The organism is Psychromonas aquimarina ATCC BAA-1526, assembly GCF_000428725.1.
Taxonomy (GTDB): Bacteria; Pseudomonadota; Gammaproteobacteria; order Enterobacterales; family Psychromonadaceae; genus Psychromonas; species Psychromonas aquimarina.
In genome coordinates, this window is sequence record NZ_AUAM01000017.1 from 1 (window position 1) to 57,671 (window position 57,671).

At 43.5% G+C, this 57,671-nt stretch carries 56 protein-coding genes and 1 other RNA gene (1 of these 57 running past the window's edge); 14 read left to right on the forward strand and 43 right to left on the reverse strand.

Translation table 11 applies throughout. The features are described 5' to 3' along the window. Positions 1 to 98: 98 nt before the first annotated feature. From G337_RS0107345 to rsmI, 3 genes are all read right to left on the reverse strand, one after another. Complete coding sequence (locus G337_RS0107345; RefSeq protein WP_028863316.1) at positions 99 to 515, reverse strand: hypothetical protein; 417 nt, start codon at positions 513 to 515, stop codon at positions 99 to 101. Between the two features lie 470 nt (positions 516 to 985). Further along, positions 986 to 1,344: RNase P RNA component class A (gene rnpB / locus G337_RS27635), an RNA gene on the reverse strand. A 47-nt stretch (positions 1,345 to 1,391) separates the two neighbouring features. Next, positions 1,392 to 2,252 carry a 16S rRNA (cytidine(1402)-2'-O)-methyltransferase gene (gene rsmI / locus G337_RS0107350; RefSeq protein WP_028863317.1) on the reverse strand — a complete coding sequence of 287 codons (861 nt, stop codon included), beginning with the start codon at positions 2,250 to 2,252 and terminating at the stop codon, positions 1,392 to 1,394. 127 nt (positions 2,253 to 2,379) lie between these two features. Between rsmI and G337_RS0107355 the strand changes: the two genes are divergently transcribed. From G337_RS0107355 to G337_RS0107370, 4 genes are read left to right on the forward strand one after another with little or no spacing between them, the layout of a single operon-like run. Then, positions 2,380 to 4,389 carry a penicillin-binding protein activator gene (locus G337_RS0107355; protein ID WP_245597641.1) on the forward strand — a complete coding sequence of 670 codons (2,010 nt, stop codon included), beginning with the start codon at positions 2,380 to 2,382 and terminating at the stop codon, positions 4,387 to 4,389. Continuing rightward, positions 4,358 to 4,726 carry a YraN family protein gene (locus tag G337_RS0107360; RefSeq protein WP_028863319.1) on the forward strand — a complete coding sequence of 123 codons (369 nt, stop codon included), beginning with the start codon at positions 4,358 to 4,360 and terminating at the stop codon, positions 4,724 to 4,726. Before G337_RS0107355 ends, G337_RS0107360 begins: the two co-directional genes overlap by 32 nt. 17 nt (positions 4,727 to 4,743) lie before the next feature. Next, complete coding sequence (locus tag G337_RS0107365; protein WP_026339335.1) at positions 4,744 to 5,328, forward strand: D-sedoheptulose-7-phosphate isomerase; 585 nt, start codon at positions 4,744 to 4,746, stop codon at positions 5,326 to 5,328. A gap of 8 nt (positions 5,329 to 5,336) precedes the next feature. Continuing rightward, positions 5,337 to 5,933, forward strand: coding sequence for a BON domain-containing protein (locus G337_RS0107370; RefSeq protein WP_028863320.1), 597 nt, complete (start codon positions 5,337 to 5,339; stop codon positions 5,931 to 5,933). 66 nt (positions 5,934 to 5,999) lie between these two features. Here the strand turns inward: G337_RS0107370 and G337_RS0107375 are convergent, their stop codons facing one another. From G337_RS0107375 to G337_RS0107430, 12 genes are all read right to left on the reverse strand, one after another. After that, on the reverse strand, positions 6,000 to 6,224 hold the full coding sequence (locus G337_RS0107375; RefSeq protein WP_028863321.1) for a zinc ribbon domain-containing protein: 225 nt from the start codon (positions 6,222 to 6,224) through the stop codon (positions 6,000 to 6,002). Then, positions 6,224 to 7,696 carry a ribosome biogenesis GTPase Der gene (der, locus tag G337_RS0107380; RefSeq protein WP_028863322.1) on the reverse strand — a complete coding sequence of 491 codons (1,473 nt, stop codon included), beginning with the start codon at positions 7,694 to 7,696 and terminating at the stop codon, positions 6,224 to 6,226. Before der ends, G337_RS0107375 begins: the two co-directional genes overlap by 1 nt. A 148-nt stretch (positions 7,697 to 7,844) precedes the next feature. Beyond that, on the reverse strand, positions 7,845 to 9,041 hold the full coding sequence (gene bamB, locus G337_RS0107385) for an outer membrane protein assembly factor BamB (RefSeq protein ID WP_028863323.1): 1,197 nt from the start codon (positions 9,039 to 9,041) through the stop codon (positions 7,845 to 7,847). A 16-nt stretch (positions 9,042 to 9,057) separates the two neighbouring features. Next, entirely contained in the window at positions 9,058 to 9,735 is a 678-nt protein-coding gene (locus G337_RS0107390; protein WP_084605311.1) for a YfgM family protein, read from the reverse strand. Between the two features lie 89 nt (positions 9,736 to 9,824). After that, the gene (hisS, locus tag G337_RS0107395; protein WP_028863325.1) at positions 9,825 to 11,096 is read right to left on the reverse strand and encodes a histidine--tRNA ligase; all 1,272 of its coding nucleotides are present in this window, start codon (positions 11,094 to 11,096) and stop codon (positions 9,825 to 9,827) included. Positions 11,097 to 11,291: 195 nt separating this feature from the next. After that, complete coding sequence (gene ispG, locus G337_RS0107400; protein ID WP_028863326.1) at positions 11,292 to 12,401, reverse strand: flavodoxin-dependent (E)-4-hydroxy-3-methylbut-2-enyl-diphosphate synthase; 1,110 nt, start codon at positions 12,399 to 12,401, stop codon at positions 11,292 to 11,294. A gap of 53 nt (positions 12,402 to 12,454) precedes the next feature. Beyond that, positions 12,455 to 13,456, reverse strand: a complete 1,002-nt coding sequence (locus tag G337_RS0107405) for a RodZ domain-containing protein (RefSeq protein WP_028863327.1) — start codon at positions 13,454 to 13,456, stop codon at positions 12,455 to 12,457. After that, entirely contained in the window at positions 13,440 to 14,225 is a 786-nt protein-coding gene (gene pilW / locus G337_RS0107410) for a type IV pilus biogenesis/stability protein PilW (protein WP_028863328.1), read from the reverse strand. The genes G337_RS0107405 and pilW overlap by 17 nt, the downstream gene beginning before the upstream one ends. A gap of 211 nt (positions 14,226 to 14,436) precedes the next feature. Next, a complete protein-coding gene (gene rlmN, locus G337_RS0107415) occupies positions 14,437 to 15,555 on the reverse strand; it encodes a dual-specificity RNA methyltransferase RlmN (protein ID WP_028863329.1) in 1,119 nt (372 codons plus the stop codon). 200 nt (positions 15,556 to 15,755) lie between these two features. Beyond that, the gene (locus tag G337_RS0107420; protein WP_028863330.1) at positions 15,756 to 15,986 is read right to left on the reverse strand and encodes a FeoC-like transcriptional regulator; all 231 of its coding nucleotides are present in this window, start codon (positions 15,984 to 15,986) and stop codon (positions 15,756 to 15,758) included. Between the two features lie 2 nt (positions 15,987 to 15,988). Beyond that, positions 15,989 to 18,271 (reverse strand): Fe(2+) transporter permease subunit FeoB, encoded by a 2,283-nt coding sequence (feoB, locus tag G337_RS0107425; RefSeq protein WP_028863331.1) that lies wholly within the window; start codon positions 18,269 to 18,271, stop codon positions 15,989 to 15,991. Next, on the reverse strand, positions 18,268 to 18,498 hold the full coding sequence (locus G337_RS0107430) for a FeoA family protein (protein WP_028863332.1): 231 nt from the start codon (positions 18,496 to 18,498) through the stop codon (positions 18,268 to 18,270). The genes feoB and G337_RS0107430 overlap by 4 nt, the downstream gene beginning before the upstream one ends. Positions 18,499 to 18,667: 169 nt before the next feature. On the opposite strand from G337_RS0107430, the gene yciH reads away from it, so the two are divergent. Next, complete coding sequence (gene yciH, locus G337_RS0107435; RefSeq protein WP_028863333.1) at positions 18,668 to 18,994, forward strand: stress response translation initiation inhibitor YciH; 327 nt, start codon at positions 18,668 to 18,670, stop codon at positions 18,992 to 18,994. 50 nt (positions 18,995 to 19,044) lie between these two features. Here the strand turns inward: yciH and G337_RS0107440 are convergent, their stop codons facing one another. The 4 genes from G337_RS0107440 to coaE all read right to left on the reverse strand — a co-directional run bounded on the left by G337_RS0107440 (position 19,045) and on the right by coaE (position 21,026). After that, entirely contained in the window at positions 19,045 to 19,389 is a 345-nt protein-coding gene (locus tag G337_RS0107440; RefSeq protein ID WP_028863334.1) for a HopJ type III effector protein, read from the reverse strand. A gap of 13 nt (positions 19,390 to 19,402) precedes the next feature. Continuing rightward, entirely contained in the window at positions 19,403 to 19,591 is a 189-nt protein-coding gene (yacG, locus tag G337_RS0107445) for a DNA gyrase inhibitor YacG (protein WP_028863335.1), read from the reverse strand. A gap of 28 nt (positions 19,592 to 19,619) precedes the next feature. Beyond that, entirely contained in the window at positions 19,620 to 20,351 is a 732-nt protein-coding gene (zapD, locus tag G337_RS25790; RefSeq protein WP_051303056.1) for a cell division protein ZapD, read from the reverse strand. Between the two features lie 69 nt (positions 20,352 to 20,420). Beyond that, positions 20,421 to 21,026, reverse strand: a complete 606-nt coding sequence (gene coaE, locus G337_RS0107455; RefSeq protein ID WP_028863336.1) for a dephospho-CoA kinase — start codon at positions 21,024 to 21,026, stop codon at positions 20,421 to 20,423. Positions 21,027 to 21,153: 127 nt separating this feature from the next. On the opposite strand from coaE, the gene nadC reads away from it, so the two are divergent. Continuing rightward, positions 21,154 to 22,008 carry a carboxylating nicotinate-nucleotide diphosphorylase gene (nadC, locus tag G337_RS0107460; protein WP_028863337.1) on the forward strand — a complete coding sequence of 285 codons (855 nt, stop codon included), beginning with the start codon at positions 21,154 to 21,156 and terminating at the stop codon, positions 22,006 to 22,008. A 124-nt stretch (positions 22,009 to 22,132) separates the two neighbouring features. Further along, a complete protein-coding gene (locus tag G337_RS0107465; RefSeq protein WP_028863338.1) occupies positions 22,133 to 22,963 on the forward strand; it encodes a DNA ligase in 831 nt (276 codons plus the stop codon). On the opposite strand, the gene mutT is transcribed toward G337_RS0107465, so the two are convergent. From mutT to G337_RS0107480, 3 genes are all read right to left on the reverse strand, one after another. Continuing rightward, on the reverse strand, positions 22,964 to 23,341 hold the full coding sequence (mutT, locus tag G337_RS0107470) for an 8-oxo-dGTP diphosphatase MutT (RefSeq protein ID WP_028863339.1): 378 nt from the start codon (positions 23,339 to 23,341) through the stop codon (positions 22,964 to 22,966). It abuts the gene before it with no gap. 62 nt (positions 23,342 to 23,403) lie between these two features. Further along, complete coding sequence (gene secA, locus G337_RS0107475) at positions 23,404 to 26,124, reverse strand: preprotein translocase subunit SecA (RefSeq protein WP_028863340.1); 2,721 nt, start codon at positions 26,122 to 26,124, stop codon at positions 23,404 to 23,406. Between the two features lie 39 nt (positions 26,125 to 26,163). Then, complete coding sequence (locus G337_RS0107480) at positions 26,164 to 27,087, reverse strand: M23 family metallopeptidase (RefSeq protein WP_028863341.1); 924 nt, start codon at positions 27,085 to 27,087, stop codon at positions 26,164 to 26,166. A 28-nt stretch (positions 27,088 to 27,115) separates the two neighbouring features. On the opposite strand from G337_RS0107480, the gene G337_RS0107485 reads away from it, so the two are divergent. After that, entirely contained in the window at positions 27,116 to 27,568 is a 453-nt protein-coding gene (locus G337_RS0107485; protein WP_037027204.1) for a DciA family protein, read from the forward strand. 59 nt (positions 27,569 to 27,627) lie between these two features. Here G337_RS0107485 and lpxC read toward each other — a convergent pair whose 3' ends face one another. The 16 genes from lpxC to mraZ all read right to left on the reverse strand — a co-directional run bounded on the left by lpxC (position 27,628) and on the right by mraZ (position 45,369). Beyond that, on the reverse strand, positions 27,628 to 28,554 hold the full coding sequence (lpxC, locus tag G337_RS0107490; protein ID WP_028863343.1) for a UDP-3-O-acyl-N-acetylglucosamine deacetylase: 927 nt from the start codon (positions 28,552 to 28,554) through the stop codon (positions 27,628 to 27,630). An 84-nt stretch (positions 28,555 to 28,638) separates the two neighbouring features. Further along, the gene (gene ftsZ / locus G337_RS0107495) at positions 28,639 to 29,826 is read right to left on the reverse strand and encodes a cell division protein FtsZ (RefSeq protein WP_157619240.1); all 1,188 of its coding nucleotides are present in this window, start codon (positions 29,824 to 29,826) and stop codon (positions 28,639 to 28,641) included. 195 nt (positions 29,827 to 30,021) lie between these two features. Next, positions 30,022 to 31,266 (reverse strand): cell division protein FtsA, encoded by a 1,245-nt coding sequence (ftsA, locus tag G337_RS0107500; RefSeq protein ID WP_028863345.1) that lies wholly within the window; start codon positions 31,264 to 31,266, stop codon positions 30,022 to 30,024. A 48-nt stretch (positions 31,267 to 31,314) separates the two neighbouring features. Next, positions 31,315 to 32,061 carry a cell division protein FtsQ/DivIB gene (locus tag G337_RS0107505; protein WP_028863346.1) on the reverse strand — a complete coding sequence of 249 codons (747 nt, stop codon included), beginning with the start codon at positions 32,059 to 32,061 and terminating at the stop codon, positions 31,315 to 31,317. A gap of 4 nt (positions 32,062 to 32,065) precedes the next feature. Next, positions 32,066 to 32,434 (reverse strand): D-alanine--D-alanine ligase, encoded by a 369-nt coding sequence (locus G337_RS25795; RefSeq protein ID WP_028863347.1) that lies wholly within the window; start codon positions 32,432 to 32,434, stop codon positions 32,066 to 32,068. Between the two features lie 77 nt (positions 32,435 to 32,511). Further along, entirely contained in the window at positions 32,512 to 33,972 is a 1,461-nt protein-coding gene (murC, locus tag G337_RS0107515; protein WP_028863348.1) for a UDP-N-acetylmuramate--L-alanine ligase, read from the reverse strand. Between the two features lie 53 nt (positions 33,973 to 34,025). Continuing rightward, positions 34,026 to 35,096: an undecaprenyldiphospho-muramoylpentapeptide beta-N-acetylglucosaminyltransferase gene (gene murG / locus G337_RS0107520; protein WP_425414428.1), complete on the reverse strand. Its 1,071-nt coding sequence runs from the start codon at positions 35,094 to 35,096 to the stop codon at positions 34,026 to 34,028. Further along, positions 35,080 to 36,396, reverse strand: a complete 1,317-nt coding sequence (ftsW, locus tag G337_RS0107525) for a putative lipid II flippase FtsW (RefSeq protein ID WP_028863350.1) — start codon at positions 36,394 to 36,396, stop codon at positions 35,080 to 35,082. Before ftsW ends, murG begins: the two co-directional genes overlap by 17 nt. Next, entirely contained in the window at positions 36,396 to 37,733 is a 1,338-nt protein-coding gene (murD, locus tag G337_RS0107530; RefSeq protein ID WP_028863351.1) for a UDP-N-acetylmuramoyl-L-alanine--D-glutamate ligase, read from the reverse strand. Before murD ends, ftsW begins: the two co-directional genes overlap by 1 nt. 1 nt (position 37,734) lies before the next feature. Next, positions 37,735 to 38,817 (reverse strand): phospho-N-acetylmuramoyl-pentapeptide-transferase, encoded by a 1,083-nt coding sequence (gene mraY / locus G337_RS0107535; RefSeq protein ID WP_028863352.1) that lies wholly within the window; start codon positions 38,815 to 38,817, stop codon positions 37,735 to 37,737. 39 nt (positions 38,818 to 38,856) lie between these two features. Further along, positions 38,857 to 40,290 carry a UDP-N-acetylmuramoyl-tripeptide--D-alanyl-D-alanine ligase gene (locus G337_RS0107540; protein WP_028863353.1) on the reverse strand — a complete coding sequence of 478 codons (1,434 nt, stop codon included), beginning with the start codon at positions 40,288 to 40,290 and terminating at the stop codon, positions 38,857 to 38,859. Continuing rightward, positions 40,287 to 41,813, reverse strand: a complete 1,527-nt coding sequence (murE, locus tag G337_RS0107545) for a UDP-N-acetylmuramoyl-L-alanyl-D-glutamate--2,6-diaminopimelate ligase (RefSeq protein ID WP_028863354.1) — start codon at positions 41,811 to 41,813, stop codon at positions 40,287 to 40,289. The genes G337_RS0107540 and murE overlap by 4 nt, the downstream gene beginning before the upstream one ends. A 2-nt stretch (positions 41,814 to 41,815) precedes the next feature. Then, positions 41,816 to 43,651: a peptidoglycan D,D-transpeptidase FtsI family protein gene (locus tag G337_RS0107550; protein ID WP_028863355.1), complete on the reverse strand. Its 1,836-nt coding sequence runs from the start codon at positions 43,649 to 43,651 to the stop codon at positions 41,816 to 41,818. Next, a complete protein-coding gene (gene ftsL / locus G337_RS0107555) occupies positions 43,648 to 43,971 on the reverse strand; it encodes a cell division protein FtsL (RefSeq protein ID WP_037027205.1) in 324 nt (107 codons plus the stop codon). Before ftsL ends, G337_RS0107550 begins: the two co-directional genes overlap by 4 nt. Then, entirely contained in the window at positions 43,964 to 44,911 is a 948-nt protein-coding gene (gene rsmH / locus G337_RS0107560; RefSeq protein ID WP_028863357.1) for a 16S rRNA (cytosine(1402)-N(4))-methyltransferase RsmH, read from the reverse strand. Before rsmH ends, ftsL begins: the two co-directional genes overlap by 8 nt. Further along, positions 44,911 to 45,369, reverse strand: a complete 459-nt coding sequence (mraZ, locus tag G337_RS0107565) for a division/cell wall cluster transcriptional repressor MraZ (RefSeq protein ID WP_019615039.1) — start codon at positions 45,367 to 45,369, stop codon at positions 44,911 to 44,913. Before mraZ ends, rsmH begins: the two co-directional genes overlap by 1 nt. Positions 45,370 to 45,674: 305 nt before the next feature. On the opposite strand from mraZ, the gene rsfS reads away from it, so the two are divergent. Genes rsfS through G337_RS0107590 form a run of 5 tightly spaced genes read left to right on the forward strand, consistent with a single transcriptional unit; the run spans position 45,675 to position 50,239 of the window. Further along, positions 45,675 to 46,001 (forward strand): ribosome silencing factor, encoded by a 327-nt coding sequence (gene rsfS / locus G337_RS0107570; RefSeq protein ID WP_028863358.1) that lies wholly within the window; start codon positions 45,675 to 45,677, stop codon positions 45,999 to 46,001. Then, positions 46,001 to 46,471, forward strand: coding sequence for a 23S rRNA (pseudouridine(1915)-N(3))-methyltransferase RlmH (gene rlmH / locus G337_RS0107575; protein ID WP_028863359.1), 471 nt, complete (start codon positions 46,001 to 46,003; stop codon positions 46,469 to 46,471). The genes rsfS and rlmH overlap by 1 nt, the downstream gene beginning before the upstream one ends. Before the next feature lie 3 nt (positions 46,472 to 46,474). Further along, positions 46,475 to 48,355 (forward strand): penicillin-binding protein 2, encoded by a 1,881-nt coding sequence (gene mrdA, locus G337_RS0107580; RefSeq protein WP_028863360.1) that lies wholly within the window; start codon positions 46,475 to 46,477, stop codon positions 48,353 to 48,355. 2 nt (positions 48,356 to 48,357) lie between these two features. After that, the gene (gene rodA / locus G337_RS0107585; protein WP_028863361.1) at positions 48,358 to 49,458 is read left to right on the forward strand and encodes a rod shape-determining protein RodA; all 1,101 of its coding nucleotides are present in this window, start codon (positions 48,358 to 48,360) and stop codon (positions 49,456 to 49,458) included. 7 nt (positions 49,459 to 49,465) lie between these two features. Beyond that, positions 49,466 to 50,239 (forward strand): septal ring lytic transglycosylase RlpA family protein, encoded by a 774-nt coding sequence (locus G337_RS0107590; protein WP_028863362.1) that lies wholly within the window; start codon positions 49,466 to 49,468, stop codon positions 50,237 to 50,239. A 45-nt stretch (positions 50,240 to 50,284) separates the two neighbouring features. On the opposite strand, the gene pmbA is transcribed toward G337_RS0107590, so the two are convergent. Beyond that, the gene (gene pmbA, locus G337_RS0107595; RefSeq protein WP_028863363.1) at positions 50,285 to 51,610 is read right to left on the reverse strand and encodes a metalloprotease PmbA; all 1,326 of its coding nucleotides are present in this window, start codon (positions 51,608 to 51,610) and stop codon (positions 50,285 to 50,287) included. 128 nt (positions 51,611 to 51,738) lie between these two features. On the opposite strand from pmbA, the gene yjgA reads away from it, so the two are divergent. Continuing rightward, the gene (yjgA, locus tag G337_RS0107600; protein WP_028863364.1) at positions 51,739 to 52,248 is read left to right on the forward strand and encodes a ribosome biogenesis factor YjgA; all 510 of its coding nucleotides are present in this window, start codon (positions 51,739 to 51,741) and stop codon (positions 52,246 to 52,248) included. 68 nt (positions 52,249 to 52,316) lie between these two features. On the opposite strand, the gene G337_RS0107605 is transcribed toward yjgA, so the two are convergent. From G337_RS0107605 to G337_RS0107620, 4 genes are all read right to left on the reverse strand, one after another. After that, entirely contained in the window at positions 52,317 to 54,386 is a 2,070-nt protein-coding gene (locus tag G337_RS0107605; RefSeq protein WP_028863365.1) for a methyl-accepting chemotaxis protein, read from the reverse strand. A gap of 343 nt (positions 54,387 to 54,729) precedes the next feature. Beyond that, positions 54,730 to 55,482 carry a substrate-binding periplasmic protein gene (locus G337_RS0107610; protein ID WP_028863366.1) on the reverse strand — a complete coding sequence of 251 codons (753 nt, stop codon included), beginning with the start codon at positions 55,480 to 55,482 and terminating at the stop codon, positions 54,730 to 54,732. A gap of 230 nt (positions 55,483 to 55,712) precedes the next feature. Next, a complete protein-coding gene (gene tldD / locus G337_RS0107615; protein WP_028863367.1) occupies positions 55,713 to 57,158 on the reverse strand; it encodes a metalloprotease TldD in 1,446 nt (481 codons plus the stop codon). A 33-nt stretch (positions 57,159 to 57,191) separates the two neighbouring features. Beyond that, positions 57,192 to 57,671: the 3' portion of a carbon-nitrogen hydrolase family protein gene (locus G337_RS0107620; protein ID WP_028863368.1), read on the reverse strand. The gene runs 363 nt beyond the window's last position; only the last 480 of its 843 coding nucleotides appear in the window; its start codon lies beyond the right edge, outside the window — the gene reads right to left on this strand; the stop codon is at positions 57,192 to 57,194.

Below are 57,671 nucleotides of genomic sequence, written 5' to 3' on the forward strand. Positions count from 1 at the left end.
TACTATAAACAGCAGAAATAAACGCCCGGGCTTGTCCAACAATAGGATTAAGTCGTGGTTCGCGCTGCTCACACGACCTATCCTTATTAGTTATATTTTTACTTTTTGACTTTGCTACCAAAATAGAATCCCAATATTGTAGTAAGAGCAGCAGACAATACTTGAGGAATTGGAATATATGGATCTTTAACTACTAACCACACAATAGTTAACGTAATAATTAAACCGATTATACCTGCCACACCACCAATATTTGAGATAAAAGACTCTAAACCTGCTTTTTTTGACTTCCTTGAAACCAGCTCATTTAGTAAAGCGGGGTTTTTACATACAGTTGTTTTACCACTCTCAATATAAACATAATTATGGTACGTCTCTCCATCAACGTGTTCGAAAGCAATAACGTATAGTTGACCATTTAAGTACTCTGGATGGTGATTAACTACACGATGTCCATTTCCATCATTTGATGTGAGATTTTTTGATGCTGAAATTGCTATCTCAAAGTTATCCATTATGCCTCCATTGAAATATAACATCTTATTAGACGGAAAACTTCCGTGTTTCCACAAGAAAGACGCCCATCAAAAATTTATAATATAAATAAAGCTTACATTTCTTTGCTCTTCTTATCAAACACTTATATTCTCCGCCCCTTAAACAGAAAAGCCCCGTTACTAAAATAGCAACGGGACTTAAAATTGGTGGAGTTGGCCTATAAGCCGAGTCCTGTCGCTGCGTCGTCATTCGCGTACTTTGAAATAACCCTGCAATCACTCGTAGATGTATACCCTAGAAATGAAAAAACCGTTACTAATTGCTTAGTAACGGTTTTAGATGTTAGGTGGAGTTGGCCTATAAACCGGGTTCTGTCGTTGAATCATCATTCGCGTACCTTGGCTATAAAAGCCCTGCAATCACTCATATTATCTGAAGTCTAAAACAGAAAAACCCCGTTACTGTTGCCAGTAACGGGGTTTAAAATGGTTGGAGTTGGCCTATAAGCCGGGTTCTGTCGTTGAATCGTCATTCGTCTAGGCCTGCAATCACTCACAGGCTCAAGCGACCTACCCGCTTCCAGTATGGGCCATACCTCAGGAAGCCTATTTGGTCTTGCTTCGGGTGGAGTTTACCCTGCACCAAGTTATTACTAACTGGCCGGTGCGCTCTTACCGCACCCTTTCACCCTTACCCGACAATAAATTGCCGGGCGGTCTCCTCTCTGCTGCACTTGTCGTTAGCTCGCGCTACCCAGGCGTTACCTGGCACCCTGCCCTGTTGAAGCCCGGACTTTCCTCCCCTGTCAGCGTAAACGATAACAGCGGCGACGATCTGGCCAACTCCGGAGCGGATTATACGGGAAGGTCCATTAAAAAGACAAGCACAAAAGCTTATAGATTCTCTAATCCCCACTTATATAGGTCGTTTTTTTTCTGATCATGAATTTGTGCGGTCAGAGCAGCTGCTTTTTTAAGCGGTAATTGTTCTTTTAATAAGGCCAGCGTATTTAATGCGTCCTGCGGAATGGTATCACTGTCTTTCTGTGCACCGGCCACCATCAGTACAAACTCGCCGCGGCAGTGATTTGTGTCTTGATTTAACCACTGCAGCATTTCATCAGCAGTAAAAGAGTAGAAAGATTCGAAAGTTTTAGTCAGCTCACGGGCAATAACCAGTTTTCTGTCACCGCCTAATATAGTAATAATCTGCTGCACAGTATCCGCAATACGGCGTGGTGATTCGTAAAAAATCATAGTACGTGTTTCTTCCAGCAGACCTTTTAACTTGTCCTGCTTGCCTTTTTCTTTTGCAGGTAAAAAACCTTCAAAAGAAAAACGATCCGAAGGCAGGCCGGCTGCACTTAACGCAGTAACAGCGGCACATGCACCTGGAATCGGTACAACATCAACACCTGCTTCACGGCATTCGTTAACCAGATGATAACCGGGATCACTGATTAGTGGTGTACCGGCATCAGAGATCAGCGCCACCGACTGCCCGGCTTTTATTTTTTCTATCAGTACACTGCCGCGCTGTCGTTCATTATGGTCGTGTAACGGAAACATTGGTTTTTTTATCTGATAATGGCTAAGCAGTTTGCCGCTATGGCGAGTATCTTCAGCTGCGATTAAATCAACTTGTTGTAATGTTTCGATAGCACGATAAGTTATATCGCTGATATTACCGATTGGTGTAGCTACAATATAAAGTTTTGCCGCCAGCTGAGAAGGAATTTGACTGTCTTCAGACATGTTTTCGCCCTATTAAAGGAATAGATAAGTGAATATGATTGTTTAACTGCACCCGCAATATTACACTATAGCCATCTTGATACCTACATCGAAAATTTGCTTACGCATAAAGGATAATATTTTGAACGTGTTTACCTCTACAAAACGTTTTTCTCAGTTATTAATAATGCTGTTAACGCTGTCGATTTTATCTGCCTGTTCGACGATGACTTCTCCTGAAGATACCCCGCCGGAGCCCTTTACGGAACTGACTTATGACTCGGCATTCTATCTGAAAAAAGATCAGGAGCATGCTGATGAAGATAATTCAGCGTGGCAGCTGGCCGCTGTTCAGGCATTAATCCAGGAGAGCAAATTTGTTTTAGCTGATTCAATTATTGAACACCTGCAGAGCAAAAAACTATCAGAAAATGAACAGGCCTCTTTAAGTCTGTTAATTGCCGACAGTTTAGCTGCACAGGATAAGCAGGAGCAGGCACTGCAGACTGTTAACAGCATTGATGCCCAGCACCTGTCAAACATCGGTCTTATTCACTATTTAAAACTCAAAGCCGATTTAGAAGTACAACGACAGGATCATCAGGCGGCTTCTGATACACTGCTGCTGTTATCTCCATTATTAAATGCAGATGAAAAACAAGCACATAACGATCTGCTGTTAACACAATTATCCTTATTACCTGCTGATATTTTAAATCAGTATCAGCCGCTGTTAAGCACTGAAGAAACAGAAGCTATTGATACTCCGGCAGAAACACCTGCCGTTGAGAAACCAGCAGTAGAAAAAAATGAATTCAAAGAGGGCTGGTACGCACTTGCAGGCATCTATCAGTCTTTTCAACTGCGCCCTAATCAGTTAATCCGCTCTATTGAAAACTGGAAAAACCTCTATCCGGCACACCCGCTACTGGAGCATATGCCTAGCCAGTTAACCGACATTCCTGAAGCCAGCCCTTATCAGCCGCAGAATATTGCCGTGCTGATCCCGCTGTCAGGGCGTTTTCAAAAACAGGGTAAAGCGATTCAATACGGCTTACTAGATGCTTATTACCGTCAGCAGCAGGCTGCAGAAAACAGCTCCGAACAACCGTTGAACAGCCAGGCGGCAAAACTTACTTTTTATGATACTAATAACCAGAACATGCAGGAGATTGCGCTCAAGCTGAAAACTGACAATATCGACTTTGTTATCGGCCCGCTGCTTAAAAACGACATAAAAGAGTTTTTACCTTTCGCGCAGGAGCTGCCGGTATTAGCACTGAACAGCTTTGTTAAACAAGCCGCGGCTAAATCTGCAGATAAATCATCTGAGCAGACTGAAAAGGAGATGCCGGCTGAAAGCAAAGCGGCGGCATGGCATTATGCATTCCCTATCTCACCTGAAGATGAAGCTAAGCAGGCGGCCTGGTTACTGAATCTGCAGCATCACAAAAATCCTTTAGTCATCGCCCCGGACAGCGCTTACGGTAAACGTATTGCTTCAGCATTTACCAACAAGTGGGCTGAACTTAATCCTGAGGAAAACAGCCCGGTTGAATCATATTATTTTACTGACAAAGCGCAGTTGCCTAAATTTATTGACCAGGCGCTGCAGACCGGAAGAAGTAAAAGCCGTATTAGTCAAATGAAGGCGATTACTAGACTGCCTTTAAAAACAGAAGTGCGCAGCCGCCGTGATATTGATGCGATTTACATTATCAGCAAGCGTGACGAACTGACTCTGTTAAAGCCGTTTATTGAGGTTTCAATCAGTCCTTTTGCCGCAAAAGTACCGCTTTATGCCAGCTCACGCAGCCATAAATTTGATCCGCGGGGAAAACAGGATAGAGAGCTGTCCAGCGTCTCTTTTTCAGATATGCCGTTTTTAATCAAGGATCAGAATGAAATAATGAAAGAGGTGCAGCAGGCCTGGCAGAAACAGTCCTTTGCCACGCTGCGTTTATTTGCTCTAGGTTTTGACAGCTATCAGCTGATTGAACAGCTGATGCAGCTGCAGGTTACTGAAGGCGCTTTTTATCCTGGTTTAACCGGTAATTTATCATTAGATAAAAGTAATACGGTTCAGGCAAAGCTGAGCTGGGCTGTCTATAAAAACGGAAAACTCAGTGAAATTGCCCCGCTTACTGCAGCCGAGTAACTCCAAAGGGGTTATTGCCGAGAAAGCGGCACTCGCTTATCTGCAGTCACAGGGATTAACGTTAATCTGCCGAAATTACTACTGTTGTTTTGGTGAAATAGATCTGATTATGACAGATCAGGATACTCTGGTGTTTATTGAAGTACGCTGTCGAAAGACCAGCGACTTCGGCGGTGCTTTTGCTTCCATCAATAAAAGTAAACAAAGTAAAATTATTAAAACAGCGAAGCATTATCTGGCGCAGTTAGAAAATGAGCCTTACTGCCGCTTTGATGCCGTTGCAGTTGATGCTCAATGCGAACAGGTGCAGTGGATGCAGGACGCTTTTCAAGAATAAGATGAAGATTAATAATGATAAATGAAAAAATTCAGGCACATTTTGCCGAAAGTATTCAAACCAAAATAGTGGCGGCAGAATCCCTGCCGGAATCAATTGAAAAAGCGGCTAAAGCCTTAAGTGAAACATTAATCAGAGGTAATAAAATCCTTGCCTGCGGTAACGGCGGCGCGGCTGCTTTAGCACAGATTTTTGCTTCGCATCTGCTTAATAAATATGAGACAGACCGCCCGGCACTTCCTGCGATTGCCATTACCGCAGACTCAGCACTAGTTTCTGCTATTGCAACTGACAGTCATTTTGATGAAATTTATGCGAAACAAATTTCAGCTCTGGCGCAAAGCGGTGACGTACTGTTAGCCATCAGTCACGGCGGCAACAGCCGCAATATGATTAGAGCCGTTGAAACAGCCCTGAGCAAGTCAATCCAGATTATTGCACTTAACGGTGTTGACGGCGGCGAGCTGGCCGGTTTATTAGGCTCCGATGATATCGAGATTCGAGCACCGAGCGATAAAGGCTCGCGCATTGAAGAAATTCACCTGCTGGTGATTAACTGCTTAAGCGACTTAATTGACCAGCAACTATTCCTGCAGCAGTAAGAGGATTTATGAAAAAAATACTACCTACACTATTTTTAGCCGCTGTTTTTCCGCTTATTCAAGGCTGCGCCGGCGGCTTGATTGTCGCGGCCGGCGCCGCCGTGGCACTGAACAGTGATGAACGTTCTGTTTCTCAGCAGCTCAGCGATGAAGAATTATCAGTCAGTGCGTTAGATAAGCTTAACCAGTTAAAACTTGATGATAAAAAAATGCGTATCAATTTTATCAGCAACAGCGGTTACCTGTTAGTTGTCGGTCAGGTAGAAAATCAGGACACCAGGAGCAGGATAGAAGAGCAGTTAAACACCATAGAAGAGGCTAAAGGTGTCTATAACCAGCTGCGTATTATGCCTCCGATCAGTTTTACTCAACAGACTAAAGATACCTGGATCACAACTAAAGTGAAAAGCCAACTGACCGCACACGATAAGGTTGATCCGTTAAAGATTAAAGTGCTGACGGAGAATGCCGAGGTATTTTTAGTCGGTAAAGTTACCCGTGAAATGGCCGATGACGCCACTAATGTCAGCCGTAAAGTTGACGGAGTAAAACAGGTGAATCGTGTTTTCCAGTTTATTGAAGAAAAGCCGAAAACAGATAAATAGCGGATAAAAATAAAAACAAAAAAAGGGGCTGAATCTGCAGATTCAGCCCCTTTTTTAATGAAGAAATTAAATTTCCTGCAGTGTATAAACCGCAGTAGATTTACTTTTTAATTCATTACAGTTATGACACCAGAAATTAACAGCGCCGCATGCCTGCAGACGCTCAAGTTCATCACCGCACTTATCACATGCGGCATGCAGTTTATAATCACACTCACAGGCTTCACAACGACGTTTTAATACACCGCTGCGGACAAGCTCGCTGTTACATTTAGGGCACTGTAATTCCATTATTTTTTGCTCTTTTTGTGGAACTTCATCATACGCTGGCGTTTATACATCTGATTCGGCGTCAGTTTATTACGACGTCCTTCAAACGGATTGCTGCCTTCTCTGAATTCAATTCGAATCGGTGTTCCCATAATACCTAATGAACGGCGGAAATAGTTCATCAGATAACGTTTATATGAGTCTGCCAGTTTTTTAACCTGATTACCATGAATAACAATCAACGGCGGATTATAACCACCGGCATGCGCATAACGCAGTTTAACACGGCGTCCGCCGACCATAGGCGGCTGGTGATCATCAACGGCCATAGTCATAATACGGGTCAGCATTGATGTTGAGATACGCTTAGTAGAAGAGTCATAAGCTTCTTCAACTGATTCATATAAATGACCGACACCTGTTCCATGCAGCGCTGAAATAAAGTGTATTTTAGCAAAATCGATAAAACCGAGACGACGGTCTAATTCACTCTTAACCCGCTCTTTATCGTACTCAGTCATGCCGTCCCATTTATTTACCGCAATCACTAACGAACGGCCGGCATTAAGGGTGAAGCCTAACAGGCTTAAATCCTGATCAGAAATACCGTCACGTGCATCAATAATCAGCATAACAACGTTACTGTCTTCGATCGCTTTCAACGTTTTGATAACTGAAAACTTCTCAACAGTTTCATTTACTTTTTTGCGTTTACGTACACCGGCAGTATCAATCAGAACATATTCACGATCATCACGGGTCATCGGAATATAAATACTGTCACGTGTTGTTCCCGGCATATCGTACACAAGTACGCGCTCTTCACCAAGAATACGGTTGGTAAGTGTCGACTTACCAACATTAGGACGACCAATTAAAGCAAGTTTAATCGGTAAAGCAGCCAGTCTTTCCTGCTCTTTCTGCAGTGCTTCTTCGTCTTCATCGACAAATTCAAGGCCCTGCTGTAAATCTGAAAAGTCATCTTCTTCCGGTTCAACATCATCGAAGAAACCATCCAGAGCGACATCAATCATCTGACGTACACCTTTACCATGTGCAGCCGCAATATGATAAACCTCACCCAGTGCTAATGCGTAAAACTCGCCGCACACGGAATCGGCATCAATACCGTCGGTTTTATTAGCAACAAGAAATACTTTTTTCTCCTGCTTACGCAGATGCTCAGCAATTGCTTCATCCGCAATTGTCATGCCCGCACGTGCATCAACAAGGAATAAAACCGCATCCGCTTCTTCAATGGCCTGCAGCGACTGACCGGCCATTAACGCATCAATGCCCTCTTCATCACCAGTAATACCACCGGTATCAATAACGATAAATTCCTGCTCATCGATTTTTGCCTGACCGTATTTACGATCGCGCGTTAAACCGGGAAAATCCGCTACCAACGCATCACGAGTACGAGTTAAGCGGTTAAATAAAGTTGATTTGCCTACATTCGGGCGCCCAACTAAAGCGATGACTGGTAACATATTTCAATCCTATAAAACAAAAAAGCTCCTCGACAATAATCGAGAAGCCAGAGTATACAGTAAATACTAGATACTGCTCACACTAAATATCTGTTCATTTTACCTGCATATAAGGTAAAGCATATTCAGGAGCAGTAACTACTGTTAATTATTTATTAAACGCTGGTTTTTCAATAGCGATTATTTTTCCACTGCGGGTCTGCAGGAACAGATGATTTTTGGCGGCAAAGGGTTCCATATACAAGCCGTCAGAATCAAGCTCCTGCTGAGCTGCAAACTGACCGTCTTCACGGTTTATCCAGTGCAGATAACCTTCACTGTCACCAACAACGATATATTCATTTGCCACAACAACACCGGTAACATTACGATATGCCAGCTGCTTATTGCTCCACAGCTCTTCGCCTGACTTACTGTCTACGGCATAAACATAACCACGGTAATCGCTTAAGTAAAGCACCCCGCCTGATAATGCAATATTAGTAAAACCTGAATATTTGCGGTCCCAAAGCTGCTGACCTTTAAGCAGATCGATAGCCACCAGATTACCGTTATAAGCCAGTGTATAAACAACATTATTGCTGATAATCGGCTGCATATCCGCATCAACCAGACGGTCTAACTCTGTTGCGCCGTAAGGGCGTGCAACGGGCAGCTGCCATAAAGCCTGGCCGGTTTCTAATAACGCAACAGAAACAAAACCGTCGGCACGGCCGTAAACAATACCGCCCTGTGAAATTGACGGCGTAGCGCTGCCGCGCAGGGTCAATTTAGGCTGTTTATTAGTCAGTGTCCATTCTGTTTCACCTGTTGCGCTGTCTAAAGCAATCAAGTCGCCGCGCGTAGTATAAACAACCACTTTACCCGCTGAATAAACCGGCTGTGCAACTACCTCACCGGTGACTTTTACCAGCCATTTCAGTTTACCGTTGTCTTTATCTATTGCTAAAACCTGCGCATTTTCAGTACCGATAAACAGAGTATCCAAGGCGATGCTGATACCACCGGAAAAACGGGCTGAACGCTTTAGCTTGTTACTTTCATGCTCGCTGAAATCGCTGGACCAAAGTAACTTACCGCTGTTTATGCTGAAGGCTTTTACTTCACCGTTACGCGAAGCTGCATAGACATTTTTATTATCGGCCACCGGCTGCAGCTGCGAATAATATTTATCAACACCGTCACTAATATTTTCCTGCCATGCTATCTGCGGCTGGTAAGTCGCCTCAAAAACAGGCAGTTCAGCCATTTCCACAACATCTTCTTCACTTGAAAAAAGAGAACAGCCTGTTAACAGCAGAGCAGAGCCGGACATAACCGCGAAGCGTTTTAACCATATTTTCATCAGTTATCTCTATCTATTATTCAGCGTCAAGAACAGGAGCCTGCGGCGCGGCATCCGCAGCTACTGCAAGATCGTCAAGCTGCAGCTGCAGTACAGGATCTACACGTCCTTTGCTGGCGTTAACTGCATCCTGAAATGCACTGCGCGCTTTTTCAAGGTCACCCTGCTGCAGATAAATACTACCTTTAACCTGACCGGCTTTTGCTAAAAATGCTTCTTCTGTGATCAGTTCCAGCGTCTTCAGTGCCTGGTCATACTCACCAAGCTCGGCTTCTACACGTGCCAGACGTAAATTAATAACCGCATTTAACGGCGCATATGTATTCTGTGACTGCAGCGTCACTAACTGAGTTTTTGCAACATCAAACTGTTTCTGTACAACCGCTTCTTTAGCAAGCAGCAGTGAAGCCAGCACACCGTAATTATTATCAGAGTTGTCGGCAATAAAGGCTTTCATCTCATCTAAACCGCTTTCTGAACCCTGCGCTTCAAATTTAACTAACACATCGGAATAAGCCTGTGATGCTGTTTCCTGAGCGGTAACAATCGACTCATTATAAAAACGCCATCCCCATAGTCCGGCTAAACCGACAACCGCACCAATGATTAATGTATTACCGTTTTCTTTCCACCAGTTTTTTATCGCGTCAACTTGTTGTTCTTCTGTTTCATAACCTTCGATAATATCAACCACTTGCTTTCCCTTACTTTTTATTCTTTGACAATGAGATGTAAAAACAGCCGGATAACACTAGAGTCCGACTGCCGATTTTAGTTATTCTGTTAAAAGTAGGTAGGTAATACCTTAACTAAGCTGTCAATTGCAATGCTTTGCTGCTCAATTTTACCTTGTAAGTCTTTAATTGTGACACAGCCACTCTCTAACTCACTTTCACCAATAATTAACGCTAAACGAGCACCGCTTTTATCTGCACGCTTCATCTGCTTTTTGAAATTACCGCCGCCGCAGTGATGCATCATTTTCAGGTGCGGCAGTTCAGTGCGGATCATTTCAGAAATTCTGAAGCCTTCGATATCAGTACCTTCGCCCACCAATACGCTGTACAGGTCAACATCGCTTTTTACATCATCATTGAGTTTAAGTTCCTCAAGCATTAAAACGATACGCTCAAGTCCCATTGCAAAACCAACCGCAGGTGTCGCTTTACCGCCAAGCTGCTCAACCAGACCGTCGTAACGGCCGCCGGCACAAATTGTTCCCTGTGCACCAAGACTACTGGTCACCCACTCAAATACTGTACGGTTATAATAATCTAAACCACGAACCAGACGCTCATTAATTACGTATTTAATGCCGGCTGCATCCAGATATTTCTGCAGCTGCGCAAAATGCTCAACTGATTCGTCATCAAGATGTTCAGAAAGTTTCGGCGCATCCACTAATAATTCCTGCACCTGCGGATTTTTACTGTCCAGCACACGTAACGGGTTGGTTGTCATGCGCCGTTTACTGTCTTCGTCTAATTTATCCACATGTCGGGATAAAAACTCAACTAATGCCTCTTTGTATAAAGCGCGCGCTTCATTTGAGCCTAAAGAGTTCAGCTGCAGTTCTACGTGCTGTTCAATACCTAATGCTTTCCATAAACGCGCTGAAAGTAAGATGACTTCCGCATCAATATCCGCAGTAGCAATACCAAATGTTTCTAGCCCAAACTGGTGGAACTGACGGTAACGTCCTTTCTGCGGACGCTCATGACGGAACATAGGGCCGATGTACCACATACGGCGTTCCTGATTGTATAACAGACCATGCTCATTACCCGCACGCACACAAGAGGCTGTACCTTCAGGGCGCAGTGTCAGGCTGTCACCATTATCATCAAAAGTGTACATCTCTTTTTCAACGATATCAGTTACTTCACCGATAGAACGTTTAAACAGATTAGTAGTTTCAACGATAGGCATACGAATTTCTGAATAACCGTAACTACTGACAACTTGTCTTAATAACGATTCTAATTTCTGCCAAACAGGAGTTTGTTCTGGAAGGGTATCGTTCATACCGCGAATAGCTTGGATCTTTTTGGCCACAATAAATTCCGAATACAATAGTGTAGGTAAGTAAAAAAATAGTTGCTCATTATAAGGACTTTTCCGGTCAGATGAAACCGCAGCTCATAAAAAAGCCCGCAATGTCTGCACATGGCGGGCTTTGTAAGGCCTTTTACTCATTAGGGGCTGTTAAACTTTCAGGTTGTTTTTGCCGGTGGCAAAAATCAACAGTTCCTAACCTTTAGCGATGATATTTTTTTCATCCATGCGGCTGACACGTGCGCGAATCTTAGCTTCTAACTGGTCGATAACATTATTATTATCAAAACGTTCGCGCTGACGCACACCGTCTTCGTAAAAGCCGCTTTTATTTTTACCGCCGGTAATACCTAAATCGGAAACCAGTGCTTCACCGGGGCCGTTTACCACACAGCCGATAATGGAAACATCAATAGGGGTAATAATATCTTCCAGGCGCTCTTCAAGTGCGTTAACGGTAGAAATCACATCAAATTCCTGACGGGAACAGGTTGGGCAGGCGATAAAATTAATGCCTCGACTGCGGATGCGCAGTGATTTTAAGATATCAAAACCCACTTTAATCTCTTCAACAGGATCGGCGGCCAAAGAAACGCGAAGCGTATCACCAATGCCCTGTGCCAGTAATAAACCTAAGCCGACTGAAGATTTAACTGAGCCGCCGCGCAGCCCGCCAGCTTCTGTAATCCCCAGATGCAGCGGCTGCTCAATCTGCTGAGCAAGCAGTTTATATGACTCTACGGCCAGCAGCGCGTCCGAAGCTTTAACACTGACTTTAAACTGGTCAAAGTTAAGGCGGTCTAATATATCAACATGGCGCAGGGCTGAATCAACTAAAGCCTGCGCTGTTGGTTCACCGTATTTTTCCTGAATATCAGTTTCCAGCGAGCCGCCGTTCACCCCGATACGAATTGGAATATTATTATAAGAAGCACAGTCAACAACACTGCGGATACGCTGCTCATTACCAATATTACCGGGATTAATACGTAAACAGTCTACGCCGTACTCAGCCACTTTTAATGCGATGCGGTAATCAAAATGAATATCGGCAATCAAGGGAATACTTGCCTGCGCTTTGATCTCTTTAAATGCTTCAGCCGCATTCATTGTCGGCACTGATACGCGCACAATATCTGCACCAACCGCTTCCAGACGTTTAATCTGCGCAACGGTAGCAGCTACGTCCGTGGTTAATGTATTGGTCATTGACTGCACGGTGATCGGCGCATCACCGCCGACAGGAACATTACCGACCATGATCTGTTTGGAAACACGACGGATAATTGGAGAAGAATGACTCATATTACTTTTACTCTTTTAAATTCAGACTTCGCCGCTTAGCCGGCGAAATGGTTTTATTGCGGAATGCTGAACCGGGCTGTACGGCCGGCAGTAAAATCACGTTCAATAACTTTATCCTGGTATTGTATTTCAACAACGCTCGGATCACCTAATACAAGTTGAAAAGGCGCAGTGCCGTTAAGTGTTAAGACGCGGCCGTCTGTATATAAACCAAATGCTAAACGCTTGCCCGTTGCATCAACAATTTCTGTCCAGCAGTCCGCCGAAAAAGCTAATTTCAGTAAATCATCGGCGGCGCCAAGCAGCTCATCTGTTTCAGACGCGGCTTCAGCATTATCAGCATCCACCTTAGCTTGCTGCTGCGTATTATCTTCAACGGTCTTCGTGGCGGTTTCTAATGCAGCAGCGGCACTTTCAGTCTGCTTATCAGCAGCCGGCATTTCAGAAGCAGCGGTTTCAGGCAACTGTGCAGGTTCCTGCTGCGGTACAGGCAGTTCAGGCGCATCGTCAGATATAGGCGGATTATCAGCCTGGACTGTATTGAGCTTAGCAGCAGGCTGACTCGGCGCTTTTTTCTGCTCAGCTTTATCTACAATAGCTAACGGCTGCTCAGAACTGCTGTCGACGGCTGATGACAAGTTAACCCCGCCCTGCTGAATAAAGAAAGCGACAGCAGCTGCAATAATGATAAAAACAAGCACCAGCCAGATGCGGCTTCTCTTTCTCGCCGGAGAAACAATTAATTTCGGCGCTTTAAGGGCGCGTTTCTTTTTTTCTGAACGGGTCAGTTTCTGATATTCAATAAACTGTTCAAGTCCTTCTAAATCAACCAGCCTGGCATAATTAACCAGGTATCCGCGTAAATAAATAGGCGCATACTTGCCTGTCTCTATTGCATGATCCAGGCCTTCTTCAAGGTCCCGCACGGTAGCAGGACCTAAGTTCAACTGCAGCGCAACGTCATCAACCGTTAATTCAGCGGCTGCACGCGCATCTTTTAATGCCTGTCCAAGCGGCGCAATGATCTTCTGTTCTTGGTTATTTATAGTATTCATGGTTCAAATAATCTAAGGCTCGTTGTGAATCGGGGAACTGCTCTAATAATTTTCCAGCGTATCTATTCAGACTTGCTGTTTTTTCCGTCGCATAGCTTAAGCGGATCCACTGCCATAAGCTTTCTGCAGATGCTTTACTTACCTTCTGGTAATTAAACAGGTTTAAACGCGCGGCTTTATAGTCTTTTTTAGTAATATAGAGTTTTGCTAAATACAGGTTTAAATATGATTTTCCGGGGTTATGAGATATTGCATATTCATAATAATAAATAGCTTTATCAAAAGCTTGTGCTTCTTCGGCACATACCCCGGCATTTTCATAGGTATTAGCAACACCGGTATAAGCAGACTGCTTAACAGCCCTTAAAAAGGCTTTTTCGGCTTCCTGATAACGTTCCTGTTTACACAAAAATGTACCGTAATTATTGTAAGTATCTGAATTTGAGCTATCAATCGCCAGAGATTTTTTATAATACTGCTCTGCTTTATCATCTTCGTTAACACGCTGATAATAATAAGCAAATATACGGAAAACATTGGCATCGTTGGGCAGGTATTCCCGGGCTTTATCAAGATTTTCTTTTGCCTGCTGCATCTGGTCTTTCTGCAGGTATAGAAGCGCTATCTTAATGCGGGTTTCGGCGGCGCCTTCAGGGTCAAAAGCCATTTTTTTACCCGTACCAGTATTTTGAGTGGTTGTTGACGTTTCACTTGAAACACAAGCAGTAAGCATTAACAACAATGAAATACTGATAAGAATAAAACGCATAAGTCCCTCCAAATATAAGCTGATCTTTGTAACTAGTTCAATATAACAGTATCTTAGGGTCACATTCCACTAAGATACAGGTTAAATAACGTATACTCCATTGTGATGGAAATCACATGGCCTTTCATCCATTTTATTATGGTTATCGAACCTGGATCAGCTTATCGCCCCGGTTATATGATTTTTTGATTATTTAATTCTATTGCTATGATTAAACCTCTGATACCGCAATGCTTTCACCCTGCATACGTTTTTTCATGGTGCGCTTAGTACGGTCAATTACATCACCCACTAACTGTCCACAGGCTGCATCAATATCATCACCACGCGTTTTACGTACAATCACAGTATATCCATACTCCATTAGTACTTTATTAAAACGGTCAACACGGCTGTTACTCGGTTTACCGTAGTCATTACCCGGGAACGGATTAAACGGAATAAGATTGATTTTGCACGGTGTATCTTTGAGCAGATGTGCTAATTCATGCGCCTGATCAGTGGAGTCGTTAAAATGATCCAGAAGCAGATACTCAACGGTCACTTTACCGCGGTTAGCATTGGATTTTTCGATATAACGCTTAACACCCGCCAGGAAATCAGCAATATTATATTTATTATTAATCGGCATCATTTCAGAGCGTAATTTATCATTAGCAGCATGCAGCGAGATAGCCAGCGCCACATCAATTCGATCGCCTAAAATATCTAATGCAGGTACAACACCCGAGGTTGAAACCGTCACCCGGCGCTTTGACAGTGCATAACCGAAATCATCAAGCATTAATTCCATAGCAGGAATTACATTATTAAGATTAAGCAGAGGTTCGCCCATTCCCATCATCACAACATTGGTGATCGGGCGCTTACCGCTTTCACCCATTACGCCGACAATTTTAGCCGCACGCCAGACTTGTCCGATAATTTCTGAGACGCTTAAATTGCGGTTAAAGCCCTGCTGAGCCGTTGAGCAGAAATTACATTCCAGAGCACAGCCGACCTGCGAGGAAACACATAAAGTAGCACGATCTTTTTCCGGGATATAAACCGCTTCAACTTCCTGTTCACCCACGCTCATCGCCCATTTAATCGTGCCGTCACTGCTGCGCTGCTCTACTTTAACTTCTGGCGCTACAATCTCGGCACGATTTTTTAATTTTTCACGCAGTTTTTTATTAATATTGCTCATTAAATCAAAGTCATCACAACCGTAATGATAAATCCATTTCATAACCTGTTCGGCGCGAAACGGTTTTTCACCTAATTCAACAAAATATGCACGTAAACCTTCTCGGTTTAAATCTAACAGGTTTACTTTTTTCTGACTCATGAACTGCCTCAACTACGCTGAATATAGGGTATATAACCAGTCTACTTGAATATATTGGAATCAGTAAGCCGAGAGGCGGCGAGATTCAAATAGTCTGGCTATAAATTTTGGAAGGGGATTGTACAAAGGTTAAACGGATTTGACCAGCGGGAAAATAACAAAGAAAAACGGTTTGCTAATTTAGCAAACCGTTTGTTTATTTAAACAACTGTCAGTGTTGGGATTTGTGTGTTTTCTGACCAACTGTAAAAAATTTCAGGGGGAAGGTTTTTCCCGCGCTGATTAATGGTTTTATGAATTTTTCCACGTTTTAATAACACCGCCATCATAGGCTGCAGACCTTCACTGCTTAAACGAAAGTGCTTAAGCAGTGTTTCTTCTTTAACCCTTCTGCTCTTTTCAATGTAATCGCTGAGTGACTGTAAAATCATATTCAGCCCTGCTGCGCTTTAATTTCGGCCAGTACATTACCTTTTCGTCGCAGCTTGTAACAGACACTGAAAATAATCAGCCCTGATACCGTTAAATAAGCTGAACTGCTCAAAGGCTGAAGCGAAAATGTTGCAATCTGGTAATAAGCAACCGAAACAATATAAGCGATAGCCGTTGACCATAAAGCAATAAAACGAGCCCAGCTAACCCCCACTTCACGAACAATGGCACCTAATGCAGCTGCACAAGGCGCATACAAAAGGATAAACAACAGGTAAGCAAAAGCAGCTTCTTTACTGACAAACGCTTCCTGAATATTCGTATAGATACTCAGATCAACGCCCTGCTCTTCAGCAGCCGCATTTAAATCAGAGACCTCACCAACATCAATACCCAGCGGGTCACCGGCATTAATACCTAATAAGTTTTCAGGAATAGTCTGCACCGCCTCATTAAGCTTATCAAGCAGGGTTAACTCGGCTTCTTCTTCAGCAGTATGCGATGCATAAAGGTTATTCAGTGTGCCTACAACAGCTTCTTTGGCAAACAAGCCGGTCACAATACCAACCGTTGCCGGCCAGTTATTTTCGGTAATACCAAGCGGCGACAATACCGGAGTAATGATCTGCGCGCCTTTACTCAGTAATGACTGCTCACTGTCCTGGTGGCCGAAGCTGCCGTCTATACCCACTGAGTTAACAATATTCAGCAGGGTCACAACAATTACAATCGTCTGTCCGGCACCAAATACAAAACTTTTAAGTTTCTGCCAGGTTTTAATAAAGGTATTTTTAATAGTCGGCAGTTCGTAGTCCGGCAGCTCTAAAAACAGGTTTTCACTTTTACCCGGTAAGATGGTGCGGCTTAAAACATAACCTGTTAAAACAGCCACTAAAATACCGATTAAATAAAGCAGGAAGACAATGTTCTGACCCTGCTCAGGAAAGAATGCACTGGCAAACAACGCATAAACAGGTAAGCGGGCCCCGCAGGACATAAACGGCGACATCACTACAGTTAATAAACGCTCACGCTCTTTCTCCAGCGTTCTAGCAGCCATCACTGCAGGTACTGTACAGCCGAAACCAACAATCATCGGCACAAAAGATTTACCCGGCAGGCCTAACCACTGCATCGCTCTGTCGATAACAAAAGCGGCACGCGCTAAATACCCCGAGCTTTCTAATATCGCTAAAAACAGATATAAGCAGCCGATAACCGGAATAAAAGTCATCACAGTCTGAATACCGTTACCCACACCAAACGCGACAACATTAATCAGCCATTCCGGTGCAGATACTGCCGTCAGCAGCTGTGCCGTACCATCGACAAAAATCGCTCCGGCTGCAATATCAAAAAAGTCGATAAATGCACTGCCGATATTGATTGAGAACATGAACATCAGGTACATCACGAATAAAAACACCGGAATACCTGTAAAACGGTTTAAGGTAACTGCATCTATTTTTTCAGTGATGCTTCTGCCGAGGTGCCCCTGCAGACGCACTGCATTTTGTGACAACTGGTAGATAAAGCTGTAACGGGTATCAGCAATCTGCAGATCGATATCAATATTCAGATTTTGTCTGCATCGGTCAGCCTGCTGTTTCTGCTCTGCAGAAAGCAGCGCACTGATACTCAGGTCATTTTCCAACAGTTTAACGGCTAACGCACGGTTTTCTAAAGAGTGTGAAACCGTGTCCAGCAGCCCGCCGCACTGCTCAATCAGCGGTTCTAATGTTTTACCGTAATCCAGTGCAACAGGAGTATTAAGGTTCTGCTTATTGTAAGCCTGAAGTTTACCTTTTAACTTATCAACGGAATTTTTATCATGTGCAGATAAGCTGATAACCGGACAGCCGAGCGCTTTTTCCAGGCTTTTTTCATTAATAACCAGCTGCTTTTTCTGTGCGACATCTATCTTATTCAGTACAGCAACAACCGGCAGACCAAGCTCTTTTAACTGCACAGTAAGATATAAACTGCGCTCTAAACAGCTTGCATCAATAACATTAATCACAATGTCAGGCGAGTTGTGCATAATGTAGTCAAACGCCACACGCTCATCTAATGCGCCGCCGTCAGCGTCATAATCAAGATTATAAATACCGGGCAGGTCAATAACCTCAACGGAAGACTGATCCGCTAAGGTAAAATAACCGCTTTTCTTTTCGACCGTTACACCGCTCCAGTTGCCGACACGCTGACTGGCACCGGTTAAGGCGTTAAATAACGTGGTTTTTCCCGAATTGGGATTACCGATTGTTGCTATAGATAAACTCACGCAGATAACTCCACTTTAATTTGACTGGCTAAGGTTTTACGCAGCGCTATACTGCTGTTCGCACAACGAACGGCAATCGGATCACCCATTGGAGCAATACGTAATAATTCAACACTTGCTTTAGGTAAAAATCCCATATTAAGCAGTTTTTTACGCATTACAGGCTCCATTGAATGCATGTTGATAATTGACGCAGACTGGCCAACTTTAAGATCTGACAGGACCATTTTTTACTCCACTTCGACAATTGCTTTTTAAAGTTATTGTTAATCATTCTCATTTGCATTTGATGGTAATGCAAAAAGTAAGGTTAATCAATGATCCAAATCAATTTTAAACTGCGGCAATTAAAAAGAGTCTGGTAAACTTAAGTAAATTTTGACAATGGAAAAAATTATGGACTTCAGCGATCTTAATCTTGTCTACTCCACTGACGGCGGCAAAATCGACAAACCCAAAGAGAAAAAAAGTGCCCCTGAAGGTGACGGTATTATCCGCATTCACCGCGAAACAAAAGGCAGAAAAGGTAAAGGTGTTACTTTAATCAAAGGCTTACAGCTTGATGAAAAAGCACTTAAAGCACTTGCCAAGGATATCAAAAAACGTACCGGCACCGGCGGTGCAGTGAAAGATTTTGTGATTGAAATTCAGGGTGACCAGCGGGAAATCGTTAAAAGCTTTTTAGAGAAGAAAGGCTACACAGTAAAATTAGCCGGCGGATAAATTTTTATATATTTCAGCTGCTCAAGGGGAGAGTTTCTCCCCGCAGGCTTTTATTTTGCAGTTAACGGCGCGGCTGAAAATTCAATACCCTGCCAGCCGTTAATCATAAACTGACGAATATTCTGGTGGTCATCTGCCTGCGGATGCTGCAGAACATCATTACGATAATAGGTTCCGAAACAAGCCAGCGTTTGTGCCTCGCTTAAATTCTGCAGCTGTGCAAAAGCGAAAATTTTACAGGACCCCGAATTCTGCCCGGCAGCATTTTCCTGCGAACCATTGCTGAACTGCGTCTCAGTAAACTCATAATGTTCCTCAATCACCGCCATAGTATCGGAGAATTCAACAGACTGCGGCGCTGAAGCTAATTTTTCTAAAAAGGCATTTAAAGACATTCAGCAGATCCTTTTAATCAAAATAAATAGTTTTGTTTTGAGGCAGATTTTCCGGGCTGACCGTCTCACCTTTAATGCGCTTCTCTTCGTCGGCCCATTCTCCAAGATCAATCAGCTGGCAGCGCTTAGAGCAGAACGGTCGATAAATGTTTTCTTTAGACCATTCGAGTTCTTTTTTACAGGTCGGGCAGTTCACTTTCATTGCAGATTCCTAAATTTAATGAATTTGATTAACAACAGATCTGTTCAAAATCAGTTGTTGCAGCGTGAGTATTTTCACTGTCAGCGCTCATAAAACGCACAGAAAAACGCTGTTTATGACCGCTTATCATAGGGTAGACCTGTTCAGCTTTAGCCACACGAATAATAACAAAAGAGCAGTTTTCAACTTCATCCTGGTAAAAACCGTTTTTAGCCGTCTGCTGACTTACTGCACCTTGAGAGCGTTTTATTTTTAAAAACAAATTCAGCGCTTTGTCTAAACTTGCAAAATGACTGAACCAGTGCAGAGCATCCTTCTGACGCTCCTGCAGATCCCCCGCCAGCCAGAAGTGAAACTGAGGCAGATCAAAATTACAGCTGCCGCTGGGAATAAAGAAACGCTGTCTTAGAGAAGTTAAAAAACGGCTGGATTTGTAAAATTTTAACTGTTTAGGTGTCGCCGACACCAGTTTAATTAAACTTTCCACTTCGCTGATTAATTGTGCTACAGCATCATGATCCGCCTGCTCAAGGTTCAGCCAGCTGTCCATCTGCTCGGCTAACAAGCGTAAGTCTTTGACCAGATCATGGCGAATATCACAGCGTTCACTTAATTCAATTAACTCAAACAGACCTTTAAAATAAGCGGTAGAGTCACTCTCATTGCTGAAAGCAATGCTTTTCTGGATTTGTGAGAATAGAAACTCAAAGCGCAGATAACTGCGGGTTTTCTCATTTAACGGATATTCAAAAGCGATCATTTTTATAAGCGTATATAAGAGTAAAAAAGCAAGCGTACAGCAAAACCAGTAAACAGGGAACAAATGAGCCTAATTTAAACGTTTTTTTAACAAACGAAACTGTTTGTCTAAATCAATCACCGAGCGCTTAAGTGTTTCTAAAGAGCAGTTATTATTATCAATAACAAAATCTGCCTGCTTCAGACGCTGCTCGCGATCTATCTGACTGTCCATAATGGCTTTAATATTCTGCACTGAAACACCATCTCTTGAACTTGCACGCTCAAGCTGCAGTTGCGGATTAACATCCACCACCAGATCATAATCAGTCAGAATATCTAATTTATTTTCAAACAGTAACGGTGCCTCTAATAATACATAGGCACCGCCGGCCATACTCAGCTGTTTAAGCATCTCAGCTCGAATTAACGGATGCAGAAGATTATTCAACCACTGCTTTTCGCTTTCATCCTGAAAAATAATTTCCCGCAGCCCGGCCCTGTCCAGTTCGCCGTTTATAATAATCTGCTCTCCAAAGTGTTGACTGATTTGTTTCAGTGCCGGCTGACCTTTGCTTACGACCAGCCGGGCGGCAAGATCGGCATCAACAACGGGTATATTCAACTGCGCAAAGAAAGCAGAGACGGTTGATTTTCCGCAGCCGATCCCACCTGTTAAACCAATAATTAATGTCATGAACTGCCTATATTTTGTCTGATTAATAAATTCTGTCTATTTTATTTGACTTGCTACTTTAGAACATTGGTATTAACAATGCATTAAGGTTATATTTGTTTTTTTTTAATGTTGATGAGAATTAACCATGGTTGCACAAGAAATAGCAGAAAGTGTAAGAACTGCATTACACGAAGATTTAAACGGATTATCTCCAGCGGTCGGGGATATTACAGCGAATTTAATCCCTCAAGGAAAGCTGTCAAAAGCGATTGTTATTACTCGTGAAGATGCTGTTTTTTGTGGTCAGGCATGGACTGAAGAAATTTTTAGACAACTGGGCGATCAGGTAACTATTACCTGGCATGTTAAAGACGGTGATACTGTTAAAGCTAACAGCAAGCTGTTCACTCTGGAAGGACCTGCCCGCATCTTATTAACCGGTGAACGCAGCGCATTAAACTTTATTCAGACACTTTCCGGTATTGCTACAAAAGTAAAAGAATATATGGATATTATTGCAGAAACAAACTGTAAACTGCTTGATACACGTAAAACCCTGCCCGGTTTACGTAATGCCTCAAAATACGCAACTTTATGCGGCGGCGGCTGTAATCACCGCATCGGTTTATATGACGCCTACCTGATTAAAGAAAACCATATTCTTGCCTGCGGCGGCATTAAACAAGCCGTTGAAATGGCGAAATCACACCATTCAGACCGTCTAGTTGAAGTTGAAGTTGAAAGCATGGATGAACTGAAACAGGCACTAAATGCAGGTGCTCAGCGTATTATGCTGGATAACTTCAGCATAGCTATGATGGAAGAGGCGGTTGCATTTAACCACGCTAATGGTCACCGTGCTGATATTGAAGCGTCTGGAAATGTAACAACTGAAACTATTCTTGCCTATGCACAAACCGGTGTTGATTATATTTCTGTTGGAGCATTAACCAAGCACGTGCAGGCAGTTGATCTTTCAATGCGTTTTGTTGAAGAATAAAAACAGCGGCTCACAATTGACCGTCTAATACCTGTGTCGAACAGCAATAAATACTTAACTTTGACAAATTTGTAATAAAATAAAAAGCTTCCTAAACTAAGGCTACAGTTCAGGGAGCTTTTTTATGCCTTATTATTTATTTCTATGCTTATTCATTCTCTGGCCGGCTGTCTCACCAGCAGCGGTCCCGCCTATTCAACTTGCTACGGTTTACCGTCAGGATATCAATATCGATGAATACTGGGTAAGTGAAAAACTCGACGGCGTACGGGCCTACTGGGACGGACGGCAGCTGATCTCACGCGGGGGAAATGTTTTTAATGCTCCGCTTTGGTTTATTAAGGACTTTCCATCAGTCCCCCTTGACGGTGAATTATGGATAGCACGAAGCACATTTGCACAGGTTTCCGGCATTGTGCGCAGACATAATGGCGATCAGAAGCAATGGGAACAGATCTCGTTTATGATTTTTGATCTGCCCGCTTCATTGTCAAACTTCAGCAAACGTATAAAATTGATGAGCCGTCTTGTTGAACAAAGCAGCTCTCCTTATCTTAAAATAATCCCGCAGAAGAAAATCGCTGATAACAGCGAGTTGCAGGCTTTACTGGAGCAGGTTACCGCATCCGGCGGCGAAGGTTTAATGCTCCATAAAGGAAGAGCCTATTATCAGAGCAAACGCAGTCAGGATTTGATGAAACTGAAAAAATATGAGGATGCAGAAGCAGTGGTAAGGAAGCATATACCCGGGAAAGGAAGGAACAGCGGGCGTATGGGATCTTTATTAGTAGAAACAGAGTCGGGTATTTTATTTAAAATCGGCACCGGATTTTCCGATATCGAGCGTGACAATCCCCCGGAAATAGGCTCAACGATAACTTATAAATATATCGGCAAAACAAAAAACAATGTGCCTCGTTTTGCCAGTTTTATGAGAATTAGAGAGGGTTATTAATCACAGTTTGGCAATGATACTTTTATTCGCCTCAGGGAATTGATATTCAGCTAACTGTGCTTTGCTTACCCATTTTACAGGCTGCCCTTCTTTACCCTGCGCCCTGCCGCTGTAAGCGCTGACCAGATAGAAATTCAACCGCAGCTGCTTATCACCGTAATCAAAAAATTTTGCTTCAAACAGCTGATAGTCGACAGCAGTGATCCCCACTTCCTCTTTTAATTCTCGGCACATAGCCTGAGCAGGACTTTCATTGCTTTCAACTTTGCCGCCGGGGAATTCCCATTTACCGCCCTGATGAACATCATCCGGACGTAAACAGATCAGATAAGCATTATTATCTTTGACTATCGCAATACTGATTTCAGTAACCGCCATAAATTTTCCTTAAAAAAAACGGCTCTTTAAAGAGCCGCTTTATCAATCGTTAACAAACAGAATTAAGCTAATTTACCATGACACTGTTTGAATTTTTTACCTGAGCCGCACGGACAGGGCTCATTACGTCCAACTTTACGATCGTGACGCACAAACGTTTCATGACCTTCCTGGCTCTCGTTTTCTTCACCAATTAGGTTCGCCTGCGCATGCTGCATTTCAATTTTAGCTCTGATTTCGGCCTGACGGCGCTGCTCTTCAATCGCTTCAACTTCTTCTTTACTCTGCACCTGCACTTTAGAAAGAATGGTTACCACATCATGCTTCAGGTTTTCCAGCATTTCGATAAACAGCTCGAATGATTCACGTTTATATTCCTGCTTAGGATCTTTCTGTGCATAACCACGCAGATGAATCCCCTGACGCAGATGATCCATAGCGGCTAGATGCTCTTTCCACAAAGTATCAATGGTCTGCAGCATGACTGATTTTTCAAAACCAGAAATAATTGCCTGTCCAACCTGCTCTTTCTTAACGGTATAAGTTTCTTTAGCATGGTTAACAATATTTTCACGAATTGTCTCTTCCTGAAGATTAGCATCATCAACAAGCCACTGCTGCACAGGCTGTTCAATTAAAAAGTCTGTTTTTAAGCGGCGCTCTAACCCTTCCAGATCCCACTGCTCAGTTAATGACTGCGACGGTACATATTCATCAACACAGGTATTAAATACATCATCCCAGATCTGATCAATTGTCTCAGTAATCTCTTCACTGTCCATTACGCCGTTGCGCTGCTGGTAAACCACTTTACGCTGATCGTTAGCCACATCATCAAAATCAAGCAGTGATTTACGAATATCGAAGTTACGTCCTTCAACTTTACGCTGTGCATTCTCAATTGCACGTGTAACCCATGGGTGTTCAATGGCTTCACCATTTTCCATGCCTAATTTTTTCATCATGTTAGAAACTTTTTCCGATGCAAAAATACGCATCAGAGAATCTTCCATTGATAAGTAGAAGCGGCTTTCACCGGCATCACCCTGACGGCCGGAACGACCACGCAGCTGATTATCGATACGACGTGACTCATGGCGCTCTGTACCAACAATATATAAACCGCCGGCTTCAAGCACCATTTTATGCTCTGCCTGCCAGGCCTGAGTTTCAGCTTCTTTCTCTTGTTCAGTGATCTCACCCAGTTTTTCAAGACGAGACTGCAGGTTACCGCCTAATACAATATCGGTACCACGACCGGCCATATTAGTCGCGATAGTAACAGATCCTAATGCACCCGCCTGAGCGATAATATCAGCTTCTTTTTCATGGAATTTAGCATTTAATACGCTGTGTTTGATTTTAGCTTTATCCAGTAAATTAGATAATACTTCAGAGTTTTCAATTGACACAGTACCGACTAAAACAGGCTGACGACGCTCTAATCGCTCTTTAATATCATCAACAATTGCCTGATACTTTTCCTGCTCTGTTAAATAAACTAAATCTCCGCCGTCTTTACGAACCATTGGTTTATTAGTTGGAATTACAATGGTTTCTAAACCGTAGATAGACTGGAACTCAAATGCTTCTGTATCAGCCGTACCTGTCATACCCGCTAATTTTTCATATAAACGGAAGTAGTTCTGGAAAGTAATAGATGCCAGTGTCTGGTTTTCATTTTGAATCTGTACACCTTCTTTGGCTTCAACGGCCTGGTGCAGACCTTCTGACCAGCGTCGGCCCGGCATAGTACGGCCGGTATGTTCATCAACGATAACAACTTCGCCCTGATCATTAACTATATACTCAACATCTTTTTCAAATAAAGTATGAGCACGAAGCGCTGCATTAACATGATGTAACAAACTGATGCTTGAAGCAGAATATAGCGACTGACTTTCAGCAAGCAGACCACGCTCCTGCAGAATTCGTTCTACTTTTTCCTGGCCGCGTTCCGTTAACAGTGCCTGTTTGCTTTTTTCATCAACAGTGTAGTCGTCAGTGCCGGTGTACTCTTCCGTATCTTCCTGATCCTGCTTAGTTAACATCGGAATAACCGAATTTAACTGCGTATATAAGGTTGCATCGCCGTCGGTTGGACCGGAAATAATCAGCGGCGTTCTTGCTTCATCGATTAAGATTGAATCAACTTCATCGACAACTGCATAATGAAGATCACGCATTACACGCTGACCGGCTTCAAATGCCATATTGTCACGCAGGTAATCGAAACCAAATTCGTTATTTGTGCCGTAGGTAATGTCAGCCGCATAAGCTGCGCGTTTTTCATCACCCTGCATACCGGATACATTAATACCAACCGTTAAACCTAAGAATTCAAAAAGCTTACCGTTCCACTCAGCATCACGACGCGCCAGATAATCATTGACGGTAATAACATGCACACCTTTACCAGTTAATGCGTTTAAATATGCAGGCAGAGTCGCAGTCAGGGTTTTACCTTCACCGGTACGCATTTCAGCGATTTTGTTTTCATTTAAAATGATGCCGCCGATCAGCTGCACATCAAAATGACGCATACCGAATACACGCTCAGATGCACTGCGTACAACCGCAAATGCTTCAACAAGAATATCATCTACGCTTTCACCAGAAGCAACACGTTCTTTGAATTCAGCCGTTTTAGCTTTTAACTCAGCATCTGAAAGAGCCTGCATCTGCGGCTCTAACTTATTTATCTCATTAACGACTTTGCGTAGTTTTTTTAAATAACGGTCATTACGACTGCCTATTATTTTTGTTATTAGCTCTGTTATCATTTTGATTTTCTCATTGTGTAAAAATAAATTGTTATTATGTTAACCAGCTTTGCGCTGAATGTAATAATCCGGGTTAATCTGTTTACCGTTTTTTAATACTTCATAATGCACATGAGGCCCTGTTGAGCGCCCTGTGCTACCCATTAATGCGACTTGCTGGCCTTTACGGACAACGTCTCCAACAGCGACATCTAATGATTTCGCATGCGCATAACGCGTCACTAAACCGTTACCATGCTGAACTTCTACCATCAGCCCGTAACCGCTTATTTTTCCTGATTCAGTTACCACTCCGGCTGCAGTTGCAATAATAGGCATGCCGCTGAACCCTGCAATATCAACACCTTTATGGCGTGTTAAGCGCCCCGAAAACGGGTCTTTACGAGTTCCAAACGGAGAAGATAACCATGAGCCTTTCCCCAGAGTCGGCCGGCCGGATATATACAGCTGATCAATGAGATGGCGGTTATTTAGCGCGATTTCAAGGTGTAGTAACTGATTTTGTTGATTATTTTGCTGCAGATCAAGTTTTTCTATATTTTTTAACAGGGTATTGAGTTGAAAGTCAGCTTCTACATCCTGTAATGCGACTCCTCCTACTGGTAATGGTGATGCAAAATCAAATTCCTGCGGCGGCAGTTTAGAGTGTTCGACTACCCGTACACCTAATGCATTAACACGGTTCATCTGCGCCTGTAACTCGCCTACTTTGTTACTAAGCACCAGCAGTTTTTCATTCGTCTGCGCTTTGATAAGCTGCAGATATTTGTCCTTACTAATATCCCTTTGTGCAGCAGAAGTTATTTTAAACTGATTTAACTGCTTTTGATAATAAGACTGAATAAACCAGGTACCGGCAATTAATGAACCAGCAAAAAGAAGAGAAATAAGCAGGAATTTATTTTTTGTAAGAGAAAGTCTGTGATCTGTTTCCTCTCTTGAATAGATTACCGTTATACTCATAATACTGATTTCACTGTTGATAAAAATAATGAATAGAACCCGACAACCCAAACCCGTTTCTTTACTGCTGAAAAAAAGCGGACTGCAGCATGACGCAGCTCTCATCACAAAGCTCGATAGTCTACTACAAAGTTTTTTGAAACAACATAATATCCAGGGCTGCAGGATAGGAAATTTACAAAATGGGAGCTTGCTTATAGAAATTCCCAGCTCTACCTGGCTGATGCGCCTGCAGTTTATGCGCAGTGAGCTGCTTAGCCTGCTGCGTCAGCAGCTTCCGGCTCTGTTAACCATTAAAATAAAAGTAAACCCCAGACTTAGTCAGCTCCAGGATAAACAGAAAAAGAAAAAAAACAGAGTCATCAAACGTGCCAGTAAAATGCCTAATGATGTTGCTCAGTCATTTTTAGCCTTAGCTGAAGATGCAGATCCGGCTTTAAAAGCCGCTTTACACTCTCTGGCTGAATTCTCTAAAAAATAAACAGGTAAAAAAAAAGCCCTTTATCACTAAAGAGCTTTTCTTACTAAAATAATTACTGCTTAGACTGCAAATACCGGTTCAATATACTGAACAGGTGATTCGCTGACCGGCTCTTCGAAGGTTACCATTTCGTAAGCTTCCTGATCCGCCAGCAGTGCACATAACAGCTGGTTATTTAAAGCATGGCCGGTTTTATAGGCTTTCAGATGCCCTAAAATAGTGTAACCGGAGAGATATAAGTCACCAATTGCATCCAGTACTTTATGTTTTACGAATTCATCTTCATAGCGTAAACCGTCAGGATTCAAAACGCGGAACTCGTCTAAACCAATCGCATTATCTAAACTTGCACCCAGTGCTAAATTATTAGACTGCAGATATTCAACACTTTTCATGAAACCGAATGTTCTTGCACGGCTGATCTCTTTAACAAAAAGCTCGCCGGAAAAATCCATTTCGATATGCTGATTCTGCCCTTCAAAAACAGGATGGTCGAAGTCAATTTTAAAATCTAAACTAAAACCAGAATCTGAAGGATGCAGCTCTGCCCACTTGCCCTCTTTCTCATCTTCTACGCGCACTGCTTTTTTGATACGAATAAACTTTTTAGGGGTATTAAGCTCTTCGATACCGGCAGACTGCAGTAGGAAAATAAACGGACTGGCGCTGCCGTCCATAATCGGAATTTCCGGCGCATCAACATCAATAATAATATTATCAATGCCTAAACCGGCAAGCGCAGCTGACAGATGCTCAACTGTTGATATTTTTTCACCCTGCTCATTAACCAGGCAGGTACATAAAAGTGTTTCCTGCACGGCCTGCGCATGGGCTTTAAAACTGACAATCGGATCAAGATCGATACGACGATAAACAATTCCCGTATTCGCAGGCGCAGGATGTAACTCAATGGTTACTTTATTTCCTGAATGTAAACCAATTCCAGTTGATTTTACACTTTTCTTTAATGTTCTCTGTTTAATCATCGTCGTCCCAACCACTATATTTATTTCGGCGAAGTATAGCAGTTTGCGAAGTACATCACAAACTACTCACTATAAAGCAGCTGATTAATCTGCTTGTTTACGTAAAAATGCAGGGATATCTAAATAACTTCCCTCTGATTTCGGCGCAGCTTCAACAACTTCCGGAACTTCAATCTGCTCAGTTGATTCCACTGCAGCTTCTTCTTTTACCGCGGCCGCACTTTCAGCTTTAACCGTCGGGTTTTTAACAACAGTTAAATCTGATTTACGTTCGCCAAGCCCGGTTACGATAACCGTTACATGCAGCTCGCCATTATCAATTTCAGGGTTAACTGTCACACCGAAGATAATCTGCGAATCTTCAGAGGCAAACTCTTTCAGCGCATCACCAACAATATGGTATTCATCCCAGGCAAAGTCCATACCGGCAACGATATGTACTAATACACCACGCGCATCAGAAAGATCCACATCTTCAAGCAGCGGACAAGAGATAGCCTGCTCAACCGCTTCTTCTGCACGCTCTTCGCCGGCAGCAACACCGATACCCATAACTGCAGTTGTACCCGCTTCGGTCATTACTGTTCTAACATCGGCGAAATCGATATTGATGGTGCTTTCTTCATTATTGATGATCGCAGAGAAACCGGAAACCGCGTCAAATAAAACACCGTTTGCAGCACTTAATGCGTCTAAGAATGAAACACCTTTCGGTAACGATTTCTGCAGCTTATCATTAGGAATGATCAGCAGTGAATCAATATGTTCAGATAAACGAGCAATACCCTGGTTGGCGTAATTAATACGCTTTTTACCTTCAAACAGAGAAGGTTTTGAAACAACACCAATGGTTAATGCCCCTAATTCTTTTGCAACTTCAGTTACAACAGGAGAAGCACCAGTACCAGTACCGCCGCCCATACCGGCAGCAATAAAGACAACATCAGCACCGGTAAGGATGTCACGAATATTATCTTTATCTTCTAAGGCAGACTTGTAGCCGATTTCCGGATTTGCGCCGGCTCCCAGACCATTAGTGATACTTGCTCCCAGCTGCAGGCGAACATCTGCTTTAGATGAACGCAGTGCCTGTGCATCGGTATTCATGGCAATAAATTCAGCGCCGCTCAGGCCCTGTTCAATCATGTAGTTGATTGCATTACCGCCACCACCACCAACGCCAACAACTTTAATGACTGCCTGTTGTTCATGCTCTTCATCAACTATTTCAAACATTTGCTCTTTTTCCACTTTATTTATATCTTCAGACATTGTATGTCACCACCCTTATCATACAAAACATACACACTAATATTTATGTAATTCAGGACCAGATGATGAGATTAAACACAATGCACCATTCTTTATAAGTCCATCATACAACAGATACGACCTCTTTTGTTGATTAAAAACCAAACAGTGAGATCATTGCTGCTTTCAGCTGGTTATTTGTACAAAAACTGACTGCTAATACTCTTTTTTAATCCAGCTTTTCAACTTATTTAAAAAAACAGATACGCGGCTTTCCTCGGCAACTTCATGACTGTCACTGAATTCAAGATTTTTATAACGTAACAAACCCAGTGCTGTTGAATAGGCCGGGGTATCAACATCATCAGCCAGTCCCTGGATATTCTGCGGTTTACCTATGCGTACCTGCATATTATCAAAAACTTTCTCAGCGACTTCAACCAGACCGTCAATTTGTGCCGCGCCGCCGGTTAAAACGATACCGGCTGCCAGCTGCTGCTGAAGCCCCTCGGTTTCAAAAGCACTGTCCAGTTTATAGAGCTCTTTTTTTACCATTGCCAGCAGTTCGCTGTAGCGCGGTTCAATAACATCAACTAATGTCTGACGCTGTAGACTTCGAGCTGGACGACCGCCGACACTCGGCAGTTCAATCATCTCTTCCTCTGAAATATTATCACGTTTTAAACAGCCGTATTTTACCTTTACTTCTTCGGCAGAACTTGGAGGTGCGCTGAAAGCGATCGCGATATCGCTGGTAACTGAATTCCCTGCATAATCGAGAACCGTACTGTGGCGTAATGCACCGGCAATATAGACGGAGATATCCATAGTGCCGCTGCCCATATCAACTACACAGACACCAAGGTCTTTTTCATCATCACTTAAAATGGCGGCGCTCGAAGCCACCCCGGAAAAAGTTAACTGGTCAATCGCTAACCCGCAGCGTTCCACCGCTTTTTCTAAATTTTTTACCAGATCGTTATGACAGGTGATTAAATGCACATCCGCTTTTAATTTAACCCCGGATAAACCCAGCGGATTATTAATTCGCCCCTGCGAATCAATGGAGTATTCCTGCGGTATCACATGCAGTAAACGCTGATCGTCACGAATCTTGATTGAACGGGCATTATGGATCACGCTTTCAATATCGTAAGACGTTACCTCATGCTCTTCAATCGCCCAGGTCCCGGATTCATTCAACGAGCCGATATGCGTCCCTGAAATAGACAGGTTAACCGAGGATACTTTACAGTCAGCCATATCTTCAGCACGCGCTAACGCCTGATGAATGGCTACCACAACCGAGTCTAAATCGGTAACAGAGCCTTTATCAACACCTTTTGCCTTGGCTTCTCCAACCCCGACAATATTGATATTGTTATTAGCTAACTGTTCTCCAATCAGGAGTACGATTTTATTACTGCCAATATCTAATCCAACTGTGTAACTACTTTCCATACTCAATAATCACCGTTTGTGCATTAAACAACGCTTAATTACGCTGTTTTAATTAACTTTCATTTTCTTATTTTTCCAGCCGACAGCAAGCCCAGTGTCATAACGCAGATCGACATAATCGACTGCACTAATATCATATTTGCCTGCTATCAACGGAAACACACTTAAAAAGCGCTGAATCCGATCCAGCTTCTGTTCCTGTCCTAAGCGCAGCTCAATACCATTTTTTAAAATAATGGAACTGGCATTACGTTTATCACTGCTTAGCTTCGCAATTTCAAAGTGACTCACTTTTAACAGCTGATGAGCCTTCATATAAGTTGTTAATACTTCGCCGGCAAAGTCATCTTCGCCGTAAAGGGCCACGTATTCTGCTTCAACATCCTGCGGTGATACCGCAATTATCTCCGAGAAGCGGTTCAGCAGTGCTTTATCATTCCACGCTGCAACAATTGACTGTTCAACAATATGTATCTTCAGCGTATCCGGCCAGCGTTTACGAATCGATGCTGAATAAACCCAGGGCAGACTTTCAAGCTGCTTCTGAATTTGTGCAATTTCCAGCGTAAAAAAGTTCAACCTGTCTTTCTGGTCGGCCAGTACTGCTCGTACATCGTCAGATGAAATATGCTCTCTTTCACCTGTTAACACTAAAGAGGTTAACGGCAGAGACTGTTCATCGGTCAGCCAGGTTTTTAATTTAAAATAACTGTTCTGTAATATATAAATTAAAGTGATAAAAAAAACTAAACTGACCCACTTGCCGAATTTTACCTTTTTTAATTTATTCCACATAAAATCAGTGCGCCTGCCCGTTTAATAGCTGTGCAGTATATTCCAGTCCGCTAATCCAGGACTCAAGCAGCACTTTATTATCAAATTTAAATGCCTGCACAGGCGGCTCCGCATTATTTACCCTGCTCATGCTTGAGCCTTCGCTATCAGGCTTAACAATTACAGCCCCCGACAAGCTTGATATTATATCTTCTGATTGCTCAGGATTAAAGCCATCTTTGACTATGATTTGACAATTTACCACCGCTAATTGATAACTTTGCCATAGCTGTTTAGTTTTGTATTTTTTCATGGCGCCGGCAGAGCTTATAACTGCACATTCAGCACCAGATCCTGCTGATAAAACAGCGGCTTTAGCAAAATCTAAACTCATTAATGTTCACTCATCATTTTTCTTTTTCATAATACAGTTCTGCCGCCGGTCTGGCTGCAGATCCATATATGAATTTACTATTTGCTGTTCACTTGTTTCATTTTTTCAATGTCCAGCTTCAACTCTGCTAATGTTTTAACCACAGCACCTATATTACCGGCTCCCTGTGTCAGTACCAGATCACCGTCACCGATGATTTGTGCAAGCATTCCAGGCAGGGCTTCCGGGCTGGCAACAAAAATCGGCTCTTTATCACTGCGCTGACGAATAGTACGGCATAATGAGCGGCTGTCTGCACCGGCAATCGGCGTTTCACCGGCAGCATAAACATCCAGCAGCAGAAGCTGATCAACCTGCTCTAATACATGGGCAAAATCATCATAAAGATCCCGGGTACGGGTATAACGGTGCGGCTGGTAAGCCATAACAAGACGCTTTTCCGGCCACCCTTCTCTGGCTGCATTAATTGTTGCCTGTACTTCTGTCGGGTGGTGACCATAATCATCAACTAAGATTGCTTTACCGCGCCCCGTTTCAAATTCGCCGTACTGTTCAAAACGACGACCAATACCCTCAAACTCATTTAATGCATTTAAAATGGCTGCATCATCAATATCATCTTCCATCGCCACAGCAATCGCGGCGGCGGCATTCAATGCATTGTGTTTGCCGGGTAAATTTAAGTGAATTTTAAGATCTTCTTTATTAACGCGGTGAACTACAAACTCACTACGGTTAACACTTTGAGAAAAAGCAGAAATACGTACATCAGCCTGCTCATGAAAGCCGTAAGTAACAACTTGTCGAGCAAAACGCGGAATAAGCTCTTCCACTACGGAGTCATCTAAACAGACAACAGCGGTACCGTAAAAAGGCAGATTCTGGATAAAGGTGACAAAAGTATCTTTTAATACTTCAAAATCCCCCTGGTAGGTATCCATATGGTCCGCTTCAATATTGGTAACCACCGAAACCATAGGCTGCAGATGTAAAAAGGAAGCATCGCTCTCATCGGCTTCTGCAATTAAATAACGGCTTTGGCCTAATTTGGCATTGGTGCCGGCACTGTTTAATAAGCCGCCGATAACAAATGTCGGATCTAAATCTGCCTGTCCGTAAATACTCGCAATTAAGCTGGTTGTCGTGGTTTTCCCATGGGTTCCGGCAACGGCCACACCATGTCTGTAGCGCATTAATTCAGCCAGCATCTCTGCACGGCGTACAACTGGAATTCTTGCCTGCTGAGCGGCTAATAACTCGGGATTATCTTTATTAATTGCAGTAGAAACGACAACAACTGATGCGCCGTAAATATTTTCCTGCTGATGCCCGATAAAAATTTCAGCACCAAGTGAACGCAGACGGTTTACTACAGGATTAACCGCAATATCTGAACCGGTAATTTTGTAACCTTCGTATGCTAGTACTTCCGCAATACCGCCCATACCTGCACCACCGATGCCGACAAAATGAATTTGTTTAACACGGCGCATTTCTGGAATCATGGTGCGTATTTGAGCTAGATTAATTTTTGTCATATAAAGCCATTAATTTAAAAGTTTATTACACTGTAATGTCTGCTGCATATCGATTAAACAAATTGATTACAAACAGCCGCCACGCGCTCTGCCGCATCAATTATTGCTGTTTTTTTACTCTTTCTGGACATTTCAGCAAGCAAGTCTCTATTTTGGCTGAATGTCCGCAAATAATCACTTAATTTATCCGCATTGAGTTCTTTTTGCGGTATCAGTACAGCAGCTTCTTTATTTACCAGATCCTGAGCATTTTTAGTCTGATGATCATCTACTGCATGCGGCAGCGGTACAAAAACAGCCGGTAAACCAACGACAGCAACCTCTGCAACGGTTAATGCGCCGGCCCGGCAGATAACCACATCCGCCCAGTCGTAGGCACTGTCCATATCGGTTATAAATTCCTGTATATCAGCTTCAATTTCAATATTCTGATATGCATCTTTAAGTCCCTGATAATGCCCTTTACCGCTTTGATGAATGACACTCAGCTGGCCTTTAGTAAAAGAACTAAGCACCTTAGGAAGCAGATCATTTAATACCTTAGCACCTAAACTGCCGCCGACGACTAACACTTTAAGTGCTGAGTTTTCAGGCGATATTTTTTTTTCAGGTAAGTTCAGAAGCGCCTGGCGGACTGGATTACCAACTAAAACAGCCTTTTCGCTTTGAAAAGCACCTGAAAAGCCCATTAATATCTTTTTAGAGAAGCGGGCTAAAATGCGGTTAGTTAAACCGGCAGCCGCATTCTGCTCATGTAATATAACCGGCAGTCCCATTGTCCATGCGGCAATACCACCCGGACCACTTGCAAAACCACCCATACCGAGTACCAGATCTACTTTACGTTTTTTTAATACGCGGCGCGCCTGCATAATCGATTTTACAATACGCAGCGGCGCCATTAATAAACGCTGCAGACCATTACCACGCACGCCGGCAATATCGATAAAATCAATTTCGTAACCATGCTCCGGTACTAACTGCGCTTCCATACGATCAGCCGTACCCAGCCAGCTGACCTGCCAGCCCTGTTTTTTTAACTGCTCGGCAACGGCAAGCCCCGGGAAAACATGCCCCCCCGTGCCGCCGGCCATTACTAATAATGTTTTACTTTGTCTCATCAACTTCTTCTTGTTTCGGATACAGATTTATTATTTCAGCAGCTTCAGTTTTATCTTGTATTTCATCGGGCTTTTCTGCCGCAGCGGCTTTTACTGCTTTTTGTTTTTCAGCCGTCTTTTTACTTTTAACCGCTTTTATCTTAGTAAGACGCACCTGGCTTGAAGCCTGGCGACGCTCAAAATCAACACGTAATAATATTGCTACAGCAACTGCAATGGTGATTAAACTCGAACCGCCGTAACTGACTAACGGCAGTGTTAAACCTTTAGTTGGTGCAATACCCGAGGCGGCACCGACATTAACCGCAGTTTGAAAGGCAAACCAGATAGCAATACCGATAGCGGCATAACCGGAAAAAACCATATTCTGCTGCAGCGCTTTTTTACCAATACTGAACGCTTTATAAACTAAAATAAATTCTAAAATGATAACGGCAGAGACTCCGACAAAGCCGAGCTCTTCAGCAAGAATTGCCATAATAAAATCAGTATGGGCTTCGGGTAAATAATCTAATTTTTGTACGGAATTACCTAAACCTTCACCAAACCAGCCTCCGCGTCCAAATGCCATTAAAGACTGAGTCAGCTGATAACTTCGCCCGAAGGGATCCGCCCAGGGATCTAAAAAACCAAATACACGCGCCATGCGGTACGGCGAAGTAACAATAAGCACCACAATAACAGCGAGCAGTGAAACGCCGATACCGATAAAGGAGATCAGCCTGGCATCGGCAATAAACAACATGCCCATCATAATCACCACGATCACAACGGTAGAGCCGAGATCCGGCTGCAGTAATAATAACAGCGCAAATACTGATAAAATAATAAGCGGTTTAACAAAGCCTTTTATGGTGTCGATTACTTCCTGCTGGCGCCTTGACAGATAGCCCGCCAGAAACAGAACAATAGCCAGTTTAGAAAATTCCGAAGGCTGAATATTAAACGGTCCTAAACGTAACCAGCGGAAGGAGCCGTTCACTTCGGTACCGATCACCAGCACCGCCAGCAGTCCAACAAAAGCCAGTGTTAAGAATAGTCCCTGGCTTTTATACCAATGATCCATCTGTACACAGACTACACCGGCTAACACGCCTAAGCATATAAAAATATATATAAGATGACGCTTAAGAAAACGAAAAGGATCATCTGCTAACGCAATACCTTCCGGAATTGATGCAGAAGCAACAATCACCATACCTACAGCCATCAAGGTAAATGTCACCAGCAGCAGCTGCCGGTCATAGGCCTGCTGGTCGGTTCGGCTGTCAAACAAACTGCGCACGCTATTGAGTATTCTCATTAAACGCGATCTGCCTGTAACGCAGTCACTAAGCTTCTAAAATGATCGCCGCGCGCCATAAAATTAGGATACATATCTAAACTTGCACAGGCCGGGCTTAATATCGCTAAATCCCCCGCTTTAGCTTTGTCAGCAATCATGCTTACTGCCTGCTGCAGATCATTCACCACAACCGCTCTTGAATTAAAGGATGCGATTTTCTGTCCGTCAGCACCAAAACAGACAATTCCCCCCTGCACCTCTTTCAGTACTTCTGACAGCTCGCTAAAATCAGCCCCCTTGCCGTCACCGCCAAGAATGACATGAACATCACCCGCAATCGTTTCCGATAAGCCCTGTAATGCAGCCTGCGCCGCCCCGATATTGGTCGCTTTAGAGTCATTAATCCAGCGAACACCGCGGCGCTGTGCAACAAACTCGCAGCGGTGTTTTAAACCAGTGTAGCTCTGCAGAGCATGGAGCATAGCCTGTTCATCTAAATTAACCGCATCACCCAAGGCAAGTGCAGCTAATGCATTCATCCAGTTATGTTTACCGCTTAGCTTTAAAGACTCAACGTTTAACAAAACTTGACCATTACGGGCCAGACAGATGTTTTTCTGTGTATCACAAACTAAACCATAAGCTGAGCTGTCAAAACCAAAACTAACCTGAGGCTTGTCTGCAGCCCTCGGCAGGGTTAATAAGTCATCACGGTTAAACAGACAGTTTTTGCTCTGCTCATAAATTCGATGTTTTGCCTGCGTGTAGTCTTGATAGGAGTCATATCTGTCTAAATGATCTTCACTGACATTTAATATCGTCGCAATATCAGCATTTAATGAAAAGGTGGTTTCCAGTTGAAAGCTGGACAGCTCTAATATGTACAGCTCCACTTCAGGTCTAAGCAGATCTAGGGCAGGAATGCCGATATTTCCGCCGACCGCCGTTTTAACATCTGCTTCACGGGCCATTTCACCTAATAAACTGGTGACAGTGCTTTTCCCGTTAGAGCCGGTAATAGTGACTAATTTTGCATGCTGATACTGCGGCTGCTGCAGTGCTCTGGCAAACAGTTCGATATCGCCAATAATTTCACAACCGGCCTGCAGTGCGGACTGCAGAGCGGGTGTTGCCAGTGCGATGCCGGGACTGGCGATAATCAGTTTAAATTCAGCTAACAGATCAGCATTTAAGGGGCCTTTAATAAGCTCAATACAAGACGGTAATTTATCTTCACCAGGCGGCAGCTGACGCGTATCAAATACAGTGACATTATAATTCTGCACAAGCAGAAAATTAACACAGGATAACCCCGTTGCACCAAGACCTAAAACTGCAACCTTTTTATCTGACATATTAACGTACCTTCAGTGTCACAAGTCCGATCAATACCAGCACTATGGTAATAATCCAGAAACGAACAATCACACGCGGTTCCGGCCAGCCTTTTTTCTCATAATGATGATGGATAGGCGCCATTCGGAAAATACGCTGTTTGCGCATTTTGTAAGAGCCTACCTGCAGAATAACCGACACGGTTTCTAAGACAAAAATTCCGCCCATAATAACCAGCAGTATTTCTTGACGAACCAGCACCGCAATAACACCTAACAATGCGCCTAATGCTAATGAACCAACATCGCCCATAAAGACTTGTGCCGGATAAGTATTGAACCACAGGAAACCTAAACCGGCACCGACAATCGTGCCGCAGATAATCACCAGCTCACTGGCTTTAGGGATATAGGGAATATATAAATAATGTGCGTAATTTACATGGCTGGTTAAATAGGCAATTAATGCAAAAGCGGCCGCCACCATCACAGTGGGCATAATTGCCAGACCGTCTAAACCATCGGTTAAATTAACCGCATTACTGCTGCCGACCACAGTGAAGTAAACCAGCGGAATAAATGCCAGGCCAAGATAAGGCATATATTCTTTAAAAAACGGCATAACAAAGGTGAGTTCTGCCGGTGTTGAAGCTGTACTGACAAGCACTACAGCAAGTACTAAAGCGGCGGCCGACTGCCAGAAATATTTCCAGCGGGCAATCAGACCATCGGGATGTTTACGTATCACTTTCAGGTAGTCATCCATAAACCCGATTCCGCCGAAAGCCAGCGTTGTCATTAAAACAATCCATACATAATGGTTATCTAAACGTGTCCATAATAAGGTTGACAGCGTAATAGAAGCAAGAATTAAAATTCCGCCCATCGTTGGTGTGCCCGCTTTACTAAAATGTGATTCAGGACCGTCATCACGGACAATCTGCCCGATCTGCATTTTCTGCAGATAACGGATCAGTTTAGGTCCAGCCCATAATGAGAACACTAATGCAGTTAACACCGCCAGCACCATACGCACTGACAGGTAAGTAAATACATTAAAAAATCTAAAATAAACCGAAAGTAACTCTGCTAACCAAACTATCATTGGTATTTCCTATTTATAACTTATTTATTATTCTAATAATTACGATTTTTGGCTCAGCGCATGCTTGATAAAAGTAACGATCTCTTCCATCTTTGCCCCGCGGGAGCCCTTAACCAGAACGGTCAGTTTCTGGTGCTTGTTTAAAATTTCTTTTTCTAAGTGCTCTTTTAACTGCGCTTTAGTGTCAAAGTGTACTGCTTCAGCTGTGCAGTTCGCCCGGAAAGCTGAACAGGTTTTACTGCTGAAGCTGCCCACAGTTAATAAACCGCTTATGCCCTGCTCCGCGGCATACCTGCCGACAGAAAGATGCTCCTGTTCGCAGTAAGCGCCAAGCTCTGCCATATCACCTAAAATTAGTAACTGCTCACCTGCATAGCAGGCCAGCAGATCAACAGCTGCTTTCACCGATGCAGAGTTGGCATTATACGTATCATCAATCAGAGTGACTAATTCATTAACCTGAGTGCTGTTAACCCGCCCGCTTACCTCGGCCACAGCGCTCAAACCTCGCTGAATAACATCCAGACCGCAGCCTAATGCACCTGCCATAGCAGAAGCCGCCAGCGCATTACTGATATTATGTTTACCAGCTAAATTGAGAGGCACAACAACTGATTTCAGCGAGTTTTTATGACGAACATTCAAGGTGAATACGGCTTTGCCGAGGCCGTCAAAATGAATATCAGAGGCAAACACAGAAGCACTAGTGTCGCTCTGTGAAAAGGTCAATATGTTAATTTCAAAAGGTAATTCATTTAACTGCTGCAGGTACTGGGCGGCAAAACCGTCATCTAGATTAACCACTGCAGTCCCGTTTTCAGCAAGACTCTGCCAGATTTCACCTTTTGCCTGTGCAACGCCGGCAATAGAGCCGAAACCTTCTAAATGTGCCGGCATAACATTATTAATAAGCGCTACATCGGGTTTGCTCAGCGAAGCGGTATAAGCTATCTCGCCCTGATGATTCGCGCCTAATTCGACCACCGCAAAGGTGTTTTGTTCAGTGAGACGCAATAAAGTTAACGGCAGACCGATATCATTATTAAAATTACCGGCAGTTGCCAGTACAGAATGATCACTGCCGCTGAAAACACGTAAAATCTGACTTAACAGTTCTTTGGTGGTGGTTTTACCGTTACTGCCGGTAATAGCGGCGCACTTTAACCCCGCTATTTTCTGCTTAACATGGGAAGCTAACAGACCAAGTGCAATACGTGTATCTTTAACTAATATCGAGGGTAATGCAGACTCTGTCTGCTGATGTATGAGCAGCAGCGTAGCCCCTGCATTTTCGGCCTGCTGCAGAAAGTGATGGGCGTCAAATGAATCCCCCTGCAGAGCGATAAACAGATCGCCATGCTCTATAGAGCGCGTATCCGTAGAAACGGAGTTAATAACAATATCTTCTGACGGAGCATTGATAACTTTGCCCTGTGTCGCCTGCGCTATTTCACTAAGTGTTAATGAAATCATAAATCAGCCTTATTATTTTTATTATAGGTATCTTGTAACGAGGCTAATAATTCCCGGTCGCTGTAGTATAACCGCTGATTACCGATGATCTGATAATCTTCATGTCCTTTGCCGGCTAATAAAACGATATCGCCGGGCAGAGCATTATCGAGCAGATCTAATACGGCTTCTTTGCGGTCATGAATCTCTGTGACTAGAGCTTTATTGTTAAAACCTTTTAAAATATCCTGCATAATCTCCGCGGCAGATTCGCTGCGCGGATTATCATCAACTAAAACAACTTTTTGTGCAAAATCTTCAGAAACTTTTGCCATTTCAGGGCGTTTCCCTTTATCTCTGTCTCCCCCGCAGCCGAATACGCAGATTAACCGCCCTGTTTTCTTGTGTTTTTGTAAAGCGCTTAAGGCTTTTTCCAGGGCATCCGGTGTATGCGCATAATCGACAACAAAAGTAATATCTTCAGCCGCAAAGTAATACTGCTCCATACGACCAGGCACGGCAGTTAACCGTGGGAAAATAGTTTCAACCTGTTTTATAGAGATATTTTCAGCTAATAACTGAGTTAATACTGCAGCTAGATTCGACACATTAAAATCACCGTAAAAGGGTGCCGATATTGCCCCCTGCCCCCATGATGACTGAAATGAAAAGTTAATTCCCTGACCGTGATATTCAACCTGTTCGACACGCAGATAACGCTGCTGCTTAGTTAACGGTTTGGCGTTAAAACCGAAGCTTATCGCATCCGGAAAATCTTTTAACCATTGCGCTCCCGTCGCATCATCTGCATTGATAAAACGCTGTTTAACTGGAAAGTTTTCAAATAAAACTTTCTTAGCTGATCCATAATTTTCCATCGAACCGTGATAATCCAGATGATCACGGGTCAGGTTGGTAAATATGGCGCTATGAAAAGGCAGCGCACTAACCCGCCCCTGCGTTAATCCGTGAGATGAGACTTCCATTACCGTGTAATCAACGTTTTTCTGCTGATAATCACTTAACTCAGAGAAAACTGAAATAGCATCCAGGGTGGTATTTAAACTGCTTTTAAGCTGACCGAATAAACCGTTGCCTATGGTGCCCATCTGTGCACTTTGTTTACCTAATAAATTCAAACAGTTGGCCAACAGAGTAGCAATGGTGGTTTTACCATTGGTCCCGGTAACTGCAATCACTTTATGTAAGTTCTGCTCCGGGAAATAAAACCGGTAAGCAAGTTCACTTAACAGGGATCCTAACTGGTATATCTGAATTACCGGAACATCAGCCTGCAGGGTGATTAAACCGTGCTCACTGCGCTCTTTTGTTTCTGATAAAACAGCCCCCGCACCGCAGTCAACTGCTTTGCTGATAAAAGTACGGCCGTCCAGCTGTGCTCCCTGCAGGGCGGCAAACAGGCTGCCGTTTTTTATTTCACGACTGTCCAGCGTTAACCCGGACAGTAAAATATTCTCAAAATCGACATCTAACCATGGAGATAACAACGCCGTTAGTGACATTAATTGCGGTTTTTCAGGCATTATTAATTAGACTCCAGCAGGGTATAGCGTTGATCGCTATTATCATCGGGGCGTACATGCTCTAATAAAAGTGCACTTTTCATTACCGCAGAAAATACCGGAGCAGCGACATCCCCGGCATAATAACTGTCTCCCTGCGGCTCGTTGATCATCACAGCAATAGCAAAACGCGGTTCACTGGCCGGTGCAAGTCCGGCAAATACGGAAACATAATCATCACCATAACCGCCGGCTTCAGCTTTACGGGATGTCCCGGTTTTACCGGCAATACGGTAGCCGTCAACTTTTGCCTTGCGGGCTGTCCCGCCTTGTTTACTGACGCCTTCCATCATATGTACAATCTCACGCGCGATATTCTCAGGTATTACCTGCTCACCTTCACCAGGATTTGGGTTCTTTAAAATTGATATTGGATACTCTTTTCCGCCGCCGCCTAAAATGGCGTAGGCCTTTGCCAGCTGCAGCGTAGTGGTGGTGAAAGCATAACCAAAAGACATGGTTGCCAGCTCAAAGTCCGACCAGCGTCTGCGCAACGGTAAAATGCCGACACTTTCACCAATTAAATTTACGCCGGTATCATTACCAAAACCAAAGTCAGAAAAAGTCTGCTGCAGCTGTCCGGGCTGCAGACGCAGTGCTAACTTACTAACCCCGATATTACTGGATTTTTTCAGTATCATGGCCAGATCTATCTTACCGTAGTTGCGCCCGTCTCGGACCCGGCGTCCGCCGATATGCATCCAGCCCGGAGAGGTATCAATGACTTCATCAATATCGGTTTTTTTATTTACCAGCGCACTGGCTATTACCAGAGGTTTTACCGTTGATCCTGGTTCAAAGGTATCAGTAATGGCACGGTTTCTTAATTTATAGGGCTGGTACTGACTGCGGTCATTCGGATTAAAGGACGGATAATTAGCTATCGCGTAAATCTCACCGGTATTAACATCCAAGACAACCACTGAGCCGGATGTCGCTTCATGTATTTTGACCGCTCGTTTTAATTCACTGTAAGCAACCGCCTGAATTCGCTGATCAATACTCAGCTGCAGATTACCAGCAGCCTTTTTAACCTTAAGTACTTCGATATTATCAATAACATTGCCAAGGCGGTCTTTACGTACACGCTTCTGTCCCGTCTGCCCCTGCAGGAAGTTATTATAACTTTTTTCAATCCCTTCGATACCCTGTGCATCAAGGTCGGTCAGCCCGAGAATATTAGCGTTTATTTCACCGGTAGGGTAAAAACGGTGCGACTCCAGCTGATTGGAAATACCGGCTAATTTCAGCTGTCTGATATAATCAACAATCGGTTTATTTACCTGTCTTTTCAGATAAGCAAAACGTGAGCCGGGTTTCTGAATAATCTCAGCAAGCTTATCAACTTCAATATCTAATACTTCAGCAAGTGCCGGCCATTTTTTAGATTCATAAAAATATTTTTTGGTATGTACTTCACTACCGTTACGCGGGTTAACTTCAATACTCGCGTCCCATTCTTCGCGGGTAAACGCAAAAGATTTTTTTACCGTTTTAGGATCTACCCAGATTGCATATGCAGGCACGCTGATAGCCAGTTCTTCACCGTTACGATCTTCAATATTACCGCGGTGCGCGACAGATTTAGTTATGCGTAAACTGCGTTTATCCGCTTCCCGGGTTAAATATTCCGGCTCGATAAGCTGAATATAAGCAAGGCGGCTTATCAGCGCAGCCGCAATAAAAGCAACCACGACGGAAACAAACAGATAGCGCCATGAAGAAAAAGTCGCATAGACTTTTTTCTTTTTAGTCTGCCGGTTTACCTTCGGCTTTGATAAATTCCGTTTTATTCTCATGGAAGTTCCACTAACACACTATTATTATTTGTCGGCTGCGACATTGATAATTTTTTAACCGCAATTCGTCTGATGCGGCTATGTTCATCTAACGTATGTTCTTCAATCAGCAGATTACGCCACTCAATCATTAAGTTATCTTTCTGTTGTGATAATTGTTCTTTCTCAGTAATCAGCTCGCGTGTTTCATGCGTTGTATAAATGTTATAAAACGCACTTAACAAGATAGCGGCGGCAAGCAGTACAGCTGCAAAATTTCTGCGTAAATCAGCAAGAATCAGATACAGTAAATTATCACGAGAATGACTCACATTAGTCATTCTCTGGTTGTGCTGTCTTCTTAGCAATCCGTAATACCGAGCTTCGCGCGCGCGGATTGTCTTTAATTTCCTCAGCACCTGGTTTTAACGCTTTGCCGACAGACTTCAGTGTTTTACCAGACTGCATCTGCGCCTCAGTCAAAGGCAGCCCCGCCGGGTATTGGCGCCCTTTTTCCTGCTTACGAATAAAACGTTTTACGATCCGATCTTCCAGTGAATGGAAACTGATAACAGAAAGCTGCCCGCCAATCGCCAGGATCTCCAAAGCACCGTCTAACACTTTATGGATCTCTTCTAACTCACTGTTGATATAAATTCGGATCGCCTGAAAGCTGCGGGTTGCCGGATGCTTTTTCTTCTCTCTTTTAGGACAGAGGCGTTCAATTAACTGCGACAGCTGCAGGGTGCGCAGAAACGGCGTTTCTTCACGATCCGCAACAATGGCACGCGCAATCCGGTAAGCAAATTTTTCTTCACCAAAGGTTTTTAATACCCAGCCGATATCATCTGCATCCGCTTTTGCCAGCCAGTCGGCGGCGCTGATCCCGGAAGTTGGATCCATGCGCATATCTAACGGGCCGTCACGCATAAAACTGAAACCACGTTCAGCATCGTCAAGCTGCGGCGATGAAACACCAAGATCTAACAGCACACCGTCAATTTTTCCGTCCAGGCCTAATTCTTTTACATAGTCAGCTAAACCAGAGAAAGGCCCATGCACGATAGTGAAGCGCGGATCTTCCTTCATCAACTCATGCCCGGCCGCGATCGCGCGCGGATCCCTGTCGATAGCGATTAAACGCCCGTTCTCACCAAGCTGTTTTAAAATGTGGCGGGAGTGTCCGCCTCGACCGAATGTTCCATCTACGTAAGTACCGTCTTTTTTTAGTGCCAAGCCGTTGACGGCTTCATCTAGTAATACTGTGACATGTGCAGTCATTACAGTGAAAACTCCTTCAGTCGTTCGCTTAAATCGTCACCCGCAGGTAAACCTTGTTGTAAATCTTCTTGTACTTGCTGGTTCCACATATCTTCATCCCACAATTCAAATTTATTTAACTGCCCGACCAGCATTACTTTTTTTTGTAATTTTGCATGCTGTCTTAACGTCGGAGCAATTAAGGTACGTCCGCCTTTATCTAACTCGCTCTCTGCCGCATATCCCAGGATCAGTCTCTGCAGACGGCGTTCCTGCGGGTTAGTACTTGATAAGGCACGTAATTTATTTTCAATTAATAACCATTCGTTTAGCGGGTACAGCAGTAAACATGGTGACTGCAGATCAATAGTGCATACAAACTGGCCCTGACAGGTATCCGTCAGCCAGTCACGATAACGTGTAGGAATCGCAATTCTGCCTTTTGTATCAATATTTATTGCACTCGCACCACGCAGCATAATTATTACGATCCAGGATCAATTTTAATGAAACGGGCATAAATATAAGGCAAAAGATCCACTTTTATGCACATTTCCCCACTTTTAGATCAGGAAGTCTAATAAAGTGCACCATTATTGCAAGTAAAGGATCTGCTTTTTTTGCGATTATACTCACAGAAAGTCTATTAATGCGTTCAAACTTGCTTTAAATTAAGTTACATGCAGAAAAGTGAAATTATCATCAATAATGGCATGGCAGAGTGAGGTCATGTTATACTGCTCAATTATTCAATTTTTTAACCTATTTATTAAAGGAAGCTCCTTTGCAAGACGAACAACTAAAACAATTTGTTTTACAACAACTTGAAGATATGAAAGCAAAAGACATCTCAATCATTGATGTTTCTGAAAATTCAGATGTAACGGATACTATGATTATCTGCACCGGCAGCTCAAAACGTCACGTACGTTCAGTTGCAGAGCAAACTGCACTGGCGGCTAAAAATGAAGGCGAGGCACCTTTAGGTATTGAAGGTTTAGAAGGAAGTGAGTGGGTACTGCTGGATTTAGGTAATTTAGTTGTTCACGTTATGCAGGATGAGACACGTCAATTCTATCAGCTTGAAAAGCTTTGGGAACAGTCTGCTTAATGAAAATTCAGTTAATCGCAGTGGGCACAAAAATGCCCGACTGGGTTGAAAAAGGATATCAAGAATATGCTCGGCGCTTCCCGAAAGAGATGCAGCTTGAGCTGCTTGAAATAAATGCCGGGAAGCGCGGTAAAAATGCAGATATAAAACGCATTTTGAAAAAAGAGGGTGAATTAACTCTAGCAGCAGTCCCTAAAGGCAACAAAATTGTCACCTTAGAAGTAACCGGGAAAGCCTGGACCACTGAACAGCTGGCCGGCGAGATGACCAAGTGGCAGCTGGATGCTAGAAATATCAGCTTGTTAATCGGCGGGCCTGAAGGCCTGGCTCCAGAATGTATTGCCCTGTCGGAGCAGCGCTGGTCACTTTCAGCATTAACTCTGCCGCATCCCTTAGTTCGCATTATTGCTGCCGAAAGTTTATACCGCGCTTTTACACTGACCATTAACCACCCTTATCACCGAGAGTAGTAAGTGGCAAAAAAACGCATTAGCATAAGAAACCACTCAGCCGAATCCGCTCTTTTTATGCGCCGTACGTTAGTGGTTTTTATCGCTATTATTTTTGCTATCGGTTTATTAATCAGCAATCTCTACTACCTGCAGATAAAATCTTATAATGCCTATAAAACCCGCTCTAATGCGAACCGTATCAGTGTGCAGACAGTACCGCCCAACCGCGGACTTATCTACGATCGTAACGGTATCATTCTCGCCGAAAACCGCCCGGTTTACAGCCTTAATGTAATTGTCAGTAAGACAGAAAATCTACAGGAAAATATCCAGGATCTGAAGCAGCTATTATCATTAAGCGATCCGGAAATTGAAGCTTTTTACAAAAAAAACCGTTATACACGCTCCTTTAAAGCGATTGTAATTCGCGATCAGTTAAGCAAAGAAGAGGTTGCTGCTTTTACAGTCAACCAGCACAAATTTAAAGGTTTTTCTATCCAGGCCAGCTTAAAGCGTTTTTACCCTTTTGGAGATGCTTTTACCCACGTTCTCGGCTATATTGCCAAAATTAACAGCGGTGATCTGCAGCGTCTCGACGAAGCCGGTAAAAGAGCCCGTTACCGCGGCACCAATTATATTGGTAAATTAGGTATCGAAAAAAGTTATGAAGATCTGCTCCACGGGCAGCCGGGGCAGCGCCAGGTTGAGGTAGACAGCTGGGGTAAAGTGATCCGCACCCTGAGTTTCACTCCGCCGGTTCCAGGAAAAGATCTGCAGCTGCATATTGATATTAAACTGCAGCTTAAAGCGCAGAAACTGCTGGCCGGACGCCGCGGTACTATTATTGTAATGGATGCTGAAACAGGCGGCATTTTAGCCTTGGTCTCCAGCCCGAGTTACGATCCGAATCTTTTTGTTCAGGGGATCAGCACCAGAAAATATCAGGAGCTTATTCAGTCCAGAGACCGTCCGTTAATTAACCGCGCAACACAGGGGCGTTATCCGCCTGCTTCAACAATAAAGCCGCAGATGGCTTTAGCAGCATTAGACAACAGTGTTATCACTGAAAAAACCAAGATCTATGATCCCGGCTGGTGGTCTATCCCGAACACTAAGCATAAGTTCCGAGACTGGAAGCGTTGGGGCCGCGGCATGGTTGATGTTTATTACGCCATAGAGGACAGCAGTGATACTTTTTTCTATGACACCGCCTACAAGCTCGGCATCGATAGAATCAACCCGTTTATGCGCCAGTTTGGTTTTGGTGAATACAGCGGCCTTGATATTGGTGAAGAAACAAAAGCAATTATGCCCTCTCGAGACTGGAAAAAAGCGCGTTTTAAAGAACCCTGGTATGACGGGGATACTATTTCAGTCGGTATCGGTCAAGGTTACTGGACGGTGACGCCGATTCAGTTAACTAAAGCAACAGCCATTCTGGCACGGCGCGGAGATGTTATAGAACCGCATATTCTGCAGTCCATTATATCTGCCGAAGGTGCCTTTTCTCCGCCGCGGGAGTCCAAAAAGCCGATAAAGCTGCAGGATGAAAATTACTGGGATATTGCACTTAATGCCATGTACGGGGTAGCCAAAACAGGTACCGCACGGCGCGCATTTTCTTCAGCTTCCTATAGTATCGGCGGTAAATCAGGTACGGCACAGATAATCAGCATTAAAAAAGATGAAGTTTATGATGCCGATAAAATAGATGAGCGCCATCGTGATAATGCCATGTTTGTTGCCTTTGCCCCGTTTGAGGAGCCGGAAATAGTCACAACCGTTATCTTAGAGAATGCCGGGGGCGGCAGCAGCCAGGCGGCTCCTATCGTACGTGCTTTATTTGATGAGCATTTTGATCATTTAACGCCAACTTCTACAGTTAAGTCACTAGGTCTTTAACCATGGTCAGCACCCAAGCTCAGAAAAGTATTTTCTATCGTCTGCATATCGATCCCTATTTATTACTGGGCATCTTTTCGTTAATGGGATTAAGTCTGACCGTCCTCTATTCAGTGGCCGGTTATGAGATGATCATCAGGCAGCTTATCCGCTTAGGTATTGCCCTGAGTGTCATGCTTATAATGGCGCAGCTCACGCCGGAATTTTACCAGCGCTGGACACCCGCTATATTTATTATATGTGTATTAATGTTAATCGCAGTATTAGCTTTCGGACACACGGGTAAAGGGGCGCAGCGCTGGTTAGATCTGGGCTTTACCAAGTTTCAGCCTTCGGAAATAATGAAGCTGATCATGCCTTTTATGGTCGCTTATTATATCAGCCAGTACACCCTGCCCCCGCGTTTAAAACACACATTTATCGCCCTGTTAATTGTTATTATTCCAACTCTGCTGATTGCTAAACAGCCGGATTTAGGCACCTCAATTTTAGTGGCGTCTTCGGGAATATTTGTACTTTTTCTTTCCGGTATTTCCTGGCTTTATATTGGAGCGGCAGCCGGCGCAATACTCGCATTTGTACCGGTGCTGTGGTTTTATTTAATGCATGATTATCAGCGAGGCCGGGTACTAACCCTGTTCAATCCGGAAGCCGATCCGCTCGGGGCGGGTTACCATATTATTCAGTCTAAGATTGCCATCGGTTCAGGTGGAGTATGGGGTAAAGGCTGGCTGGACGGCACCCAGTCACAACTGGAGTTCCTGCCCGAGCGGCATACCGACTTTATCTTTTCGGTTTTCTCCGAAGAGTTTGGTTTTGTTGGTATTCTGCTGTTATTAACTATTTATCTGTTGATTATGGGGCGCGGATTATGGATTGCTAATCAGGCACAGGACGCCTTTACAAAATTAGTCGCCGGCAGCATCACCCTGACCTTCTTTGTATACGTGTTTGTAAATATCGGCATGGTCAGCGGCATATTACCTGTAGTGGGGGTACCGCTGCCTTTAATCAGCTACGGCGGGACTTCGATTGTTACCCTGCTGGCCGGTTTCGGCGTATTAATGTCAATCAATACTCATAAACGTTTTAATATTAAATAAGAAGAATATGACCCTATTTAAAGCATTCTCAGCACTATTACTAATACTTATGCTTCAGGCATGCAGTTCATCGGACGGCCGCTATCAGTATAAAGATGATCACAGTCCTTCTGATATTCCGCCGCTGAATCATGTTGAAGATGTCAACCCTCGTTATGAACCCTACTCACGAGGCGGTAATAAAGACTACACAGTGCGGGGAAAAAACTACAAGGTACTGAGAGGTGTTAGTGAATTTAATGAACAGGGATATGCTTCCTGGTACGGTAATAAATTCCATGGCCATCTGACGTCTAACGGCGAACGCTATAATATGTTTGCCATGAGTGCCGCCCATAAAAACCTTCCTTTACCAAGTTATGTGCAGGTCACTAACCTGGAAAACAATAAACAGATTATTGTACGTGTTAATGACCGCGGACCGTTTCATGAAGGGCGCATTATCGACCTTTCCTACGCGGCGGCGCAGAAACTGGATATGCTCCAGTCCGGCACGGCAAAGGTAAAAATTAAATTATTACATTTCAGCAAAGAGGAAGATGCGGCCAATAATTTTAACGGTTTGTATTACATCCAGTATTTAGTGACCTCCCTGCCCGGCAAAGCTGATGATTTAGGTAGAAAGTTGAGTGATTCTCTGCAGGTTAACAGTTTATTTGTTAAAGAAAATCAACAGTATAAATTACGTTTAGGGCCCTTCAGCAGCCCCCTGAAAGCTCAGGAACTGCTGGCCGAAGTGCAGACTGATTACCCTAACGCTTTTATTATCCATAATAAATAAAAAAGCCTGCAGAATGCAGGCTCTCTTAAAGACACTACTAAAAGATTATTCGCCGGCAATTTTCATTTTATTAATTAAAATGGAGCCGGTTTTCAAGCTGCTGCGCGGATCAATATCAGAAGCAACTGCCTCAATGCCCATAAACATCTCTTTAAGGTTACCGGCAATGGTAATTTCATGAACCGGGTAAGCGATCACACCGTTTTCAATCCAGAAACCTGATGCACCGCGAGAATAATCACCGGTCACCATATTCACTCCCTGGCCCATTAATTCAGTAACAAACAGCCCGGTTCCCATCTCTTTAAGCAGCCCCGCTAAATCTAAACCACTGTTTTTCACAAACCAGTTATGGATACCACCAGCATGACCGGTACTAGGCATATTTAATTTACGGGCGGCATAGCCGGTTAACAGATAAGTCTGCAGTACGCCGTCTTCAATAATATTGCGCTTAAATGTTTTCCCGCCCTCCTGATCATAAGGCGAACTTGCAATGCCTTTATGCAGATGGGGTTTTTCAGAAATCTGCATCCACTCTGGGAATACCTGTGTGTCTAAACGGTCGAGCAGGAAAGTTGACTTCTTATAAATACTGCTGCCGCTGATTGCACCGACTAAATGCCCGAATAAACCACTGGCAACCTCAGGTGCAAAAATTACCGGGCTTTCCTGAGTTTTTATTTTTGCGGCGCCTAAACGCTCAACAGTGCGTTTTACTGCCTGCTCGGCAACCCACTGAGGTGTGAACATATCATTGATATCACGTGCACTGCTATAGCTGTAGTCACGCTGCATATCATCTTTATCCTGGCCGATCAGCATACAGCTTAAGCTATGGTGACTGCTGGCATAGCTATGCAGAAAGCCATGACTGTTACCGTATACCTTAAGACTGGAATGGCTGTTAAAACCCGCACCGTCTGAGTTTACAATACGCTCATCGCTGGAGAGGGCAATATCTTCACACTGCTTGGCAATATCCAGCAGCTCAGTGGTACTATGGCTGCTCGGATGATAAAGATCTAAATCTAACGGGTCATCCTCTAAGCTGTCCGTTTCCAGCAGACCGGCATAGGGATCGTTGCTGGTGTATTTAGCGATATCAACAGCCGCCTTAACGCTGGATTTTATTGCATCAGCACTTAAATCTGCCGTAGAAGCACTGCCTTTACAATGATTAACATAAACACTGATACCCATTGCACCATCATGATTAAACTCGATATTCTCAACTTCACCTAAACGTGTATTAACAGAAATACCCGATGTTTTGCCTAATGCAACTTCTGCCTGGTCGACACCTAACTGTTTTGCAATTGCTAACGCTTCATTAACAGCATCTTCGAGTTGTTGCTTCTGTTCGATCATGATTAATACACCACTTACATAAGAATTTAATTGAAGGGCAAAGAATAACATGCTTTAGGACAAGCTTCCTCCGATGATGTTATAATGTGATTAATTATTTCCCGTTAATCATGATAGAAAATTACCCTATGAATAAAAAAGTCGAAGAAGTATTTGAAGAAGAAGAGATCAGTAAATCTCAAATTAAACGCGAAGCAGAAGCCCTGAAACTGATCGGCCGTCAGTTAGTTGAATTAAACAAAAAGCAATTAGCACAGATTCCCGGCAGTGAACTGCTTTTTCACGGCATCGAAGTTGCTCATAAAATTTCAGGTAAACATGAAGCTCTGCGCCGCCAGATTCAGTATATCGGTAAAGTATTACGTAACGAAGATGTTGATGCCATTACAGCAGCCCTTGATAAACTAAATAATAAACATCAGCAGTTAACACGTGCGACACAGAATTTAGAAGCATTACGTGATGAGCTCATTGCCCAGGGTGATACAAAAATCAATGAATTGTTAGAAAATTACCCGACACTTGAGCGCCAGAAGTTACGTCAGCTGGTGCGCCAGGCAAATAAAGAGTTAAAAACTGAAAAACCAGCTAAAGCAGCCAAAGAGCTGTTTACCTATTTAAAACCAGTCTGCCTGTAAAGCAGATAAAAAAAGGGAAAGTGTCTAACACTTTCCCTATTATTTAAATTCTTACAATTATAATAAAACTATAATTTGAATTTACTCACTAAAGCATTTAACTGTGAATTTGCTGTAGCAAGATTCTGTGTGCTGTCGGCGGCGGCCTGAGCATTGACAGTCAGCTCCTGCACCATCTCATGAATATTACTCATATTACGGCTAACTTCTTCACTCACAGAACTCTGCTCTTCCGATGCCGTTGCAATCTGCGTGCTGAGATCATTAATTTCAACAATAAAGTCAGTCATTGCATCTAAACTTCCCGTTACCCGTTCGGTATTTTCGGCAGTAAGCTCGCAGCTGGCTTTAGTGACATCCATAGCGGCAACCGCGCTGGCGGCATCCTGACGTAATGTATTCAGTATGGTATTAATTTCCGCCGTACTGGTTTGAGTACGCGCGGCCAGTGAACGAACTTCATCAGCTACCACGGCAAACCCTCTGCCCTGCTCACCGGCACGGGCGGCTTCAATAGCGGCATTCAGCGCCAGCAGGTTAGTCTGCTCGGCAATTGAACCGATCACACTTAATACACTGATAATCTGCTGCGTGTTTTCATTCATGGTATTAATGCTTGATGATGCTGAGTCAACTTCATCCACCAGAGCAATCACACTGTTGGATGCTTCAAGTACTGTCTCTTTTGATAATAACGCTTCATCATTGGCTTTCTGTGTATTAGTCGCAGTTTCAGAAGCCCCCTGTGCCACGGTTTCAGAGGTTGCGCTCATCTCAGTAATAGCGCTGACAACCTGCTCCGTTTCAGCGGCATGGGCCATTAATGCCCTGTTGTTCTGCTCAGACTGAATATTCAGCTGAGTAATACCTTCAGTAATATGCGCAGAGGCCTGTGAAATATCACGAACCATCGACTGCAGATAAATAATAAAGGTATTAACAGAATTACCTATATCACCCAGCTCGTCATTAGAAACAATATCAATACGTGAAGTTAAATCCGCTTCACCGCTTGATAATGCATCGATGCGCTCTTTGAGTACCACTAAACCGCTGACAATAGCACTCACCACCCAGATTGTTATAACAAAAAACAGTACCAGCAGCACTAGCGAGAAAGTAATCATCGAGCTGACTTTTTCTTCAAAAATATCTTTAGTAACCCGCGTCAATCCTTCCTGTACAGCAACAATATCACTCTCATAAGCACCGGTTACAACTGTCCAGCCCCACTCAGGAAATATATGACGGGCATAATTTATTTTTTTCTCAGACTGTCCGGTGGCCGGGTTTTCATAAACAGTTTCAACAACAGCTTCTGGTCGGCTTCCTATTCCAGCGGCAATGCTTGCGGTGGTGGAGCCTATTGTACCGACAATTTCAGCTTTCGGATGCGCAAGAATTACACCGTTTTTATCCTGCACCCAGAAATAACCGTTATCTCCATATTTAGCAACGGTTATTGACTGCAGGGCGGCATCTATTTTGCTCTGCTTAAGCGTGCTGATATATTCGCCGCTGGCAACAACCAGATCCAGCGGTTTAAAATAGAAAGAAGCCGTGATTTTATCTTCGTTTTTTTGTGTTGTCGGGTTTAAAAATGAATATTCACTAAATCCGATATCATTGTTTTTAGCCGCATTTACAACATCCCTGACAAAATATCGGCCGTTAGCACCTTTTTTGTCATAACCGTTCAGGCCGACATTATTTAAATTACTGCCGTAAGCCTGACTAACCCATGTGCTGGCATTATAAGCAAAGAAATAGCGTCCATTATTCCAGCGGTGGTGATTCAGAAAAGCATAAATACTAGCTTCTGCTTCAATCTCTGAACTGCTGTTTTCATAAATTTTTTCAATTGTTATTCTAAAAGTCGACATTTCGACTTCTAAATCACGCTTAATATTCTCCAGCTTCGACTGCTCATAAAAACCGGTTATAGAACGGGTTACCGTATCAACCTGGCCCTGCAGATTGTTATTAAGCACTTCGGCAAACTTAGTTCTTACGTTACTTTCTTCAGCTTCAAGTACCGCACTTTCCGTATTTATCAGATAGGTGATAAAGAATCCGCCTATTAATAACAGCGGAACACACAGAGTGATGATAAGCTTTGTCTTCATCGTAAATTTCACAATATTATCCTTTGTATTTTACTATTTAATCAGCACAAAAATCCCGCGCATTATATAAGGAATTACAACCGGTAAGATTATTTAAATATCATTTGTTGCGGCCTTATTTTGACTTATATTGAAAAATGAACATAACAGACAGATATGTAATGGTTTTATGGACATTTGATTGTGCTGACGGCTCGATACCCGTGAACTTTACAGAAGAACAAACGCGCACAATCAGTGCTGGCCGTCACCATTGAAGTATCTGAAAGTAGAGTCATTTTTCTTGGAAAAGTACTATCCAGCTCAGTAAATAAGATGAACAGCTGAAAATTAGCGGCCGGCTTGAACTACAGACTTAAAAGCCGTGTTTTTGTAAAATTTCATCGAATGTACCGTCCTTACGCATCTCTTTCAGGCCATTATTAAAAACCTCTACTTTCTTTGCTGCATTTTCAGTTTTTTTGGATATACATAGATACATCTTCTTATCCTGCAGAGGAGGGGAAATTGATTCTATCTGCCCGAACATATGCGGCAGATATTTATTAAGCAGATAAAAACCAACAAATTTATCGGCAACGATCAGATCCACCCGTTCAGCGAGAAGCTTCTTAATATTTATCAGATCCGTTGTTACCTCCTCTTTATGCAGGTAATCTGCAGCGTCAAATTCCGCTGTATTAACAAAGCCCCTCACCACACCGATCCGATAAGGTTTTAAATCACTTAATTTCTTATAGGTAATGGAACTGCCTTTAACTTTAAATAAAACAACCGGACCGCTGATTATAGTGTCGGTGAATAATGATTTATCCTCTCTCTGCTTTGACCAGTATGACGGGAAATAACCATCAAATTCACCATATTCAGCCTGAGTTACCGCTCTTTTCCAGGGTAAATAAACATATTCAACCTTATAACCTGCGCGCCGGAACGCTTCACGTGTAATTTCAGCCATAAAACCTTCATCGCTGAGCTTCTGACCTATATAGGGTTCCCATTCAAGAGTGGCAATGCGTATGGTTTTTGTTTTAGTAGCATAAGCCAGAGAAGAGAGGACAAAAGCGATCAGCAGTGTAATCCAAAGCATGCTTATTTTATGACTCATCTAAGACTCCTTTTAACAGGCAGAAACAGCGATAACCGGCATAATTAAACAGCAGTTGTGATTAGCAGAACATTACTGTCAATGAACAAGAGTTTCTCTATTCAACCTTAGTTCAAGCAGTTGTTATTTCAAGCATAAGCAGGGAGGTAAAGCGGTGAGAAAAAATACAAACAGCCTGATTTACTATGCGAAGTGTCAGGCTGCTGTAATGATGCTGTTAGGTTATCAGCTTAGTTTGTTCCGCCGACTGTTAACTGATCAATTTTCAGTGACGGCTGGCCGACACCAACGGGCACACTCTGCCCCTCTTTACCACAGACTCCAACTCCCGGATCCAGCTTCATATTATTTGCCACCATAGATATCTGCTGCATCGCATCAAAACCGTTACCGATTAAGGTTGCGCCTTTAATCGGAGCAGTCACTTTTCCGTCTTCGATTAAGTATGCTTCAGATGCAGAGAAAACAAATTTACCCGAGGTAATATCCACCTGGCCGCCGCCGAAATTCGGCGCGTAAATGCCTTTTTTAACGCTGCTGATCAGCTCTTCATGCTCGTATTCACCATTAAGCATAAATGTATTAGTCATACGCGGCAGCGGTAAATGTGCATAGGATTCGCGGCGCCCGTTCCCCGTAGGAGCAACTCCCATTAAACGCGCGTTTAATTTATCCTGCATATAACCTTTTAAAACACCGTTTTCGATTAACACATTACGCTGACCGGGTGTACCTTCATCATCAATATTTAGCGAACCGCGGCGATCGATGATCGAGCCGTCATCAATAACAGTACAGTGCTTAGAAGCTACCTGCTCACCAATGCGTCCGGAATAGGCCGATGAACCTTTACGGTTAAAGTCCCCTTCTAAACCGTGACCTACTGCTTCATGTAATAAAACCCCTGGCCAGCCGGCACCGACAATGACCGGCATTGTTCCGGCAGGCGCATCAACGGCATCGATATTAATAACCGCCTGCTGTACCGCCTGACGTGCATAGGAAAAGGCCTTAGCCTCCCCCTCTGCGGTATCAGTAAAATAATTCAGATCAAAACGTCCGCCACCGCCGGCACTGCCGCGCTCCCGTCTGCCCTGTTTTTCAATTAAAACCGAGCAGCTGAAACGCACCAGCGGGCGAATATCAGCGGCTAACGTACCGTCACTGGCGGCCACTAATATCTCTTCATAAACAGCATTTAATGACACACTGACTTCACAAACCATAGGATCAAGTGCCCGGGTAAAAATATCCACCTGTTTTAGAAGCTCTATCTTTTTATCACGCGATAAGCTCAGCAGAGGATCTGACTCACCGTAAACAGCTCTGTTCTGCTCTGGTAATATCAGTTTGAGCTGTTTTTCCTGACCGCTTTTAGCAATACTTTTAGCTGCATTAGACGCATCTTTGATTGCTTGGGCAGATATCTGATCCGAATAAGCAAACCCGGTTTTTTCTCCCGATACTGCGCGGATACCCACACCTTTTTCAATATTGTAACTGCCGTCTTTAACAATACCGTCTTCCAGCAGCCAGAACTCATTACGGCTTGACTGAAAATAAAAGTCTGCATAATCAATCTGACCGGTATAAATAGAAGCGAGCCGGGATTCTAAATCACTAAGCTGCAGCTGGGCTGGGGCTAAAAATCGTTCACAGACTTGATCGAAAGACATCTATATTTCCTTTAAACTTTTAAAACGGCTGTTTCATTTCCGACGAAATGAACTGCTAAAACGGTTGTGGCTTACTAAGGGCATTTTTTGCCGAACTTTATTCAGCAGCTGCTGATTAAACTCGCATTTAATGCTGCCCTCACCATATTGTAACTCTTTAACTACTTCTCCCCAGGGGGAAATTATCATTGAATGCCCGTAGGTTTCTCGGCCGCAGGGGTGTAAACCTCCCTGGTTGGCGGCCACAATATAACACTGGTTTTCAATAGCACGTGCCTGCAGTAAAGGCAGCCAGTGCGCATCACCGGTAACCTGGGTAAAGGCGGCCGGCAGCAGTATCACTGCGGCGCCCTGTTCACGTAATGATTGAAATAATGCGGGGAAACGCAGGTCATAACAGATAGCCAGCCCGACTTTAACCGAGCTGCCGGCGCTGTGATAATCGAATAACTTTATATCCTGCCCGGCTGTAAATGTATCCGACTCTTTATATAATCCCTTTTTATCCGCAAC

Excerpts from the sequence above, each read along its gene's own strand:
- ftsW (WP_028863350.1), bottom strand. The coding sequence starts at position 36,396 with ATGAGAATACTCAATAGCGTGCGCAGTTTGTTTGACAGCCGAACCGAC.
- rlmH (WP_028863359.1), top strand. The coding sequence starts at position 46,001 with ATGAAAATTCAGTTAATCGCAGTGGGCACAAAAATGCCCGACTGGGTT.
- G337_RS0107590 (WP_028863362.1), top strand. The coding sequence starts at position 49,466 with ATGACCCTATTTAAAGCATTCTCAGCACTATTACTAATACTTATGCTT.
- G337_RS0107610 (WP_028863366.1), bottom strand. The coding sequence starts at position 55,482 with ATGAGTCATAAAATAAGCATGCTTTGGATTACACTGCTGATCGCTTTT.
- G337_RS0107465 (WP_028863338.1), top strand. The coding sequence starts at position 22,133 with ATGCCTTATTATTTATTTCTATGCTTATTCATTCTCTGGCCGGCTGTC.
- G337_RS0107375 (WP_028863321.1), bottom strand. The coding sequence starts at position 6,224 with ATGGAATTACAGTGCCCTAAATGTAACAGCGAGCTTGTCCGCAGCGGT.
- G337_RS0107550 (WP_028863355.1), bottom strand. The coding sequence starts at position 43,651 with ATGAGAATAAAACGGAATTTATCAAAGCCGAAGGTAAACCGGCAGACT.
- yacG (WP_028863335.1), bottom strand. The coding sequence starts at position 19,591 with ATGAAAGTGAACTGCCCGACCTGTAAAAAAGAACTCGAATGGTCTAAA.
- zapD (WP_051303056.1), bottom strand. The coding sequence starts at position 20,351 with ATGATCGCTTTTGAATATCCGTTAAATGAGAAAACCCGCAGTTATCTG.
- G337_RS0107370 (WP_028863320.1), top strand. The coding sequence starts at position 5,337 with ATGAAAAAAATACTACCTACACTATTTTTAGCCGCTGTTTTTCCGCTT.
- tldD (WP_028863367.1), bottom strand. The coding sequence starts at position 57,158 with ATGTCTTTCGATCAAGTCTGTGAACGATTTTTAGCCCCAGCCCAGCTG.
- secA (WP_028863340.1), bottom strand. The coding sequence starts at position 26,124 with ATGATAACAGAGCTAATAACAAAAATAATAGGCAGTCGTAATGACCGT.
- murD (WP_028863351.1), bottom strand. The coding sequence starts at position 37,733 with ATGTCAGATAAAAAGGTTGCAGTTTTAGGTCTTGGTGCAACGGGGTTA.
- ftsZ (WP_157619240.1), bottom strand. The coding sequence starts at position 29,826 with ATGTCTGAAGATATAAATAAAGTGGAAAAAGAGCAAATGTTTGAAATA.
- G337_RS0107540 (WP_028863353.1), bottom strand. The coding sequence starts at position 40,290 with ATGATTTCATTAACACTTAGTGAAATAGCGCAGGCGACACAGGGCAAA.
- G337_RS0107345 (WP_028863316.1), bottom strand. The coding sequence starts at position 515 with ATGGATAACTTTGAGATAGCAATTTCAGCATCAAAAAATCTCACATCA.
- murC (WP_028863348.1), bottom strand. The coding sequence starts at position 33,972 with ATGACAAAAATTAATCTAGCTCAAATACGCACCATGATTCCAGAAATG.
- mutT (WP_028863339.1), bottom strand. The coding sequence starts at position 23,341 with ATGGCGGTTACTGAAATCAGTATTGCGATAGTCAAAGATAATAATGCT.
- murE (WP_028863354.1), bottom strand. The coding sequence starts at position 41,813 with ATGCCTGAAAAACCGCAATTAATGTCACTAACGGCGTTGTTATCTCCA.
- rsmI (WP_028863317.1), bottom strand. The coding sequence starts at position 2,252 with ATGTCTGAAGACAGTCAAATTCCTTCTCAGCTGGCGGCAAAACTTTAT.
- coaE (WP_028863336.1), bottom strand. The coding sequence starts at position 21,026 with ATGACATTAATTATTGGTTTAACAGGTGGGATCGGCTGCGGAAAATCA.
- G337_RS0107430 (WP_028863332.1), bottom strand. The coding sequence starts at position 18,498 with ATGGTCCTGTCAGATCTTAAAGTTGGCCAGTCTGCGTCAATTATCAAC.
- bamB (WP_028863323.1), bottom strand. The coding sequence starts at position 9,041 with ATGAAAATATGGTTAAAACGCTTCGCGGTTATGTCCGGCTCTGCTCTG.
- mraZ (WP_019615039.1), bottom strand. The coding sequence starts at position 45,369 with ATGCTGCGTGGTGCGAGTGCAATAAATATTGATACAAAAGGCAGAATT.
- ispG (WP_028863326.1), bottom strand. The coding sequence starts at position 12,401 with ATGAGTCATTCTTCTCCAATTATCCGTCGTGTTTCCAAACAGATCATG.
- G337_RS0107405 (WP_028863327.1), bottom strand. The coding sequence starts at position 13,456 with ATGAATACTATAAATAACCAAGAACAGAAGATCATTGCGCCGCTTGGA.
- rlmN (WP_028863329.1), bottom strand. The coding sequence starts at position 15,555 with ATGAGTCAGAAAAAAGTAAACCTGTTAGATTTAAACCGAGAAGGTTTA.
- lpxC (WP_028863343.1), bottom strand. The coding sequence starts at position 28,554 with ATGATTAAACAGAGAACATTAAAGAAAAGTGTAAAATCAACTGGAATT.
- mraY (WP_028863352.1), bottom strand. The coding sequence starts at position 38,817 with ATGATAGTTTGGTTAGCAGAGTTACTTTCGGTTTATTTTAGATTTTTT.
- pmbA (WP_028863363.1), bottom strand. The coding sequence starts at position 51,610 with ATGATCGAACAGAAGCAACAACTCGAAGATGCTGTTAATGAAGCGTTA.
- ftsL (WP_037027205.1), bottom strand. The coding sequence starts at position 43,971 with ATGACTAATGTGAGTCATTCTCGTGATAATTTACTGTATCTGATTCTT.
- yjgA (WP_028863364.1), top strand. The coding sequence starts at position 51,739 with ATGAATAAAAAAGTCGAAGAAGTATTTGAAGAAGAAGAGATCAGTAAA.
- pilW (WP_028863328.1), bottom strand. The coding sequence starts at position 14,225 with ATGCGTTTTATTCTTATCAGTATTTCATTGTTGTTAATGCTTACTGCT.
- G337_RS0107505 (WP_028863346.1), bottom strand. The coding sequence starts at position 32,061 with ATGTGGAATAAATTAAAAAAGGTAAAATTCGGCAAGTGGGTCAGTTTA.
- yciH (WP_028863333.1), top strand. The coding sequence starts at position 18,668 with ATGGACTTCAGCGATCTTAATCTTGTCTACTCCACTGACGGCGGCAAA.
- G337_RS0107480 (WP_028863341.1), bottom strand. The coding sequence starts at position 27,087 with ATGAGTATAACGGTAATCTATTCAAGAGAGGAAACAGATCACAGACTT.
- G337_RS0107440 (WP_028863334.1), bottom strand. The coding sequence starts at position 19,389 with ATGTCTTTAAATGCCTTTTTAGAAAAATTAGCTTCAGCGCCGCAGTCT.
- rodA (WP_028863361.1), top strand. The coding sequence starts at position 48,358 with ATGGTCAGCACCCAAGCTCAGAAAAGTATTTTCTATCGTCTGCATATC.
- der (WP_028863322.1), bottom strand. The coding sequence starts at position 7,696 with ATGTTACCAGTCATCGCTTTAGTTGGGCGCCCGAATGTAGGCAAATCA.
- G337_RS25795 (WP_028863347.1), bottom strand. The coding sequence starts at position 32,434 with ATGAGTTTAGATTTTGCTAAAGCCGCTGTTTTATCAGCAGGATCTGGT.
- nadC (WP_028863337.1), top strand. The coding sequence starts at position 21,154 with ATGGTTGCACAAGAAATAGCAGAAAGTGTAAGAACTGCATTACACGAA.
- G337_RS0107420 (WP_028863330.1), bottom strand. The coding sequence starts at position 15,986 with ATGATTTTACAGTCACTCAGCGATTACATTGAAAAGAGCAGAAGGGTT.
- G337_RS0107485 (WP_037027204.1), top strand. The coding sequence starts at position 27,116 with ATGAATAGAACCCGACAACCCAAACCCGTTTCTTTACTGCTGAAAAAA.
- rsmH (WP_028863357.1), bottom strand. The coding sequence starts at position 44,911 with ATGACTGCACATGTCACAGTATTACTAGATGAAGCCGTCAACGGCTTG.
- ftsA (WP_028863345.1), bottom strand. The coding sequence starts at position 31,266 with ATGGAAAGTAGTTACACAGTTGGATTAGATATTGGCAGTAATAAAATC.